This window comes from Arcobacter suis CECT 7833, from assembly GCF_003544815.1.
Classification (GTDB): Bacteria; Campylobacterota; Campylobacteria; order Campylobacterales; family Arcobacteraceae; genus Aliarcobacter; species Aliarcobacter suis.
Map to the genome: position 1 here is coordinate 230,686 of NZ_CP032100.1, position 57,671 is coordinate 288,356.

Below are 57,671 nucleotides of genomic sequence, written 5' to 3' on the forward strand. Positions count from 1 at the left end.
GTAGAGTTTCTAATGTAATATTTTTGTTAATCACTGGAATATTTTCAATACTTTTGTTATGGGCAGCTATTGCAGAAATAGACGAATTAGCAAGAGGAAATGGAAAAGTAATTCCTACAGATAAAATTCAAACAGTTCAGTCTTTAGATGGTGGAATTATTTCAGAAATTTTTATAAAAGAAGGAGATATCGTAAAATTTGATGCTCCTTTAATGAAAATTGATACAACAAGATTTCAAGCAACATTGGAAGAAAGTAAACAAGAATATTTATCATTATTAGCATTAAAAACTAGATTAGAAGTAGAATCAACCATTGATATTAACAATGAATTGCCAGTACTTGAATTTGATGAAAAAATTATAAAAGATATGTCTAGATATGATATAAATGAAAAATTGTTATTAGAAAATAGATTTAGAGAAATAAAATCTTCTATAAAAGTTCTTGAAAATCAAGAAAGTCAAAAAATTCAAGAGTTAAAAGAGATTGAAAGTACAATTAAAAAATTAACAGATACTTTAGGTTTTATTGAAGAACAAAGAGTAACTATTAAAAAGCTTGTTGAACGAGGAATAAAATCAAAGTATGATTTATTAGATATTGAAAAAGAATACAATGTAACAAAAGGTGATTTACAAACAGCAAGATTGTCTATTGCTAGGTCAAATTTTGCAATTTCTGAAGCACAAAATAGAATAAAAGAAAAAATAGATACTTTTAAAGCTGAAGCTTCAAGAGATCTTCAAAAAACTGTAAGTCAAATAAATAAATTTGAAGCCAAATTAGTTGGTGATAGAGATAAAGTTGCAAAAACAACTATTACTTCTCCTGTGGATGGGATTATTAAACAACTTAATTTTAATACTATTGGAGGAGTTGTTCAATCAGGAATGGATTTAATAGAAATTGTACCTTTAAGTGATGCTTTAGTTGTTGAAGCAAAAATTGATCCAAAAGATATAGCATTTATTAATCCTAGCCAAAAAGCAATTATAAAAATAACTGCATATGATTTTGCTATTTATGGTGGTTTAGAAGGCAAGATAGTAGAAATTTCGGCTGATACAATAGTCGATAAAGATTCAAAAGATGGCAAAAGTTACTATAGAGTTTTAGTAAAAACAGATAAAAATTATTTGGAAAGAAGAGGCAAAAAATTACCAATTATTCCAGGTATGATTGCAACTGTTGACATCGTAACAGGTAAAAAAACAATATTAGATTTCCTTTTAAAACCAATACTTAAAGTAAAACAAGATTCTCTTCACGAAAGATAACCTTTGGGTTATCTTTTTTTCCTAAAAATAAATAATAAAAAAACTTTTCAGAGACTTTATTAATATAATATTTTGATATTAAATAATACTTATGTATATTAAAAAAGATAATATCAGGAGAAATAAGATGAAATTAACAATAAAAACACAGAGTGGACAAAAAGTTGTAGATTTAAATAGCGATTTGCAATTTAATACAATAAAAGGTGAACAATATGTGTTCTCAAATGGTTTTTCAAATTATGTACTAAATTTTAAAGATAATCAAGAATCAGTAACTCTAACATTTAATGTAAATGGTAAAAGTATAAAAGTAGAATTGAATGGTATCGTGCCACTTCTACAAGCAAATACAACAAATATGCCTAATCCCACAGCAATAATAATAAATAAAGATTTAAATGAAAAAGATGTAGATAGTATTGTAGAGAATAATAGCTTTGATGGTGGAGAAATAATAGATAGATTAGAAGCATTGCTTTCAAAACCAGTAGAACTGGGAGATAATGTAAGCTCAAACTTAACATTAATAACAAATTATCAAACATTGTTAGAATCATTAGGTGCAGCAGCAGCAGGAGCTGAAGCAGGTGGAAATGCTACTGGTAATGGATCAACATTTAATTCTATTTTTTCTATAAATGATAGAGGATTAAATGATATTGCAGATACTGCAAGATGGGAGAATTTAAGTGAATCTATAGCTAATATTCCTGTTGATACAGCTGATAATACAGGAGATAGAATCACAATATTTACATCAATGACTTCGTCAGATGTAAATGAAAATGCTGACTCAGTAACATTCAATATTTTTCTAAGCTATGTTCCTCAAGGTACAGCTAATACAGTAACCGTAAATGTGACAGATCAAAATGGAAATGTTACAACTTATATCGTAGATATAAATGCAGACGGAAGAGGTGTTCTTACTATAAAAACACAAGATATGGATGTATATAATGATTCTCAATCGTTGACAGCTGAAATAGTAGCTATAAATGGTGGAGATTATGAAGAAGTAGTTTTCGGAACACCAGTTACTGTAAATATAACTGATATTGGTGCAATAGATGATGTAACATTAATATTAGATGATGTAAATGTAAATGAAGGAACAGGAACAGCAACAGTAGGTGGAAGCTTAGATTATGCACCACAAACAACATTAGTAGTAACACTTTCAAATGGATCAACAATCACATTTGGACCAGATTATGTAGTAGGAACAATAGTTCAATCAACACCATTTGTAATACAAGGAGATGATGTATATAAAGATGGTGAAACTTACACTGTAACAGTTGTAAGTACAACAGGTGGGAACTTTGAAAACCTAGTAACAACGGATACTGCAAAAGCTACAGTAACAGATACAGAGACACCAGTAACAGTAAACTTAAGCGCGTCAACAGTAAATGAAGATGCAGCAAATACATCGTATGTGTTTACCGCAACATTAAGTGCAGCATCACAAGGTGATACAATAATTGTTACAGATAAAGGAACAATTACAATTGCAGATGGACAAACAACAGGGACATTAACAATAGCAAGTAATAATACAAGTGATGTTTATGTTGATAGAAGTGAACTTACAGCAACAATAACGTCAGCAAGTGGTGGGAATTTTGAGAAAATAAATGTAGGAACAGCAACTGCAAAAGCTACAGTAACAGATACAGAGACACCAGTAACAGTAAACTTAAGCGCGTCAACAGTAAATGAAGATGCAGCAAATACATCGTATGTGTTTACCGCAACATTAAGTGCAGCATCACAAGGTGATACAATAATTGTTACAGATAAAGGAACAATTACAATTGCAGATGGACAAACAACAGGGACATTAACAATAGCAAGTAATAATACAAGTGATGTTTATGTTGATAGAAGTGAACTTACAGCAACAATAACGTCAGCAAGTGGTGGGAATTTTGAGAAAATAAATGTAGGAACAGCAACTGCAAAAGCTACAGTAACAGATACAGAGACACCAGTAACAGTAAACTTAAGCGCGTCAACAGTAAATGAAGATGCAGCAAATACATCGTATGTGTTTACCGCAACATTAAGTGCAGCATCACAAGGTGATACAATAATTGTTACAGATAAAGGAACAATTACAATTGCAGATGGACAAACAACAGGGACATTAACAATAGCAAGTAATAATACAAGTGATGTTTATGTTGATAGAAGTGAACTTACAGCAACAATAACGTCAGCAAGTGGTGGGAATTTTGAGAAAATAAATGTAGGAACAGCAACTGCAAAAGCTACAGTAACAGATACAGAGACACCAGTAACAGTAAACTTAAGCGCGTCAACAGTAAATGAAGATGCAGCAAATACATCGTATGTGTTTACCGCAACATTAAGTGCAGCATCACAAGGTGATACAATAATTGTTACAGATAAAGGAACAATTACAATTGCAGATGGACAAACAACAGGGACATTAACAATAGCAAGTAATAATACAAGTGATGTTTATGTTGATAGAAGTGAACTTACAGCAACAATAACGTCAGCAAGTGGTGGGAATTTTGAGAAAATAAATGTAGGAACAGCAACTGCAAAAGCTACAGTAACAGATACAGAGACACCAGTAACAGTAAACTTAAGCGCGTCAACAGTAAATGAAGATGCAGCAAATACATCGTATGTGTTTACCGCAACATTAAGTGCAGCATCACAAGGTGATACAATAATTGTTACAGATAAAGGAACAATTACAATTGCAGATGGACAAACAACAGGGACATTAACAATAGCAAGTAATAATACAAGTGATGTTTATGTTGATAGAAGTGAACTTACAGCAACAATAACGTCAGCAAGTGGTGGGAATTTTGAGAAAATAAATGTAGGAACAGCAACTGCAAAAGCTACAGTAACAGATACAACAGATACGGTTATTATTAAAATCTTTGTATCTGATGAAAATGGAATGCCTTTAAAAGATATAAATGGAAACTATTTAACAACAAATAGTGTAACTGAAGGTGCTAAAGCACATTATGTTGCTTTAGCTTTTGAACCAAATACAACAGAGTTTAATGATAATACTGTTGTATCAGATCAAGTTGGGACAGTAGATTTCAAATTTACACCAGATACAGCTACTGTGAATACTGCTACAAATGCATCTGCTGGCTCAAATGATTATTTACCTCAATCAACATTAACTAATATTGCTCTTGGTAAAGCTATTTCTATGGATGCTTTAGATGATTATATATCTGATAATGGTGAAGTTTTAAATATTTCAATTGAAAACTATAAAGCTCCAAATAGTGGAAAAATATATGAAGATGTTATTTTAAATAGTGATAAAGTTGTAACAACAATTTTAGATGATACTATTTTTGGACAAGAAGATACTGTATATGTAAAAATAGAAAATAATGCTTCTGTAATAGAAGGGAATGCTTTAACACATACGATTACTTTGGTTGATAAGTTTGGAAATCCAGTAGTTGTTCCTGCTGGACAAAGTATTAAAATAACTTTAACATATAGTTCAGATACTACAGAAAATGAAGATTTTAATAGTACTACAACTTATAAAACAACTGAAGTTGTAATAACTGGTGGAAATAGTAGTGTAATAGTTAAGAATTCAACAGTTGATGATTTTACAAATGAAGGTAAAGAAGGTTATGTTTTAAAAATTACAGATGTAGAACAATCAAGTCACTATTATGAAAATGTAGAAGTACATGCAGGAAAAAATAGTGTAACAGGTGAAATTATTGATGGAGTAAGTATAGAAACACCTATAAATGGAACAGTTGATGAAGATAATTTTATTGTAACAAATTCTAATACATCAATTTCAACTACAGGAAATTTAGGAATAACTGCTCCAAGTGGAGATAATGGATATACATTGTCTTTTACAACAACACCAACTAATAGTTTAGGTGAACCTTTAACTTCTGATGGTAAAAAAATAACATATATTTTAAATGGAAATACAATCACAGCAATTAGAGAAGGTGATAACAAAACTGTATTTGAAATTAAACTAAATAAAAATAGTGCAGGTGGTAGTGATGATAGTTATACTTATACTCAGTATGAAAATATTGATCATCCAATAAAAGGAATTGTAGGTATAAATTCATCAATTGACCAAATTATAGATGATAATATAGTTCTTAATTTTGGATTTAAGATTACAGATCAAGGTAAAACTAGTCCTCTTGTAGAATTTAAAGTAACTGTAAATGACTCTTTACCAAATGCTATAAATAAAACATTTGAATTAAATGAAGATACTTCAATAAATATTACTTTAACAGAAGAAAGTTTTTCTAGTTTATTAATTTGGAACAAAGGTTTATTACCAGAAACTTTAGATTCAAGTAATCCAACAGTAGATATTTTTGATCCAAATAATTCAAATATTGTAATAGGAAAATTAACATATAATGGTTCAGGTTATGTAACATTTACTCCAAACCCTGATTATTCAAACTATAATGCTACTCCATCATTTAAATATGGTATTCAAGATAGTGATGGAGATATTGCTTTTGGAGAAATTAAATTTAAAGTTAATCCTGTTGCAGATGGTTTAACATGGAATTATACAAATGTAACAACTAATGAAGATGTAAATGTTGATATGAATTTAACTCTTCCAACTATTATAGATAATTCAGATGATAATGGTAATAAAACAGGTGACCATGGTGAAAGAATAGGTGTTATTGAACTTTCTAGTATTGATAAAGGTGCAATAATTTACAATGGTAATATTGCATTAAATAGTGGAACAACTACAGCAACTTTAAAATTTGTAATTGTTAATGCTGATGGTAGTTTAGATACTTCTTTACATTATTCAAATATTGATATGAATGATACAAGTATTATACATTTAACAAAAGCACAATATGAAAATTTAACAATTACTCCTATTTCCCAATCACATAATGATATAACTATGACATTAAAAGCAACAAGTTATGAAGTTGATGATAGTGGAAATCCACTTTCAGGAGTTGCAGGTAAAACAACATCAAAAGATATTACAGTGGTTGTTAAATCAGTAACAGATGATATTTCACTAAGTTTTGATAATAAAAATAACCCTGATGATAATATTTCAAGTGATAGTAAAACTTACACAATAGCAAGTAAATTAGAAGAAGGAAATAATGTAATTGATTTACAAGCAATTTTAACACCTACATCAGGTAATTCACTTGATTTAGATGGCTCAGAACAAAGAAGTTATACGGTAAGTGGTGTTCCAGAAGGTACAATAATTACTTTAGGTGGAGTAAGTGCCGTTGCAAATTCAAGCGGAATTGCAATAGTTAATTTTGATGCTACAGCTGAAAAAATTGTTGATCCTACATTTACTATGACTTTACCTGGAGAATTTAGTGGAAAAATAGATGCAACAATTACATTAAAAGTAACAGATATTGATGATCATGCAGGTTCAGCAGTTCCTGAAACTAAAACACAAACGGTTTATTTAAAAATGAATGTTGATCCTGTTGCTGATCAAGTTACTCTTAGTGTATCTCAAGCAAAAGGGTATGAAGATGCAGGAAGAAGTAAAGGAAATACTTCAAATGATGAAAATGCAGATGATATTAATGCAAAAGTAGGAAATAAAATACCTGGAGCTATCGATTTAGATATAAATGTAAAATCTGATGATATAGACGGTTCTGAAACATTTACAGTTGTAATTTCTGATATTCCTACTGGTGCAAGTATTTATTATAATGGAATAGAAGTAGTACAAAATCCTGCAGGAAAAATCACTATCGAGAATTTTAATAATACAATACCATTACAAATAGTTCCTACTCATAATAGTGATGAAGATTTTAATTTAAAAGTAAAAGCTTATAGTGTAGATACTGCTACGAATTCTACAGGAACTGTAACAACAGTAACAAGTGAAGCAATCGCTCAAGAACTTACTTTAAATGTACAAATAAAAGGTGTAGCAGATGTTCCTGTAAATGAAATATTTAAAGAATTAGATTCTACTGGTTCAGCAGTAGAAAATGGAATATATCAGGCAGTTGTAAGTGAAGATATGGGAAATACTGAAAATGGTGCAACTATTAATTTTGCAGATATTTATAAAAATTCTGGTCTTTCTTCTTATGATGATTCAGAAGATTTAAGTGTAGTTATCACAGGAGTTAAAGGAAACTTCGATATTGAAGGAGCTGTTTTCTTAGGTGGAGAAGGAGAATCAAGAACTTGGTTATTTGACGCAAAAAATGTAGCGAATATAAAAATCCTTACTGAAAAAAATTATAGTGGTGAAATAGATTTTAAAATTAGATATGTTACAACAGAAAAAGAAGGAGATAGCAAGACTCTATCTTATGAAAATGTAAAAATCTTAGTAACACCAGATGTAGATGCTACAATAAATACTTCAACTAGTGTAAAAGAAGATACTTTAACAAAAGTTAATTTTAGTATTTCTACAAGTGATAGTAATGAATCATTAGTACAAGTTAGAATATTAGCTCTTGATGTTGATGGAAAAGATTTTACACTTTATTTAGGAAATAATACAACACCTATTTCAAGTTTAAGTAAAGATGCAGATGGTTATTATGTTTTAAATGCTCAAGAAGCTAAAAATTTATATGTACAATATAAATCAGATTTAGGTTCATCACAAGATACAAAATTTGACTTTAAATATACTATTAAAGATAGTATTACATTAAGTGATTCAAATGTTATATCAGATATTGAAGAAAAAGATTCAACTTATAATTTAACACTAACAGCTGTAACAGATGAAATTTCTATAAATGCAAATGTAGGTTTATCTCCAATTATTGATATATCAAATCAAAATGGTGAAGGTGTAAAAACGGTAACTATAAAAGAAACAGGAAGTTTTGATGTTGATATTGCTTTAAATGCAGTTGCTTCTGATAACGCAGATAGAGATACAGATGGTTCAGAAGCAGTTACAAGACTTGTAGTTGAGGGTGTTCCTCTTGGTATGAGCATAGAAAATGGTACTTTCACTGTAACAAGTAATGGTACAAATTTATGGTTTATTGATATTCCTGACACTAAACTTGATGGAAGTTATACTTTGAAATTTAATGTACATAATACTTTATCAAATGAAACGGGTGAAAAATATAATATTAAAATTACTGCTTATAATCAAGATGGAGAAAATAGTCAAGTTACTACAGCAACTACAGAATTAAAATTTGTGGATGCTATTGCTAATACTTCAGGAGGATCAGGATTAGGAGTAAATTCAGAATTCTTTATTGAAGATTTTAATGTTACAGAAGATAAAGCATTTTCTTTAGCAGATATAGTTACGATTATAGCTGATACTAATAGAACGGATGAAGCTTATTCTATATCATTCAAAGGTTTAGAAAATCTAAGTATTAGTGCTGATAGTTTATCAAAACTAGTTACTTATGAAGAAAATGGTGAAACGGTATATGTATTAAATATTGGTAGTTCAGACAATATTGAAACAGCATTACAAAGTATTGTATTCTTACCAGAAGCAAATTTCAATGAAAATAATGACAAAGGTGAAAAAGTTTCAATACAACCTACATTAACTACATATGTAATAGGAACAAGTTTAGTTTCAGTTATAACTCCAGCGGGAGGATTTAATGATGAAAATGTTACTCCAGTAACAGATGCAATAGCTTCAAGTGATTTAATTAGTACAATTAATGAAGATCAAACATATACTTTTGATATAAAACCTAAAACAGTTGATGATTTAGATTCAAATGGAAATTTCTCAAATGATGGTGCGAATGCTGATGGTTCAGATTATGAAATACTAGGAGATATAACTTTAACTCATTCAGGTGTAAATGGAATATTAGAATTATCTGATGGAACTAAAATCATTTTTGATGGAACTACGACTAGTGCAATAATTTCACCAAGTCAATTGATTGGACTTAAATTTACTCCAGATACTTATGCCTCAGGAACAGCTAAATTTACTTACTCTTTAGAAACGCAAGAAAATGGGGCGACTAATACAAAAGTTGGTGGAGGAATTATTGCCATAAATATTACACCTATTGTAAATGGCTTAGAATTAGAAGGACTAAAAGCAATAGGAAGTGAATACACAGATGGAATTAATGAATTTATTGCTTTAACTACAGATAATGGAGGAATTGGTTTATCAAATATGATAGATAGTGATGGTTCTGAAACAATTCAAACTATACTTTTAGATGGAATACCAGCGGGATTCTTAGTATATTATGGGGAAGAAGGTAGTCAAAAATTAGCACAAAATGCTGGAAATAATAATAGTAGCCCAGATATTGTATATAACACTTGGAATATTCCTGTAGAATCTAATGGAACAGCTCCTCAAATATGGGTAAAAGCACCAGAAAATTGGAGTGGAGATGTTTCAGGAATAACACTAAAAACTATAGTAAAAGATGGTGAAACTATTAGCACTATAACTAAAGATTTTACTTTAAATGTAAGCCCTGTTGCAAGTAGTGTGACGATAAGTCCAACAACAACATTTGCAAATGCATACAATTGGACAGAAATTAATCTTAATGCGAATATGACAGATTTAGATGGTTCTGAAACATTAACAATTGAATTAACAGGTGAAACAAAAGTATTAGATGGAACAGCATTATTTAGATTATCAGATGGGACATTATTTAATGGTTTAAATGGGAATCCAAGTGCTACTTTTGATATATTAACTTCGACTTGGAAGTTAGAAGGAATACCAAGTTCACAAATAAATAATATTGAAATTTTATATCATAACTACGAAGGAAAAGTAGATGTTTCTATAATAACTGTTGATGGAGAAGATATTCTTGATACGCCAGCTAGTGGAAGCTTTGATATGAATATAGCAAATTCAAATGTTATTAATTTAAGTAATGAAACAGCAGATTTAACGGTTATGGGAACTTCAACTACAACAAGTATTAAAACAGGAAGTGGAGATGATATTATTAGTGTAGCTAATTTAAATGCAACAGTAGATGCAGGAGATGGTAAAGATACATTAGTTTTAGATAACAATGATACTATTGATTTAGCTAATATTACTTCAAAAGTTAAAAATATTGAAGTTATTGATTTAGAAAATAGTAGTAATCAAACTTTAAAATTAGATTTGAATGAAGTTATTGATATCACAGATAATAATAATGAATTGATTATTAAAGGAAATCTAGGAGATAGTATTCACCTAGATACTCCAAGTGATTGGACAAATAATGGAATAGAATCATATGAAGGAATAAATTATAATGTATACAAAGGTACAGGTACAAATTCAACAGTTAAATTATTGATTGATGAAGATATTACGGTATCAGATATATAAAATAAGGGGTTTATCCTCTTATTTTATAAATGGATAAAATTTTTCATAACAATTTAATTTTTCTCACTACAAATTATCAACAAAATAAAAATAACTTTTTTTCTAAACTTAATAATAAAAAAACTTTTTAGAGACTTTATTAATATAGTATAATAATACAAAATTATACTTTTACAAATAAGAGATAATAATTGTCTGACACTTTCAGGAGATATAAGATGAAATTAACAATAAAAACACAGAGTGGACAAAAAGTTGTAGATTTAAATAGCGATTTGCAATTTAATACAATAAAAGGTGAACAATATGTGTTCTCAAATGGTTTTTCAAATTATGTACTAAATTTTAAAGATAATCAAGAATCAGTAACTCTAACATTTAATGTAAATGGTAAAAGTATAAAAGTAGAATTGAATGGTATCGTGCCACTTCTACAAGCAAATACAACAAATATGCCTAACCCAACAGCAATAATAATAAATAAAGATTTAAATGAAAAAGATGTAGATAGTATAGTCGAGAATAATAGCTTTGATGGTGGAGAAATAATAGATAGATTAGAAGCATTGCTTTCAAAACCAGTAGAACTGGGAGATAATGTAAGCTCAAACTTAACATTAATAACAAATTATCAAACATTGTTAGAATCATTAGGTGCAGCAGCAGCAGGAGCTGAAGCAGGTGGAAATGCTACTGGTAATGGATCAACATTTAATTCTATTTTTTCTATAAATGATAGAGGATTAAATGATATTGCAGATACTGCAAGATGGGAGAATTTAAATGAATCTATAGCTAATATTCCTGTTGATACAGCTGATACAGTTGCTGGAACATTAACTGTTCAAGATTCAACAGATACAACAACAGTAACAGTAGGTACTGCAACTGTTAATGAAGATGCAACTACAGCAATAGTAAAAGTTACATTAGCAGGACATATCTTTAAAACAGGAGAGACTGTAACAGTAACATTAGCAGATGGAACAGAAGTTGAGTTTACTCAAAATGGTTCAAAAGATGCAACATTCACATTTACAGCAGATTCAGATTCAATAATAGAAGCAGATGCCACAAAAGATATTACAGCAACTGTAGTAAGTGATAAAGGAATAATTGAAAACCCAGTTGTAAATGCTGGAACATTAACTGTTCAAGATTCAACAGATACAACAACAGTAACAGTAGGTACTGCAACTGTTAATGAAGATGCAACTACAGCAATAGTAAAAGTTACATTAGCAGGACATATCTTTAAAACAGGAGAGACTGTAACAGTAACATTAGCAGATGGAACAGAAGTTGAGTTTACTCAAAATGGTTCAAAAGATGCAACATTCACATTTACAGCAGATTCAGATTCAATAATAGAAGCAGATGCCACAAAAGATATTACAGCAACTGTAGTAAGTGATAAAGGAATAATTGAAAACCCAGTTGTAAATGCTGGAACATTAACTGTTCAAGATTCAACAGATACAACAACAGTAACAGTAGGTACTGCAACTGTTAATGAAGATGCAACTACAGCAATAGTAAAAGTTACATTAGCAGGACATATCTTTAAAACAGGAGAGACTGTAACAGTAACATTAGCAGATGGAACAGAAGTTGAGTTTACTCAAAATGGTTCAAAAGATGCAACATTCACATTTACAGCAGATTCAGATTCAATAATAGAAGCAGATGCCACAAAAGATATTACAGCAACTGTAGTAAGTGATAAAGGAATAATTGAAAACCCAGTTGTAAATGCTGGAACATTAACTGTTCAAGATTCAACAGATACAACAACAGTAACAGTAGGTACTGCAACTGTTAATGAAGATGCAACTACAGCAATAGTAAAAGTTACATTAGCAGGACATATCTTTAAAACAGGAGAGACTGTAACAGTAACATTAGCAGATGGAACAGAAGTTGAGTTTACTCAAAATGGTTCAAAAGATGCAACATTCACATTTACAGCAGATTCAGATTCAATAATAGAAGCAGATGCCACAAAAGATATTACAGCAACTGTAGTAAGTGATAAAGGAATAATTGAAAACCCAGTTGTAAATGCTGGAACATTAACTGTTCAAGATTCAACAGATACAACAACAGTAACAGTAGGTACTGCAACTGTTAATGAAGATGCAACTACAGCAATAGTAAAAGTTACATTAGCAGGACATATCTTTAAAACAGGAGAGACTGTAACAGTAACATTAGCAGATGGAACAGAAGTTGAGTTTACTCAAAATGGTTCAAAAGATGCAACATTCACATTTACAGCAGATTCAGATTCAATAATAGAAGCAGATGCCACAAAAGATATTACAGCAACTGTAGTAAGTGATAAAGGAATAATTGAAAACCCAGTTGTAAATGCTGGAACATTAACTGTTCAAGATTCAACAGATACAACAACAGTAACAGTAGGTACTGCAACTGTTAATGAAGATGCAACTACAGCAATAGTAAAAGTTACATTAGCAGGACATATCTTTAAAACAGGAGAGACTGTAACAGTAACATTAGCAGATGGAACAGAAGTTGAGTTTACTCAAAATGGTTCAAAAGATGCAACATTCACATTTACAGCAGATTCAGATTCAATAATAGAAGCAGATGCCACAAAAGATATTACAGCAACTGTAGTAAGTGATAAAGGAATAATTGAAAACCCAGTTGTAAATGCTGGAACATTAACTGTTCAAGATTCAACAGATACAACAACAGTAACAGTAGGTACTGCAACTGTTAATGAAGATGCAACTACAGCAATAGTAAAAGTTACATTAGCAGGACATATCTTTAAAACAGGAGAGACTGTAACAGTAACATTAGCAGATGGAACAGAAGTTGAGTTTACTCAAAATGGTTCAAAAGATGCAACATTCACATTTACAGCAGATTCAGATTCAATAATAGAAGCAGATGCCACAAAAGATATTACAGCAACTGTAGTAAGTGATAAAGGAATAATTGAAAACCCAGTTGTAAATGCTGGAACATTAACTGTTCAAGATTCAACAGATACAACAACAGTAACAGTAGGTACTGCAACTGTTAATGAAGATGCAACTACAGCAATAGTAAAAGTTACATTAGCAGGACATATCTTTAAAACAGGAGAGACTGTAACAGTAACATTAGCAGATGGAACAGAAGTTGAGTTTACTCAAAATGGTTCAAAAGATGCAACATTCACATTTACAGCAGATTCAGATTCAATAATAGAAGCAGATGCCACAAAAGATATTACAGCAACTGTAGTAAGTGATAAAGGAATAATTGAAAACCCAGTTGTAAATGCTGGAACATTAACTGTTCAAGATTCAACAGATACAACAACAGTAACAGTAGGTACTGCAACTGTTAATGAAGATGCAACTACAGCAATAGTAAAAGTTACATTAGCAGGACATATCTTTAAAACAGGAGAGACTGTAACAGTAACATTAGCAGATGGAACAGAAGTTGAGTTTACTCAAAATGGTTCAAAAGATGCAACATTCACATTTACAGCAGATTCAGATTCAATAATAGAAGCAGATGCCACAAAAGATATTACAGCAACTGTAGTAAGTGATAAAGGAATAATTGAAAACCCAGTTGTAAATGCTGGAACATTAACTGTTCAAGATTCAACAGATACAACAACAGTAACAGTAGGTACTGCAACTGTTAATGAAGATGCAACTACAGCAATAGTAAAAGTTACATTAGCAGGACATATCTTTAAAACAGGAGAGACTGTAACAGTAACATTAGCAGATGGAACAGAAGTTGAGTTTACTCAAAATGGTTCAAAAGATGCAACATTCACATTTACAGCAGATTCAGATTCAATAATAGAAGCAGATGCCACAAAAGATATTACAGCAACTGTAGTAAGTGATAAAGGAATAATTGAAAACCCAGTTGTAAATGCTGGAACATTAACTGTTCAAGATTCAACAGATACAACAACAGTAACAGTAGGTACTGCAACTGTTAATGAAGATGCAACTACAGCAATAGTAAAAGTTACATTAGCAGGACATATCTTTAAAACAGGAGAGACTGTAACAGTAACATTAGCAGATGGAACAGAAGTTGAGTTTACTCAAAATGGTTCAAAAGATGCAACATTCACATTTACAGCAGATTCAGATTCAATAATAGAAGCAGATGCCACAAAAGATATTACAGCAACTGTAGTAAGTGATAAAGGAATAATTGAAAACCCAGTTGTAAATGCTGGAACATTAACTGTTCAAGATTCAACAGATACAACAACAGTAACAGTAGGTACTGCAACTGTTAATGAAGATGCAACTACAGCAATAGTAAAAGTTACATTAGCAGGACATATCTTTAAAACAGGAGAGACTGTAACAGTAACATTAGCAGATGGAACAGAAGTTGAGTTTACTCAAAATGGTTCAAAAGATGCAACATTCACATTTACAGCAGATTCAGATTCAATAATAGAAGCAGATGCCACAAAAGATATTACAGCAACTGTAGTAAGTGATAAAGGAATAATTGAAAACCCAGTTGTAAATGCTGGAACATTAACTGTTCAAGATTCAACAGATACAACAACAGTAACAGTAGGTACTGCAACTGTTAATGAAGATGCAACTACAGCAATAGTAAAAGTTACATTAGCAGGACATATCTTTAAAACAGGAGAGACTGTAACAGTAACATTAGCAGATGGAACAGAAGTTGAGTTTACTCAAAATGGTTCAAAAGATGCAACATTCACATTTACAGCAGATTCAGATTCAATAATAGAAGCAGATGCCACAAAAGATATTACAGCAACTGTAGTAAGTGATAAAGGAATAATTGAAAACCCAGTTGTAAATGCTGGAACATTAACTGTTCAAGATTCAACAGATACAACAACAGTAACAGTAGGTACTGCAACTGTTAATGAAGATGCAACTACAGCAATAGTAAAAGTTACATTAGCAGGACATATCTTTAAAACAGGAGAGACTGTAACAGTAACATTAGCAGATGGAACAGAAGTTGAGTTTACTCAAAATGGTTCAAAAGATGCAACATTCACATTTACAGCAGATTCAGATTCAATAATAGAAGCAGATGCCACAAAAGATATTACAGCAACTGTAGTAAGTGATAAAGGAATAATTGAAAACCCAGTTGTAAATGCTGGAACATTAACTGTTCAAGATTCAACAGATACAACAACAGTAACAGTAGGTACTGCAACTGTTAATGAAGATGCAACTACAGCAATAGTAAAAGTTACATTAGCAGGACATATCTTTAAAACAGGAGAGACTGTAACAGTAACATTAGCAGATGGAACAGAAGTTGAGTTTACTCAAAATGGTTCAAAAGATGCAACATTCACATTTACAGCAGATTCAGATTCAATAATAGAAGCAGATGCCACAAAAGATATTACAGCAACTGTAGTAAGTGATAAAGGAATAATTGAAAACCCAGTTGTAAATGCTGGAACATTAACTGTTCAAGATTCAACAGATACAACAACAGTAACAGTAGGTACTGCAACTGTTAATGAAGATGCAACTACAGCAATAGTAAAAGTTACATTAGCAGGACATATCTTTAAAACAGGAGAGACTGTAACAGTAACATTAGCAGATGGAACAGAAGTTGAGTTTACTCAAAATGGTTCAAAAGATGCAACATTCACATTTACAGCAGATTCAGATTCAATAATAGAAGCAGATGCCACAAAAGATATTACAGCAACTGTAGTAAGTGATAAAGGAATAATTGAAAACCCAGTTGTAAATGCTGGAACATTAACTGTTCAAGATTCAACAGATACAACAACAGTAACAGTAGGTACTGCAACTGTTAATGAAGATGCAACTACAGCAATAGTAAAAGTTACATTAGCAGGACATATCTTTAAAACAGGAGAGACTGTAACAGTAACATTAGCAGATGGAACAGAAGTTGAGTTTACTCAAAATGGTTCAAAAGATGCAACATTCACATTTACAGCAGATTCAGATTCAATAATAGAAGCAGATGCCACAAAAGATATTACAGCAACTGTAGTAAGTGATAAAGGAATAATTGAAAACCCAGTTGTAAATGCTGGAACATTAACTGTTCAAGATTCAACAGATACAACAACAGTAACAGTAGGTACTGCAACTGTTAATGAAGATGCAACTACAGCAATAGTAAAAGTTACATTAGCAGGACATATCTTTAAAACAGGAGAGACTGTAACAGTAACATTAGCAGATGGAACAGAAGTTGAGTTTACTCAAAATGGTTCAAAAGATGCAACATTCACATTTACAGCAGATTCAGATTCAATAATAGAAGCAGATGCCACAAAAGATATTACAGCAACTGTAGTAAGTGATAAAGGAATAATTGAAAACCCAGTTGTAAATGCTGGAACATTAACTGTTCAAGATTCAACAGATACAACAACAGTAACAGTAGGTACTGCAACTGTTAATGAAGATGCAACTACAGCAATAGTAAAAGTTACATTAGCAGGACATATCTTTAAAACAGGAGAGACTGTAACAGTAACATTAGCAGATGGAACAGAAGTTGAGTTTACTCAAAATGGTTCAAAAGATGCAACATTCACATTTACAGCAGATTCAGATTCAATAATAGAAGCAGATGCCACAAAAGATATTACAGCAACTGTAGTAAGTGATAAAGGAATAATTGAAAACCCAGTTGTAAATGCTGGAACATTAACTGTTCAAGATTCAACAGATACAACAACAGTAACAGTAGGTACTGCAACTGTTAATGAAGATGCAACTACAGCAATAGTAAAAGTTACATTAGCAGGACATATCTTTAAAACAGGAGAGACTGTAACAGTAACATTAGCAGATGGAACAGAAGTTGAGTTTACTCAAAATGGTTCAAAAGATGCAACATTCACATTTACAGCAGATTCAGATTCAATAATAGAAGCAGATGCCACAAAAGATATTACAGCAACTGTAGTAAGTGATAAAGGAATAATTGAAAACCCAGTTGTAAATGCTGGAACATTAACTGTTCAAGATTCAACAGATACAACAACAGTAACAGTAGGTACTGCAACTGTTAATGAAGATGCAACTACAGCAATAGTAAAAGTTACATTAGCAGGACATATCTTTAAAACAGGAGAGACTGTAACAGTAACATTAGCAGATGGAACAGAAGTTGAGTTTACTCAAAATGGTTCAAAAGATGCAACATTCACATTTACAGCAGATTCAGATTCAATAATAGAAGCAGATGCCACAAAAGATATTACAGCAACTGTAGTAAGTGATAAAGGAATAATTGAAAACCCAGTTGTAAATGCTGGAACATTAACTGTTCAAGATTCAACAGATACAACAACAGTAACAGTAGGTACTGCAACTGTTAATGAAGATGCAACTACAGCAATAGTAAAAGTTACATTAGCAGGACATATCTTTAAAACAGGAGAGACTGTAACAGTAACATTAGCAGATGGAACAGAAGTTGAGTTTACTCAAAATGGTTCAAAAGATGCAACATTCACATTTACAGCAGATTCAGATTCAATAATAGAAGCAGATGCCACAAAAGATATTACAGCAACTGTAGTAAGTGATAAAGGAATAATTGAAAACCCAGTTGTAAATGCTGGAACATTAACTGTTCAAGATTCAACAGATACAACAACAGTAACAGTAGGTACTGCAACTGTTAATGAAGATGCAACTACAGCAATAGTAAAAGTTACATTAGCAGGACATATCTTTAAAACAGGAGAGACTGTAACAGTAACATTAGCAGATGGAACAGAAGTTGAGTTTACTCAAAATGGTTCAAAAGATGCAACATTCACATTTACAGCAGATTCAGATTCAATAATAGAAGCAGATGCCACAAAAGATATTACAGCAACTGTAGTAAGTGATAAAGGAATAATTGAAAACCCAGTTGTAAATGCTGGAACATTAACTGTTCAAGATTCAACAGATACAACAACAGTAACAGTAGGTACTGCAACTGTTAATGAAGATGCAACTACAGCAATAGTAAAAGTTACATTAGCAGGACATATCTTTAAAACAGGAGAGACTGTAACAGTAACATTAGCAGATGGAACAGAAGTTGAGTTTACTCAAAATGGTTCAAAAGATGCAACATTCACATTTACAGCAGATTCAGATTCAATAATAGAAGCAGATGCCACAAAAGATATTACAGCAACTGTAGTAAGTGATAAAGGAATAATTGAAAACCCAGTTGTAAATGCTGGAACATTAACTGTTCAAGATTCAACAGATACAACAACAGTAACAGTAGGTACTGCAACTGTTAATGAAGATGCAACTACAGCAATAGTAAAAGTTACATTAGCAGGACATATCTTTAAAACAGGAGAGACTGTAACAGTAACATTAGCAGATGGAACAGAAGTTGAGTTTACTCAAAATGGTTCAAAAGATGCAACATTCACATTTACAGCAGATTCAGATTCAATAATAGAAGCAGATGCCACAAAAGATATTACAGCAACTGTAGTAAGTGATAAAGGAATAATTGAAAACCCAGTTGTAAATGCTGGAACATTAACTGTTCAAGATTCAACAGATACAACAACAGTAACAGTAGGTACTGCAACTGTTAATGAAGATGCAACTACAGCAATAGTAAAAGTTACATTAGCAGGACATATCTTTAAAACAGGAGAGACTGTAACAGTAACATTAGCAGATGGAACAGAAGTTGAGTTTACTCAAAATGGTTCAAAAGATGCAACATTCACATTTACAGCAGATTCAGATTCAATAATAGAAGCAGATGCCACAAAAGATATTACAGCAACTGTAGTAAGTGATAAAGGAATAATTGAAAACCCAGTTGTAAATGCTGGAACATTAACTGTTCAAGATTCAACAGATACAACAACAGTAACAGTAGGTACTGCAACTGTTAATGAAGATGCAACTACAGCAATAGTAAAAGTTACATTAGCAGGACATATCTTTAAAACAGGAGAGACTGTAACAGTAACATTAGCAGATGGAACAGAAGTTGAGTTTACTCAAAATGGTTCAAAAGATGCAACATTCACATTTACAGCAGATTCAGATTCAATAATAGAAGCAGATGCCACAAAAGATATTACAGCAACTGTAGTAAGTGATAAAGGAATAATTGAAAACCCAGTTGTAAATGCTGGAACATTAACTGTTCAAGATTCAACAGATACAACAACAGTAACAGTAGGTACTGCAACTGTTAATGAAGATGCAACTACAGCAATAGTAAAAGTTACATTAGCAGGACATATCTTTAAAACAGGAGAGACTGTAACAGTAACATTAGCAGATGGAACAGAAGTTGAGTTTACTCAAAATGGTTCAAAAGATGCAACATTCACATTTACAGCAGATTCAGATTCAATAATAGAAGCAGATGCCACAAAAGATATTACAGCAACTGTAGTAAGTGATAAAGGAATAATTGAAAACCCAGTTGTAAATGCTGGAACATTAACTGTTCAAGATTCAACAGATACAACAACAGTAACAGTAGGTACTGCAACTGTTAATGAAGATGCAACTACAGCAATAGTAAAAGTTACATTAGCAGGACATATCTTTAAAACAGGAGAGACTGTAACAGTAACATTAGCAGATGGAACAGAAGTTGAGTTTACTCAAAATGGTTCAAAAGATGCAACATTCACATTTACAGCAGATTCAGATTCAATAATAGAAGCAGATGCCACAAAAGATATTACAGCAACTGTAGTAAGTGATAAAGGAATAATTGAAAACCCAGTTGTAAATGCTGGAACATTAACTGTTCAAGATTCAACAGATACAACAACAGTAACAGTAGGTACTGCAACTGTTAATGAAGATGCAACTACAGCAATAGTAAAAGTTACATTAGCAGGACATATCTTTAAAACAGGAGAGACTGTAACAGTAACATTAGCAGATGGAACAGAAGTTGAGTTTACTCAAAATGGTTCAAAAGATGCAACATTCACATTTACAGCAGATTCAGATTCAATAATAGAAGCAGATGCCACAAAAGATATTACAGCAACTGTAGTAAGTGATAAAGGAATAATTGAAAACCCAGTTGTAAATGCTGGAACATTAACTGTTCAAGATTCAACAGATACAACAACAGTAACAGTAGGTACTGCAACTGTTAATGAAGATGCAACTACAGCAATAGTAAAAGTTACATTAGCAGGACATATCTTTAAAACAGGAGAGACTGTAACAGTAACATTAGCAGATGGAACAGAAGTTGAGTTTACTCAAAATGGTTCAAAAGATGCAACATTCACATTTACAGCAGATTCAGATTCAATAATAGAAGCAGATGCCACAAAAGATATTACAGCAACTGTAGTAAGTGATAAAGGAATAATTGAAAACCCAGTTGTAAATGCTGGAACATTAACTGTTCAAGATTCAACAGATACAACAACAGTAACAGTAGGTACTGCAACTGTTAATGAAGATGCAACTACAGCAATAGTAAAAGTTACATTAGCAGGACATATCTTTAAAACAGGAGAGACTGTAACAGTAACATTAGCAGATGGAACAGAAGTTGAGTTTACTCAAAATGGTTCAAAAGATGCAACATTCACATTTACAGCAGATTCAGATTCAATAATAGAAGCAGATGCCACAAAAGATATTACAGCAACTGTAGTAAGTGATAAAGGAATAATTGAAAACCCAGTTGTAAATGCTGGAACATTAACTGTTCAAGATTCAACAGATACAACAACAGTAACAGTAGGTACTGCAACTGTTAATGAAGATGCAACTACAGCAATAGTAAAAGTTACATTAGCAGGACATATCTTTAAAACAGGAGAGACTGTAACAGTAACATTAGCAGATGGAACAGAAGTTGAGTTTACTCAAAATGGTTCAAAAGATGCAACATTCACATTTACAGCAGATTCAGATTCAATAATAGAAGCAGATGCCACAAAAGATATTACAGCAACTGTAGTAAGTGATAAAGGAATAATTGAAAACCCAGTTGTAAATGCTGGAACATTAACTGTTCAAGATTCAACAGATACAACAACAGTAACAGTAGGTACTGCAACTGTTAATGAAGATGCAACTACAGCAATAGTAAAAGTTACATTAGCAGGACATATCTTTAAAACAGGAGAGACTGTAACAGTAACATTAGCAGATGGAACAGAAGTTGAGTTTACTCAAAATGGTTCAAAAGATGCAACATTCACATTTACAGCAGATTCAGATTCAATAATAGAAGCAGATGCCACAAAAGATATTACAGCAACTGTAGTAAGTGATAAAGGAATAATTGAAAACCCAGTTGTAAATGCTGGAACATTAACTGTTCAAGATTCAACAGATACAACAACAGTAACAGTAGGTACTGCAACTGTTAATGAAGATGCAACTACAGCAATAGTAAAAGTTACATTAGCAGGACATATCTTTAAAACAGGAGAGACTGTAACAGTAACATTAGCAGATGGAACAGAAGTTGAGTTTACTCAAAATGGTTCAAAAGATGCAACATTCACATTTACAGCAGATTCAGATTCAATAATAGAAGCAGATGCCACAAAAGATATTACAGCAACTGTAGTAAGTGATAAAGGAATAATTGAAAACCCAGTTGTAAATGCTGGAACATTAACTGTTCAAGATTCAACAGATACAACAACAGTAACAGTAGGTACTGCAACTGTTAATGAAGATGCAACTACAGCAATAGTAAAAGTTACATTAGCAGGACATATCTTTAAAACAGGAGAGACTGTAACAGTAACATTAGCAGATGGAACAGAAGTTGAGTTTACTCAAAATGGTTCAAAAGATGCAACATTCACATTTACAGCAGATTCAGATTCAATAATAGAAGCAGATGCCACAAAAGATATTACAGCAACTGTAGTAAGTGATAAAGGAATAATTGAAAACCCAGTTGTAAATGCTGGAACATTAACTGTTCAAGATTCAACAGATACAACAACAGTAACAGTAGGTACTGCAACTGTTAATGAAGATGCAACTACAGCAATAGTAAAAGTTACATTAGCAGGACATATCTTTAAAACAGGAGAGACTGTAACAGTAACATTAGCAGATGGAACAGAAGTTGAGTTTACTCAAAATGGTTCAAAAGATGCAACATTCACATTTACAGCAGATTCAGATTCAATAATAGAAGCAGATGCCACAAAAGATATTACAGCAACTGTAGTAAGTGATAAAGGAATAATTGAAAACCCAGTTGTAAATGCTGGAACATTAACTGTTCAAGATTCAACAGATACAACAACAGTAACAGTAGGTACTGCAACTGTTAATGAAGATGCAACTACAGCAATAGTAAAAGTTACATTAGCAGGACATATCTTTAAAACAGGAGAGACTGTAACAGTAACATTAGCAGATGGAACAGAAGTTGAGTTTACTCAAAATGGTTCAAAAGATGCAACATTCACATTTACAGCAGATTCAGATTCAATAATAGAAGCAGATGCCACAAAAGATATTACAGCAACTGTAGTAAGTGATAAAGGAATAATTGAAAACCCAGTTGTAAATGCTGGAACATTAACTGTTCAAGATTCAACAGATACAACAACAGTAACAGTAGGTACTGCAACTGTTAATGAAGATGCAACTACAGCAATAGTAAAAGTTACATTAGCAGGACATATCTTTAAAACAGGAGAGACTGTAACAGTAACATTAGCAGATGGAACAGAAGTTGAGTTTACTCAAAATGGTTCAAAAGATGCAACATTCACATTTACAGCAGATTCAGATTCAATAATAGAAGCAGATGCCACAAAAGATATTACAGCAACTGTAGTAAGTGATAAAGGAATAATTGAAAACCCAGTTGTAAATGCTGGAACATTAACTGTTCAAGATTCAACAGATACAACAACAGTAACAGTAGGTACTGCAACTGTTAATGAAGATGCAACTACAGCAATAGTAAAAGTTACATTAGCAGGACATATCTTTAAAACAGGAGAGACTGTAACAGTAACATTAGCAGATGGAACAGAAGTTGAGTTTACTCAAAATGGTTCAAAAGATGCAACATTCACATTTACAGCAGATTCAGATTCAATAATAGAAGCAGATGCCACAAAAGATATTACAGCAACTGTAGTAAGTGATAAAGGAATAATTGAAAACCCAGTTGTAAATGCTGGAACATTAACTGTTCAAGATTCAATACCACCAATAATTACTTTAACAGGAAGTACAGTAATAGAGGTTACTGATGGAACAGCAACTGGAAATAAAGTAAAAGCAACAGTTACTGCAAGTATCGATAAAGCACAAGTAGAAGATTTAATAATAACATTAGACAATAATGAACAAATTATAATTAGAGCAGGTGAAATCTCAGGAAGTATTGAGGTTGAAACTACAAGAATAGATGATGCTTATCAACAAGGTACAACAACAGAAACCGTATCTATAAAAAGTACATCAAATTCTAAAATAGATGTATCAGAAAAAATAGCAACTATTACAATAAAAGATGATATTGATCCAATTGATGTAACAATCACAGCAATAGCGACAACACCTAAAATTATTGATGTAAATACAAAAACAGATGGAACTAATGGTATAAAAATTACAGCTATTGGTAATGATGGTAAAGTAACAAATTTATCAGTTATTAAAGGAACAGATCATGATGGATTTGGAGTGGAAACTCTAGTAACAACAACTAGTGGTAAAGGAAAAAATCAAGTAACGACAACTACTTCTGTAGAGAATTCAAATGGTGATACACAAGAACTTGGAATGGGTGAGAAAATTGTTGTTGAGTTTACAGATGCAGATGTTAATTCTCTTGACGTATCATTTGCATGGAGAAATAACCATGAAACAGCGAGAATTACATTTATAAATGATGGTAAAGTTGTAGGTTATGCAGAAGTTAAAGGAGATGGACAAAGCACAACGAAAGCTATTGTTACTTACTATAATGAAAATGGTGAAGTAATCAAAGTAGTAAATGCAAAAGGAAGTTCAGATAAAGTTGATGAACTATTTACTTTTGAATTACCAGATTCAAATGGTAATTTAATATCATTCGATAGAGTTGAGTTCTCTTCACCAACAAATATTGATGATTATTTAATCAATTCTATAGTTTATAAAGAAGTAGTAAATACAAAAATTGTTGATGTAATAACTGAAGGTGGAAAAGTAACATTTAATATTCAAACAGATGAAAATTATCCTCCACAAGGAAAAATAATAGCTGTAGTTGAAATAAATGGTAAAACATATGAAGTTGAACTAAATGCTACAGGTAGAGGAACTTTAACTATAGATCCTAAAGATTTAGGTGATTTATCAAATGTAGTTGCAAGAATAGTAGAAATTAAAGGCGGAAACTATGAAGGTGTAAATACTTCAGGAACTGTATTTGATTTTGTTTCAGGAACTGTAACTCCAGGAACAGCAATTTCTTCTGATGATAGTATTGTAACAAATGAAGATACAGCTTATATTTTAAAAGTAACTGATTTTGGTGATGTTTCTCAAAATACTATAGAGTTTAAAATTACTAAATTACCAGAAAATGGAAAACTTTATTTAATAGTTACAAAAGGTGAAACTATAATAGATAAAGATGGAAATACAATTATTGCAATTGAAGATACAAAAGTTGAGATTACAAAAGACCAAATTATTTCTTTAGCTGATATTGGTGCCAAAAAAGTAGTATTTGAACCAACTACAAATAGCGATAAAGATGGAAGTTTTAAATTCTCTGTAGGTGATGGAAGTGGAAACTTTAGTAATGAATATACAACAACTATTAATGTTATTGCTGTTGCTGATGCACCAGAATTAACTGTAAATATTACGAAAACAGGAACGAGCGAAGTTACAGTTGGAAGTGGGAGTAATGGAAATAGCGGAAGTGGCTCTGATATTAAAGAGCTAAAAGTATTAACTTCTGAAAAAGCAGTAGCTGATTGGGGAAATAATTCTCAAGATATTAATTGTAATTTGAAATTTAGTGGAACAGTTGATAAAACATTCCAAAACTTTAATAGTGGAAGTGTAACAACAGGTTCTGGCAATGATATATTAAGATTTGCAAGTGTAAATAATAATAAAGTTATAAATACGGGTTCAGGAGATGATAAAGTTATTTTCAATCAAACTGCAAGTGTAGCTTTAAATCTAGGAAATGGAAATAATGAAGCCGATTTTGTTGGTGGATTTAAAGGAAGTCTTGCTTCTGCTGAAGGTAATGATAAAGTTATAGTAAACCAAAGTGCAGAAGGTTCAATTAATTTAGGAGAAGGAAATAATTCTATTAGTATCGCTGGCGTATTATCAGGGAGTGTTGCAACGGGAAGTGGTAATGACACCCTTATTGTGGGACAAAACATACAAAATAAATCAAGTATTGATTTAGGAGATGGAGATAATACAATTAGTGTTGGTGGAACTTTTGAAGGAAATATTACCACAGGAGTAGGAGTTGATAAGATAATTATTAATGGAAATATCAATGGTAATGGCAATAGTATCTCAACAGGTGCAGGAAATGATTTTGTTCAAATTAATGGACAAGTTAATAATGTAAATGTAAATCTTGGTTTAGGTAATGATGGAATTAGATTTAATCCAGGTAATTTCAATGATTTTAGAAATAGTACATTTGATGGTGGAAAAGGATTTGATACTTTATACCTTGAAGGTTCAATAAGTAATTATGGTGTTATAGATAAAGCAACAGGTAAAATAATTACATGGACAGAATATGTATCGTTAAACAAAAATGATGAGGGATATGCAAATAAAGAATTCTATATTTATAAACAAAATACAAATCAAGCGATTACTGTAAAAAATATCGAACAAATTGTATTTAGCGATGAAACAGTAGGTGAAAAAGAAGATACAGTAACTGTTTACAACTATGATATTTCAGTAAATGCAAAACTTACTGATATAGATGGCAGTGAAAAATTATCAAATGCAACTTTACAAAATGTGCCAGAAGGTTCAAAAGTATATGGAAGTGATGGGATAGAAATTATTGCTGATGAAAATGGAGTTTATTCTATAAAACTTGATGAGAATGGTGAATCAAAACTTACTTTAACAAATGAAAAAGAGCTTTCAGATACAGAATTAAATAGCATTAAAACAAGTGTTACTTCAACAGATACCCCAACTGATGGAAAAGAAGAAAGTTCACAAGCTACTACTTTTGATGGAGAAGGTGATATTGACCTGACGAGTATAATTGGACAATATAAAGTTAATTATGTGGATCTTGAAAATGGTAAGGCTAATGATATAAAATTAAATTTTGATGAAATATTAGCTGATGATAAAGAGATTTATATAAAAGGTGATGATAAAGATAGTATCAGTTTAAATTCCGATTTATGGAAAGAAGCTGAAGCAACTAATGTTGATGGTGTAAAATATAATGTTTATACTGGAACAAATGGTGCTAATTCAACAATTAAATTATTAATTGATGATGATATACAAGTAAATCACGATATTTAGATAAATAAGAGAAGAAATTCTCTTATTTTATTTTTTAGGGTATTTAGATATGAGACAAACAAAAATAGATGAGTTCTTAGAATTAGAACATAATAACAAAGAACTTGAAAAAAGAGTTAAAGAAGAAGTTGCAAAAAATAGAGAAAAAGATAAGTTAATGTTTCAACAAGCAAAGTTAGCGTCTTTGGGTGAAATGTTAGGAAATATAGCTCACCAATGGAGACAACCACTTATGGAAATAAACTCTTTATTTTTACCGATTGAGGGTAAAATCTTTCTTGATATGCCATTAGATAAAGAAGAGATACTTGAAACTATAAATAAGTTAAATCATATTACAAAATATATGTCAAATACTATTGATGATTTTAGAGATTTTTTTGCTACAGATAAAGAAAAAATAAGATTTCAACTTTTAGAGCAGATTAATTCAACTATAAATATTATTAGTGGAGGATTAAAAACTCACAATATAAAACTTGATATTATTATTCAGAAAAATCCTGAAATGATAGGATATAAAAATGATTATTCTCAAGTATTAATAAATATAATAAGTAATGCTAAAGATGTTTTAATTCAAAGAAAAATAAAAAATCCATATATAAAAATATCAATATTTGAAGAAAATGAAAATATTGTTACTACTGTTGAAGATAATGCTGGGGGAATAAAAGTAAACCCAATAGAAAAAATATTTGATCCTTTTTTTACTTATGAAAAAGTAGGGGGTTCAGGAATTGGACTTTTTATGTCAAAACTAATAATTGAAAAAAATATGAGTGGAAAGTTATCAGTTAAAAACTCTTCAGAAGGTGCTTTTTTTAAAATTATTATTCCAAAAATTTAACTCTATTTACTTCATATTGTATTTAATTTAATTTAGATATAATCGCACAAAATTAGAAAAACTTCACTCAATAAATAGGATAATCATGTCGAAACAATTATTACAAAAACAAGCAGATACAATCAGATTTTTAGCAGCTGATATGGTACAACAAGCAAATTCAGGACATCCTGGAGCTCCAATGGGATTAGCTGATATTGCAACAGTATTAAGTAAACATTTAAATGTAAATCCAGCTGATGAAAAATGGCTAAATAGAGATAGATTAGTATTTTCAGGTGGTCATGCAACTGGATTAGTTTACTCTTTATTACATCTTTGGGGATTTGATGTATCTGTAAATGATATGAAAAACTTTAGACAAACTCACTCGAAAACTCCAGGACATCCAGAATATGGTCATACTCATGGTATTGAAATTACAACTGGACCTTTAGGGCAAGGTATTGCAAATGCTGTTGGTTTTGCCTCGGCTGCAAAATATGCTCAAAATATTTTAGGGAAAGAAGTTATTAATCATAAAGTTTATTGTTTATGTGGAGATGGAGATTTACAAGAGGGAATTTCTTATGAAGCAACTTCAACAGCAGGTCACCTAAAACTTGATAATCTTGTAATTATTTATGATTCAAATAATATTACTATTGAAGGTGAAGCTACAATTGCATGGAGTGAAAATGTTAAAAAAAGATTCCAAGCTATTGATTTTGAAGTTATTGAAATAGATGGACATAATTTTGAGCAAATTGATAAAGCTCTAGTTGCTGCAAAAACATCAACTATGCCTGTTTTAATTATTGCAAAAACAGCAATCGCTAAAGGTGCAGTAACAATGGAAGGAAGTCATCATTCTCATGGAGCTCCATTAGGTGAAGATGAAATTGCAAAATCAAAAGAAAAAGCTGGATTTAATCCTGAAGAAAAATTCTTTGTACCAGCTGATGTAAAAGGTGCTTTTGATAAATTAATAGTGGGTTCTATTGCTCAAAACAACTGGAATGATTCTTTGAGTAGTGAAGCAAAAGCAAAAATTGCTGAACTACAAAATCCAAATTTTGATGCAGTTGAATATCCAACTTTTGAAGCTGATTCAAGTGTTGCGACAAGAGATTCAAACCACAAAATTTTAAATGCAATTGCAAAAGCAATACCAGGATTTTTAGGTGGAAGTGCTGACTTAGCTCCATCAAATAAAACAGAATTAATGGGAATGGGTGATTTCCCAAATGGAAGAAATATTCACTTTGGAATTAAAGAACACGCAATGGCAGCAATGGCAAATGCTATGAACTTATATGGTTTATTTAGAGTTTATTCTGCTACATTTTTTGTTTTCTCTGATTATTTAAAACCAAGTGCAAGAATAGCTGCACTGGCTTCTATTCCTCAACACTTTGTTTGGACACACGATTCTATTGGAGTTGGAGAAGATGGACCAACTCACCAACCAATTGAGCATTTAACACAATTTAGAGCATTACCAAATTTCTATACATTCAGACCAGCAGATGCAAGTGAAAATGTAGAGTCTTGGAAAGTTGCTTTAAAAATGAAAGCACCAACTGCATTTGTTTGCTCAAGACAAGGTTTAAAAGTATTAAAAGATGAAAGAGCATTTGGAACAGTTGCAAATGGAGCTTATTTACTTAAAAAAAGAGATAATGCAAACATTACTATTATGGCATCTGGTTCTGAGTTAATGTTAGCTTTACAAACGTCTTGTGAGTTAGAAAAAGAAGGAATTATTGCAAATGTAGTTTCAGTTCCTTGTTATGATTTATTTGTTGAACAAGAACAATCTTACATTGACCAAGTAATTGATAAAAACACAAGAGTTTATGCAGTTGAAGCAGCAAGAGGTTTAGAATATTATAAATTTGCTGATGTTGTATTTGGAATGGATACATTTGGAGCTTCAGGACCTGCAAATGATTTATTCGAAGAGTTTGGATTTACAATTCCAAAACTAAAAGCTAAAATCGTAGCTGACTTCAAAAAATAACACTTTTTTTAATAGATGAGATTTTCTCATCTATTAACTTCTTAATTATCATAAAACTAATTTCAAAATATCATCTTTTTTTTATTTTAACTCTCTATAATATAAATAATAAATATCTAAGGAGCAAATTTATGGCAATTGGATTTATAGGATTAGGAAATTTAGGAACTGCAATAACAATAAGACTTTCACAACTTGGTGAAACATTAGTAGTTTATAATAGAAATATAGAAAAAATAAAAGATTTAGGTTATGAAATAGTTTCATCTCCAAAAGAGATTCTTCAAAAATGTGATGTAATTTTTTTATGTTTATTTGATAGCGAAGCTGTAAAACAAATTTTAACAGCTAATAATGGACTTTTATGTGAAGAGTTAAAAGGAAAAACAATTATTGATTTAACTACAAATCATTATGAAGAGGTTTTAGAATTTCACAAATTAGTTAATGATATAGGTGGAAATTATCTTGAAAATCCAGTTTTTGGTTCAGTTGCACCAGCACTTAAAGGTGAATTAACGGTTGTAAGTTCTGGAAAAACAGAAGTTTTTGAAGCTATGAAACCAATTTTAGAAAAAATTGCAAAAGAGATTTTTCATCTTCCCGTTCCTTCAAGTGCTACAAAAATGAAACTTATTAATAATCTTTGTTTAGGTTCATTTATGGCAACACTTGCAGAGTGTACGGCATTGGCTGAGAGTTGTGAAATTCCTAAAGCAAAAGCTTTGGAAATTTTAGGAGTTGGTGGTGGTCAATCACTTGTTTTAAAAGCAAAAACTCAAAAACTAATAGATGAAGATTTTTCTGCACATTTTTCAAATAATGCAATAAATAAAGATTTGCATCTTTTACAAGATTTAGCATATAATCTAAAATTACCACTTTATAGTGCGTGTCTCCCAAAAGAGCTGTTTTCTAAAATGAAGATGATGGGAAAAGGTGAAGAGGATTTCTCTTCGATTTATCAATTATTCAAAAATAATTAAAGGATAAAAAATGCCACATTTACAGTTTGAAATAAATAAAAAAGTATCAAATGAATCTAAAGAAATTTTTGTAAATGAGATAAGAGAAACTTTTAGTGAAGTTATGGATACAGGAACTGACCATATTGCTGTTAGTTTAAGAGAGTATGATAAATATAACCTTACTATTGGAAGAGCTGATATTAATGATGATATTTGTTTGATGAATCTTGATATTAGAGAAGGGAGAACAATTGAAAAAAGAAGAGAGTTGGCTTTAAAATATATGGAGATTGTAAAACACAATTTTGGAATAGAGACTAAAAATCAATATATAACTTTTACAGAACATAAGGGTGAAGATTTTCATTTGGTTGAAAAATATTTAGCTACTTGGACAAGTGGAGAAGATCCACTTGCATAAAATAGAAGAATTCGATTTTAGAGTTGCAAAAACTGAAGATATACCAGTTTTATGTGAACTTCTTTGGGAACTTTTTTCCCAAGAAGTTGAGTTTACTCCAAACAAAAAAAGCCAAGAAAAAGCTTTAAAAAAAATCATAGAAGATGAAAATATCGGCGATATTTTTGTAGCAGTTAAAAAAAATAAAGTTATTGCAATGGTAAATATTTTATATACTATTTCAACAGCTTTAGGTGAAAAAGTTGCAATTTTAGAAGATATGGTTGTTTTTAAAGAGTTTAAAAACCAAAAAATTGGTTCAAATTTGATAGAATTCACTTTAGATTATTTGAAAAAAAACTCGTTTAAAAGAGTTACATTATTAACCGATAGTGATAATTTTAATGCTCACAATTTTTACAAAAAACATAAATTTACAAAATCAAATATGATTGTTTTTCGAAAATCTTTATAATTTTTATTCAATCATTTTAAAAGGAAAAAGCCCATGTTAAAAGGGATTATTATTTTATTGTTATTTCAATTTATAGGAGAATGTATAGCCAAATTTTTTGTGCTTTTAGTTCCAGGACCTGTAATTGGAATGCTTTTACTCTTAGCTTTTTTATTAATAAGAAAAGGAAGTTTTATAAGTCTTGATAATGCAGTTTCTTTGCATTTAAGATATTTACCACTTTTATTTATTCCAGCGGCAATGGGAATAATTACTCAAATTGATATTATTACAAAAGAATTTTGGGCAATAGCAATTGCATTATTTGTTGGAACTTTAGTTGCTTTAATATTTGCTGCTAAATTTATGGATTTTCTTACAACAAAGGCAGAAAAAAATGAATTATGAGGCATTAATATCTTATATACATTCAACTCCACTTACTTGGCTGATTGCTACATTGGCAGCTTTTAAATTAGGAATAATTATTTATGAAAGATGTAATAAACACACTTTATTACAACCAATAATCATAGCTTATGTGATTCTTTTAAGTTTAATAATTTTCACAAATACCTCTTTTGAAGAGTATTTTAAAAGTGTAGAAATTATTCATTTCTTTTTAGGTCCTGCAACTGTTGCCTTGGCATTGCCTTTATATAAAAATCTAAAATATATAAAATCACTTTTTCTGCCAATAGTTCTTACTTTGTTTATTGCAGGTGTTTTCTCAATAGCAATTGCTGTTACATTACTTTGGATTTTTGGAGCTGATTTACCAACGATTTTATCAATGACAACAAAATCAATTACAGCACCAATTGCAATTATAACTTCACAACAAATCGGTGGAATTCCATCTTTAGCTGTTGGTTTTGTATTAATAACAGGAATAATCGGAGCTTTATTTGGAACCATTGTTTTTAAACTTGTAAATATAAAACACGACACTTCAAAAGGTTTTGCACTTGGACTTGTTTCTCATGGAATTGGAACTGCCAGAGCTATTGAAATAAGTGAAAAAGCAGCAGCTTTTGGTGCACTTGCTATGGGACTTAGTGGAATATTCACAGCTATTTTTCTTCCTATGATAATCACTTTTTTTAAGTGATTATCAAAAAATCTCTTATTTTTAATTTAATATATCAACATATCTTGATATATTAAATTTATTCTGTTATACTTCAAAAAAATTTAGGAAAGCAAATGGATATCTTTTTAAAAACAGTTAGTGCTTTAAATGATGAAACAAGAATAAAAATACTTAAATTTATAAATATTTATGGAAAATGTTGTGTTTGCGATTTGGAAAATTCATTTGAAATGATTCAATCAAGACTTTCACGACACCTAAAAATTTTAAAAGAAGCTGGTTTTTTAAAACTTGAAAGAGAAGGAAGATGGGCTTATTATAGCATTCGTTCACCCTTAGATGAGTTTAGACTTTCTTGTATAAAAGAGATAGAAACTCTTCAAATAGAATTACCAAATCTAAAAAAAGCTTGTGAAACAAAGGAAAATGATTGAAAGAGACACTTTTTGTATATGGAACTTTGATGCCAAATTGTCCAAATGGACATGTTTTAGAAAACATTGTAGGAAAATTTGTACCAGCAACAGTAAAAGGAAATCTAATAGATGCAGGTTGGAGTGCTAGTATGGGTTATCCTGGAATTAAACTAAATGAAAATGGAGATACTGTTCATGGATTTTTATTTTATTCAGACAATCTTATAAATCATTGGGAGTTTTTAGATGAGTTTGAAGGAGCAGAATTTGAAAGATTTCCTGTTACGGTTGAAAGATTTGATGAGTTTGAAGTGGATACTTTTGTTTATGTTTTAAAAGCAAGTGTTGAAGAGTTAAAAGAGGACATTTTATGATAGTTGCAAGTTTAATTTTTATTGTTACTTTAATCTTTGTAATATGGCAACCTCGTGGTTTACAAATAGGAACAACAGCTGTTATTGGAGCTATTGTTGCTTTACTTGTTGGGGTTGTAAGTTTTTCTGATGTGATGATAGTGACAAATATAGTTTGGGATGCAACTTTAGCATTTATTGGAATTATTATTTTATCTATGGTTTTAGATGAAATTGGATTTTTTGAATGGGCTGCTTTAAAAATGGCAAAGTTTTCAAATGGAAATGGAATGTTAATGTTTATTTATTCTATTTTGCTAGGTGCTTTTGTTTCGGCACTTTTTGCAAATGATGGAGCAGCACTTATTTTAACTCCAATTTTACTTGCAAAAATGAGAATCTTACAATTAAATATGAAAACAATAGTTGCTTTTTTACTTGCAGGTGGATTTATAAGTGATAGTGCATCGCTTCCTTTTGTATTTTCAAACCTTACAAATATCGTAACAGCAAATTATTTTAGTATTGGATTTATGGAATATTTTTTAAATATGATTGTTCCATTTATTGTAAGTGTTCTTGTTTCAGTAGGATTTTTATGGTTACTTTTACGAAAAGATATTCCTAAAGTTGTTGATATAACTTTGTTAAAAGAGCCAAAAAGTGTTATTAAAAATATGAATTTATTTTATTTCTCTTGGTTCTTTTTAGGCTTCTTATTATGTGCATATTTTTTAGGTGATGCTTATGATTTACCTATTTCAATTTTTGCTTTAGGTGGAGCAATTGTTTTTTTAATAATTGCCTCACTTTCAAAAACAGTAAAAGCAAGACACATTATAAAAGATGCTCCTTGGCAAGTTGTTTGGTTTAGTATTGGACTTTATATTGTGGTTTATGGACTTAAAAATGCTGGTTTGACGGATTATTTAACGATTGTTTTAAAAGATTTAGCTTTAAGAGGTGACACAATTGCAATTATTGGAACAGGATTTATTGCAGCATTTTTAAGTGCTATTATGAACAATATGCCAACGGTTATGATTATGGATATTGCCCTTCATGATATACCAAATCAAGCTTTAGCTTATGCAAATATTATAGGGTGTAACCTTGGACCAAAAATGACACCATTTGGTAGTTTAGCTACTTTATTATGGCTTCATGTTTTAGCAAAAAAAGGTGTGAAAATAGGCTTTTGGGAATACAGCAAATTTGGGCTTATTATTACGCCACCGGTTTTACTATTAGTGCTTTTAGCGGTTTAGAAATGACAAAAATAAATTTGTCAAAAATATTGACAAAATATTTTTTGTCAGAATTAAAGTGTTACAATAGAGTATTAAATTATTTTCAGATTTGAGGTTATCATGAAGCATTTTGTTTTATTTTTTATGTTTAGTTTTTTTATAGTTTTTAATATGGATGTCAATGCAAAAGTTGAGCTATCAGTAAATGAATACAAAATAGAGCAACAGCAAAAAAGTATTGATGAACTCAAAGCTGAGATAAAAGAGCTAAAAAAAGAAATTGACGATACAAAAGAAAAGAAAATTGAAAATAAAAAAGATAATGAGAGTTTAGATAAAAGGATTGGGGATATTAGTGGTAATGTTGATAGGTTTGGGATTATTGCAGGGATATTAGGTTTACTTATTACTATTGTATCAGCAATCTCTGGTTGGTTAGGTTATACAAAGGCAAAAACTGAGTCGAAAGAAGTTGCAAAAGAAGAAGCTTATAAAGTAACAGAAAATTGGATAAAAAATGAAGCGAATAAACAACTTCAAGACAAAATTAAAGAACTTGAAATAGATGCACAAGAAAAAATAGCGGAAGCTGTAAAAACTGCCAAAGATGAAATAAAACAGCAATCAGAAGCAGAAGATTTATTTTTACAAGGTAGAAGTTATCATTTAAATAAAGAATATGAAATTGCGAAAGAGTATTACAATAAAGCATTAGAAGCTGGACATATTAGTGCTTTAAATAATTTAGGTGCTTTATATTGTAAGCAAGGCAATTATGAAAAAGCAGAAAAATATTACAATAAAGCATTAGAAAGTGGTGATAATAGGGCTTTAATTAATTTTGGAAACTTATATAAAGATCAAAAAGAGTATGAAAAAGCAGAAGAGTTTTATAAAAAAGCAATAGATGCTGGATATACAGGTGCTTTAAATAATCTTGGAGTTTTATATAATGAGCAAAAAGAATATGAAAAAGCGGAAGAGTATTTTAAAAAAGCAATAGATGCTGGAATTAATGATGCTTTAAATAATCTTGGAAATTTATATTATGGGCAAAAAGAATATGAAAAAGCAGAAGATTATTATAAAAAAGCAATAGATGCTGGAAATAATAGTGCTTTAAATAATCTTAGAATTTTATATACCGAGCAAAATGAGCATACAAAACTAGAAGAACTAAATCAAAAATATAAAATTTAATTAGGAGAAAAAAAGAATTGAAAACAAAAGTTTTATTTATATGTAGTCACAATACAACAAGAAGCCAAATGGCACAAGCTTTATTATCAAAATATGGTGGAGATGATTTTGAGGTTTTAAGTGCAGGAATAAATGCAGGCGAGTTAAATCCTATGGCAGTTGAAGTTATAAGTGAAGATGAAAATATGGATATTTCATCTTACACAACAAACAATATTTTAGACTATTTCAAAGAGGGTAAACATTTTCATTATGTAATAACTGTTTGTGATGAAGCTAAAAAAGAGCCTTGTCCAATTTTCCCAAGTCTTGATGGGGTTTTACACTGGAATATTTCAAGTCCTGCTTGTAATGGAACTTATGAAGAGAAAAAAGCTAAGGTTATACAATCAAAAGATAAGTTAAAAGTAAATATTTTAAAGTTTATAGAGTTAGTGAAAAATCAACACATAAAAGCAGGATTCCCTGAATCTTGGCATGTAAATCATAATCAAAGGATAAAAAATGAGTAATTCAACAAAAAAAGTTTTAATTTTATGTACAGGAAATTCTTGTAGAAGTATTATTGCAGAAGCTTTAATTAATGCTAAATTAGAAGGAATTAGTGCAGATTCAAGTGGTGTAAAAGCAAGTGGAAGAGTAAATCCAAATGCTAAAAAGTTACTTGAAGAAAAAGGAATTTGGAAAGAAGAATACCACTCAAAAACACTTGATACTGTAATAAATAATGATTATGATTTAATTGTAACTGTTTGTGATCATGCAAATGAGACTTGTCCTATGTTTCCAAAACCAGTAGCAAAAATTCATGTTGGATTTGAAGATCCAGATGGAAAAGGTTTTGAAGCATTTGAAGCTACATATAAAGAGATAGAAGAAGTTTTACTTCCAAAAGTTGTTGAGGCTTTAAAATAGATGTTTGAGTGGTGGAATAATCTAAGTGCTATCTTAGTATTTGATATATTAGGACTTGTAAAAGGTACTAAACTTGGTGATGCAGTTCATTTTTTTGTTTTTGATACAATTAAAATATTTATTCTTTTAATAGTTATTGTATATTTAATTACATTTTTAAGAAGTTATTTTCCTCTTGAAAAAGTAAGAGTGTATTTAAGTGGGAAAAATAAAATTGTGGGACATATCTTAGCTTCAATTTTTGGAATTATAACTCCTTTTTGTTCTTGTAGTGCAATACCACTTTTTTTAGGATTTTTACAAGCAAGAATTCCTTTGGGAGTTGCATTTAGTTATTTAGTTTCAGCACCACTTAGTGACCCTGTGGTATTTGCTCTTTTAATCTCAATGTTTAGTTGGAAAATAGCTGTGCTTTATGTTGCTTTTGGAGTAATAATCTCTATTGTTGTAGGACTTGTAATTGGGGCTATGAATATGGAAAAAGAAGTTTTAATTGAAGTAAAACCCCTTGATAATATAAGTTACACAGAAGATGGAACTCTGTTTAAACATAGAATAAAAGAATCGTGGGATTATTCAGTAGATATTTTTAAAAAAATATATCTTTATATAATCATTGGAGTGGGAGTTGGTGCATTTATTCATGGATTTATTCCAGAAGATTTTATTAGTAAATATGCAGGTGGCGATGTTTGGTATGCGCCAATAGTTGCAGTAATAGCAGGAATTCCTATGTATTCAAATGAATTAGGAATTTTACCAATTATAGAAGTTTTAACACAAAAAGGTGTTTTAATAGGAACTGCACTTTCATTTATGATGGCGATAGTTGCTCTTAGTTTACCAGAAGCTATGATTTTAAAAAGAGTAATATCAATAAAATTAATTGGAATATTTTTTGGTGTAGTGGGTATTGCTATACTTTTAACTGGATATACTTTAAATTATTTAGTAGGATAAAAAATGATAGGAAATATTGGAATCTTTTTTATTGCAGCTTTTTTTGAAATATTTGGATGTTTTGCTTTTTGGTTATATTTTAGACTTGAAAAAACTCCTTGGTGGATAGCTTTAGGAGTTATTTCTTTGATTCTTTTTGCTTATGTTTTAACAAAAATTGATGTGGAACACGCAGGAAGAGTTTATGCAATTTATGGTGGAATTTATATAGTAGCTTCGTTATTGTGGTTAGTTTTAGTTGAAAAAGAGAGCTTTAATAAATGGGATTTAATAGGTGCTGGCATTTGTATTTTAGGTGCAAGTATTATATTAATTGGAAATCAAAAATAAGGTAAAAAGATGAAAATAGAGATTTTAGGAACAGGTTGTTCAAAGTGTAAAACACTTGAGGAAGTTACAAAACAAGCTGTAGCGAGAATTGGTGGTTTTCACGAAATAAAAAAAGTTGAAGATATAGTTGAAATCATGAATTATGGTGTTATGAGTACACCAGCACTTGTTGTTGATGGAACAGTAAAAAGTAGTGGAAAAGTTCTTAGTGTTGATGAGGTTATAAAATTAATACAAGGGTAATTTATTGTTCATAAAGAATTAATGAGTTATTAATAACTCATTGACCCTGCATTTAAAAGACCTATACAAATAGATAAAAATGCCATTAAAATTCCAACTGGAACAACACCTTGAGAGATTTTTGATTCAAGGGAATATTTACCACTAATTCTTGTAACAACAAGAGCAAAAATTAGTTGAATAAGTATTGCAATAACTCCCCAAATAACAAAATCAGTATAAGAAACAGAGTTTACTAATGCACTATATAGTGGAATTGAAACTCCAATAATTGCTCCACCAAATCCTAAAGCAGCAGCTATATTATTATCTTCAAAAATAAGTTTATAATCATCATAAGGTGTAACAAGAGCATATAAGTAAAGAAAAACAACTACTAAAGCTAAAGCTGTTAAAAAGAAGCTTATGAATCCTATATATAATTCTATTTCCATTTTTGTCCTTTTTTCTTTTTATAATAGCCAAAAGTAGCTATATGACTTATTATGCTAAAATATTTTATAAAAAAATAGGAGTTTTGATGCCAAAGTGTCCCCTTTGTCAAAATAGTTCAACACCATTTTATAAAGATGAATTTTATGAATGTATTTGTTGTAAAGGTATATTTAGACCAAAAGAAAAACTACTTGATAATGAAAAAGAAAAACAAAGATATGAAAGCCATACAAATAATTCAGATGATTTAGGTTATCGAAATTTTGTAGCTCCGATTACCAATTCTATTTTAAATGAATATAAAAAGAGTGATTTAGGTTTGGATTTTGGTTGTGGGAAAGACTCTCCCATAATCAAAGTTTTAAGACAAAATGAATATAAAATATTTGAATATGACCCATATTTTTTTGATGATAAAAAACTATTAGAACAGAAATATGATTATATCGCTTGTTGTGAAGTAATCGAGCATTTTTATAATCCTAAAAAAGAGTTTGAACTTCTGAAATCTTTATTAAAAGATGACTCAACTTTGTATTTGATGACGGGAATTTATAAAGATAATATTGATTTCTCAAAGTGGTGGTATAAAAATGATTTAACCCATGTTTTTATTTTTAGAGAAAAAACTTTTGAATGGATAAAAAAAGAGTTTGGATTTAAAAATATGTTTATTGAAAAGAATTTTATAAAGTTTAGTTAGAAGTTAGAAAAAATTAAAGAGGAAATGCCTCTTTAATTTTAAAAGAAATTACCCTAAAATCTCATCTTTAACAGTTTCTGGGTGATCAAGTGAATATTTGAATTTTTCCATATCAATTTGTTTATCCCAAGCACCAACAACAACAGCTGCAACTGCATTTCCACACAGATTTCCAACAGCTCTCATTTCACTCATAAATTTATCAACACCTAATAAAACAGCAACTGTAACAACAGGAATAATTCCACCCATTGCTGAAAGTGTTCCAGCTAGAACTATAAATCCAGAACCTGTAACTCCAACTGCACCTTTTGATGTAATCATTAAAATAATAATGATACTTAATTGTTCACCAAGAGTTAATGGAAGATTAAACGCTTGTGATAAAAAGATAATTGAAAGAGATAAATATATATTTGTACAATCTAGATTAAATGAATATCCTGTTGGAATAACTAATCCAGTTGTTCCTCTACTTACACCCGCTGATTCAAGTCTTTTCATTAATGGAGCAAGAGCAGATTCACTTGAAGATGTAGCAAATACAATTAATACTTCTTTATAAATAAATCTCATAAATTTGAATACATTAATTTTAAAGATAGCTAAAATAATACCAAGTACAATAAAAATAAATGCAACAACAGAAATAAACATAACACCAAGTAAACTAGCCATATTAACTAAAGATGCAATACCAAATTTACCAATTAAAAATGACATAGCACTAAAACTTGCAATTGGACTTAACCACATTAAAACAGTTAAAATCTTGAAGAAAAAGTTTTGAGCAGTTTCAATAGGATTTAAGATTTTTTCTTTGTAAGGCCCACCAAATGCAGAAATTAAAACAGCTAAAGTTAAAGCCATTACTAAAACTTGAAGAGTTTGACCATTTAAAAATGGAGTGATTGGATCACTTGGAATTGCACCTTTTAAAATAGACCAAACAGAACCAACATCTTGATTAGCATTTGTATATTTTGCAACACTTGCTGGATCTAATGAATCAACTGAAAGGTTCATTCCACTTCCTGGTGCAAACCAATTACCAAATAAAACACCGATTGCTAAAGCAAATGTACTTACGATTTCAAAGTAAATAAATGCTTTAAATCCAATTGTTCCAACTTCTTTAAGACTTTTTAATCCAACAATACCTGAAATAATTGTTAAAAATATAATAGGTCCAACAAGCCATTTAAGTCCTTGAATAAACCAATCAATACCAGGTTTTGCTTGAACTGCTAATTTGGGATCAACCATACCAAAAATAATACCCGCGATAATTGCAATAATAACCCAAAAAGCTAAACTTTTAACAGTATAATTTTTCCAATTTTTTTTATTTTCTATTTCTTCCAAGAAATATCCTTTTATTTTATATAAATGGACTATATCTAGAATTTATGTCGAATTTATGTAAGTTTATTTTTAACTAATTGCCTAAACTTATTTACTCTAAAGATGTTACAAAAAGAAATACAAACTTCTAGTATTGACCATAATTTGGGGTTTTAGTGGATTCCAAATCTATCAATTATAATTTTAGAAGCTTTATCATATTCGAATACTTAAATATTCTTGTCTTTTATTTTCTTAAGACCTTTTTTAAATTATAAAAGTAAAGAGTTGTACTCTTGACTTTTATAATTTTTTATTTTATACTTCTAAAAATAAAGAGTATAACTCTTTACTTATTGGAGTAAAAATGAAACTTATAAAAGATGAAAAGTATTATAAAATGTCTGAATTAGTAGAACTTACAAATTTAAGTAATTTCACAATTTCATTTTATGATAAAAAAGCTCTATTGCCAAATACCATAAGTACATCAAAAAATATGAAATATTATCCAGAAATTACAATCACAGTTTTAAATTTGATTAAATATTTTAAAGAAAATCTAAATTTTTCAATTGATTATATAAAAGAACTTTTTGATTTTTATAATATAAATTTTCAAGACAGAGCTGATTTAATATTACAATCAATTGAAATGATAAGTAGTGAAATAAAAAATCCAATTTCAAAAAAAGATTTAGAAATATATTGTGTAAATGAAGCAATAGAACTTGATTTATTAGATGATAAAGAGATTTATTTTAAAACAGAAATAGAAGTTTTAAAAACCTTTAATGAGTTAAAAAAATATGATATTTCAACTCAACTTATAAGTGAATATGTAAAAACAAGTAAAAAATTAGCTTCAATGGAAAAGGAGTTGTCAGATAAAGTTATGGAAAAGATTGGGATTTTACCTGAGATATTAGTTCTTGATATTTTAAACTCTTTTAAACCATATATTTTTAATCGTCATACAATTCTTGAATTTAAAAAGGAAAATTAAAATGAACAAAATAAATAACTTATTAAATATAAAAATCGCATTTTTATTTGTGGTTTTTTGTAATGTAATAGTAGATGTTGCACACAAAGTGTTTTTACAAAATATAGCTTTTAAAGTCTTTGATGGAAGTACTCAGGTTATTTGGATTTCAATAATTAATGCTTTGATTATTATTCCTTTTTTACTTTTATTTACAGTTAGTGGGTATTTATCAGATAAATACAATAAAAAGAATATCTTAATTTATGGAGCTGTTTCATCTTTTTTATTATCAATTTTAATGGTGATTTCATATCTTAGTGGGAACTTTTATTTTGCGATGTTCTCTTTAGTTTTATTAGCTGTTCAAAGTGCCATTTATTCTCCTGCAAAATTTGGACTTATAATAGATATTTATGGTAAAAAAAATCTTTCAAGTGGAAATGCTGTATTACAAGCTACCTCAATTATTGCTATTTTATTTTCAATTGCCTCTGCATCTTTTGTATTTGAAAATTTTTATAATACAAATAATTTAGCAACACTTGCAACAAAAGAAGAACTTTTAGATGCAATTTTGCCTTTGACATATTATATTTTGCCAGTTGCCTTTTTAGAAATGATGGTTTCATTTTTATTTTTAAGAAGAATAAATACAACATATACTAAAAATGAAACATTAACTTTAGATAGAAATGAGCTATTTAAAGGAAAGTTATTATCTAAGAATATTCAAACAATATTTGAAAATAACATCATATCTTTATCTGTAATTGGATTATCAGTATTTTGGGGTGTTTCGCAAGCATTGATGGCAGTATTTCCTTCTTATGTAAAAGAGTATTTAGGAATAACTGATGTCTTTATGATAAATGGAGTTATTGGAGCTTCTGGAGTTGGAATTGCCATTGGTTCAATTTTATATTCAAAAATCTCAAAACACTATATAGAAATAGGAACAATTCCCCTTGCAGCTTTGGGAATGGCTTTGATGATTTATGTTTCAACGATTGTTCAAACGCCTTTTTTATTGGGAATGAGTTTTTTAGTATTTGGAATATTTGGAGGATTATTTGTTGTTCCTTTAAATGCATTGATTCAATTTAATGCTAAAAAAAAGGTTTTAGGAACTATCCTTGCTGGAAATAATTGGTTTAATTCTTTAGCTATGTTTTTAATGTTGGCTCTTACTACAACAGTTTCATATTATGAGTTAGATCCATTAAATACACTTTATTTGATTTTATTAATTACTGTTATTGGAACATTTTATACAATTTATAAACTACCACAATCTTTGATTTTATTATTCTTAAAAAGAATTGTTGGATTAAAATACAAACTTGAAGTAAATGGTGTAAAAAATATTCCATCAAATGGAGGAGTTTTACTTTTAGGGAATCATATTTCATGGATAGATTGGGCTGTTGTTTTAATGGCAACTCCTAGAGAAGTACGATTTGTAATGCATAAACCAATTTATGAAAAATGGTATTTAAATTGGCTTTTAAAAATTTTCAAATGTATTCCTATTTCAAATGGTTCAAGCAAAAATACAATTCAAACAATAGCAAAAGAGTTAGATGCTGGAAATGTTGTTGTGGTTTTTCCAGAAGGTGCAATCACTAGAAATGGACATTTAGGAGAGTTCAAAAGAGGTTTTGAAAAAATCTTGGAACTTACAACCACAGATGTAAAAGTTGTTCCTTTTTATATTAGAGGACTTTGGGAATCTATGTTTTCACGAGCTAGTAAAAAGTTTAAAAAATCAAATAAAACAAATAGTGTAACTGTATCTTTTTCAAGAATGATGAGAAAAGAAAAAGCAAATATAATAAGTGTAAAACAAGAGCTTATAAAACTTTCTACTAAATCATGGCAAGAGCATATACGTGATTTAAAACCTTTAAATGAAACTATCTTTGATAGGTTGAAAGAAGTAGGTTCTAATATGATTTTTGCTGATTCAACAGGTCTTGAATTAAGTGGAGAGAGATTTTTGACAGTTTCTATTTTGTTTAAAAATCTACTAGAAAAAGAAGTAAAAAATCAAAATATTGGTTTATTACTTCCTTCAACTGTTGCAGGAGCTTTTATAAATTATTCAGTTTTAATGATGGGAAAAACACTGGTAAATTTAAATTATACAAGTGAAATTAACTCTTTAAAAACAGCAGTACAATCAGCTCAGATAAAAACCATAATAGCTTCAAAAAAGTTTATTGAAAAACTAGAAAACAAAGGCATAAACATAAAAGAAATCCTTGAAATGGCTGAGGTTATTTATGTGGAAGATTTAAAAGAAAAGATTTCAAGACCAAAAGGAATTTTTACATATTTTAGTGTGAAATTAATGCCTAGTTTTTTATTGAAATTTATTCATTTAACAAAGACTTCAAAAGAAAGTACTGTTTTAATCCTATTTTCATCAGGAAGTGAAGGAACTCCAAAAGGTGTTGAATTAAGTAGTGATAATATTTTGGGAAATTCGCAACAAATAGCAAATATTATAAATGCAACTGATGATGATATTATGGTTGGTTCTTTGCCATTATTCCATGCTTTTGGAATAGTTGTTACTACATTTTTACCTTTGATTGAAGGAATAAAATGTGTTTGTCATCCAGACCCAACTGATGGTTTAGGATTAGGGAAATTAATTTCTCAATATAAAGCCACAATTATGACTGGAACTTCAACATTCTTTAGACTTTATACAAAAAACTCAAAAGTTCATCCTTTGATGTTTGAAAGTCTGCGACTTTGTGTAGCAGGAGCTGAGAAACTGCGAGAAGATGTAAGATATGATTTTAAAAAGAAATTTGGAAAAGATATTTTAGAAGGTTATGGAACAAGTGAAACTTCACCAGTTGCTGCTTGTAATTTACCAGATGTTTTAGCTCCTGATTTTAGCGTTCAAGTTGGAAATAAAATAGGAACAGTTGGTATGGCAATTCCTGGAACTACAATAAAAATTGTGAACCCTCAAACTTTTGAAGAGTTAGCTACAAATGAAGAGGGAATGATTTTGATTTCAGGTATTCAAGTAATGCGTGGTTATTTAAATGATGAAGTAAAAACAGCTCAAGTACTAAAAAAAATAAAAGGAAAAACTTATTATATTACAGGGGATAAAGGACGATTGGATGAAGATGGCTTTTTAACTATTGTTGATAGATATTCAAGATTTGCAAAACTTGCAGGTGAGATGATAAGCCTTGGAGCAGTTGAGGAAAAAATCTCAAAAATCATAGCTTTAGATGAAGATTCTTTGGTTGATTTTATAGTAACTTCTGTTGAAGATGAAAAAAAAGGCGAAAAAATTGTTCTTTTAATTTCAAAGGTAGATGAAGAATTTATAACAAGTCTAAAAGAAAAAATGATAATAAATTTTGATAATAAACTAATGATTCCATCAACTATAAAAATAGTAGATGAAATTCCAAAACTAGGAACAGGTAAAAAAGATTTTAAAGCGGCTAAAGAATTAGCTTTGAGCTGATTCTATGTAATTAAAAATTATTGTAAAACATGCGCCAGTGTAAGTTTTATGATTGTATTCATAAGTATCATTTGAAGCAAAAATATGTGCATCGTGATGTTTTGTAATAATTTGATAAGCAATAGATAATCCAATTCCTGTACCAATACTTTTATGTTTAGTTGTAAAATATGGTTCAAATATTTTATTTATTATATTTTCAGGAATTCCTCCTGCATTATCTTTGATTTTTAAAATCAAACTATTGTTTATATTTTTTGTTTCAATAAAAATAAGTTTTTCTTCATTATTTTGAAGATTTTCTTTTAAAGCATCTTTTGAATTATTAAGAATATTTATTAAAGCTTGAATAAGTTGATTCTCATAACCATCTATTCTAATATCATCATTTGTATTTAGTATCATTGTAATATTATGATTAACTATTGATGGATTTAAAATAGATAAAGTTTTTTTGATAATATCTGAAACTTGAATTTCTCCTTTTTCATTTGAGTTTTTTATAAAGTTTCTAAAGTCATCAATTGTATTTGATAAATAAGTTGTTTGTTTTATAATATTATCCATATCCGGAATAAGTTCTTTTTCATCGAATTGTTTAAATTCCATTTGTACTTTTATCCCACTTGCAATTGTTGAAATAAGACTTAATGGCTGTCTCCATTGGTGAGCGATATTTCCTATCATTTCTCCCATAGAAGCTAGTTTTGATTGGGATTCCATAAGTTTATGTTGAGTTACGTCTTTTATACTTAATAAAATTCTTTTTTTATCAGGAAGCAAAACCATAGACATATCTACTGTAATACTTCTATTATCTTTTACTATACAAGTTTTTTCAAAATCTGTAACAAAACCTTTTTCAACTATTGCCTCTAGTGCAATTTGAGCTTTTTCTAAATCTTCAGGAGCTGTAAGTTTAATACAAGAAGTTTTTAACAACTCTTTTCTCGAAAAACCAGTCATTTTTATATAAGCATCATTAAACTCTAAAAAATTACTTTCTAAATCTACTATTGCTAAACCATCAATAGAATAGTTAAAAATAGTTTCAAATTCATTTTTTTGTTCTTCTATTTGTTTTTGAATTTTGATTTTATCCGTAACATCATAGAACCAACCAATAACAGCATTCTCATCATCATAAATTATATTCATATATGAAGCAATTACCCAAACTTCAGAGTCGTTTATATTTAAAGAAATCAGTTTATTCTCAATTCTTTCATTTTTATCTAAAGAATTTAATATATCTTTATATATTGACTCTTTTATATAATAAACTTTTGGATTTTGCTTTAATAACTCTTTTTCATCAATTTGTAGTAATTTTAGATAAGAGTTATTAGCAAAAACTATTCTTTCTCCATTGTTTGTTGCAATCCTAACAGCAATAGGACTCATTTGTAAAAGTGATTTTAATCTATTTTCATTGTCTCTTAAAGTTTTTCTTGAGCTTTTTATCGTTTCAATCATATTATTCATGGTATTTGAAAGCAAAAATATTTCTTTTGAACCCTTCAAAGAAAAATTCTTATGAGGTATTCCATCTTTATCAGTATCATTTATTATTTTAATAATATTAGAAAGAGGTTTTAATATAAAGTGTCTAATTGTTAAAAATAGGGATAAAATGAGCATTAAAGAAATAGTTATAGCTTCGATTACATTATTAAAAATAATTTTATCTAATTCTTTATTTAATGTTTTATCAGAAATATATATGTGAATAGTTGCAATTTTTTTTGACTCATTATTTGTTATATCAAAAACTTTTTCATAATATGCTTGCGATACTAATTTTTGATGTAATCCATCGTCATAGTCAATAATATTCCAATTTTCATCTCTAATTTTTCCATTAATTTCATATTCTTTACCTAAAAGTTTTCCCAAATTATAATCTTTTAGGACAATTGCAAATAAAATATCTTTTGATTCCATTTCGTTGAGTAAAATTTTTTCATATTCATTTATAGAATATGAAGCAATCAAATTTTGGATATTGTTTTTTAGTTCAATAACCATATTATTTGATTCATTTTTCATACTATTAATAATATTATTTTTAATACTTAAATAGCTATATGTTAAGTTTACAGAAATTATTATAGTTACTGTTAAAATAATAATTGTAAAAAGAATTAGGTATAAAGATTTTTTTGGATTATACATTTTTAATATTCATTTGTTTTGATTTTTTTATTAGTTTTATAATCTAGTCCAAATACATTTCTTTTGATTATTATTAGATTATCTTCAATATTTTCTTTAGAAATTGCAAGAACTGGAAGTTTATAATCTTTTTCAATTTCTTCATTATTAAAATACTTATGTAAAGAAATAATTGCTTTTTCTCCCATTAAAAAAGGTTGTTGCATTGCTGAAGCAACTAAAGTATTATTTGTAATAAGATTTAGAAATTCAGGTTCAGCATCAAAAGTAAGAAGTAAAATTTTGTCTTTTTTCCCACTTTCATAAATTGCATCTAAAGCCCCTTGATATTTATCAGAACCTTGAAGCCAAATGGCATTTAATTCTGGATTCTTATTTATTAATTCTTTTGTAAAATTATAAGTTTCTTCTTTTGAAAAAGTTACTTGTTGTTTTAAATCTATATTTTTTATAGAGTATTCATTTATTGCTTTTATAAAACCAGCAGTTCTTTCTTGTCCATTTAATCTTTTTTGTGGGATGGCAATAATTGCAACTTTAGGATTTGGAATTCCTAAAATAGACATTTGTTCAGCTAAAATTTTTCCAATATCATAAGCACCTTTTTCATTATTTGAAGAGATATATGAAATATATTCACCAGAATCTGTTCCAATATCTGAAATTACTACAGGAATATTTGCTTTTTTGGCAAGTTTTAAAACAGTTACACAAGAAGATGAGTTATTTGGTGAGATAATTATTCCAGAGACATTATCATTTATTGCTTTTATAGTATTTTCTAATTCAATTTTTATACTATTTTGTGAATTATAAATTTCAACTTCATAACCTAAAACATCAGCACTATTTTTTACTCCTCGAGACATAATATTCCAAAAAGGAATAGATGTATCTGAAACAATGTAAGCTATTTTTTTAATATTTGAATTTGCATTTAAAATAGAAAAGCTCAATAAAAAGAGTAGAGTTAAAAGATAATTTTTTGAAATTCTCATTATGGACCTTAAAAAAGATATTAAGTCCCCTATTCTAGCATAATAAAAGCAGTTCTAAAGAAAAATCAATTTTCTTTATCATTAATACAAATAAGATTTATAATTTCTTCTTGTTTTGAACAAAAGTTTCCATTTTTTTCTATTAGTATTAAATCTCTTGCATAACCATTTAAAGTATGCAGTTTTGCACTCTCTATTTCTACTTTAAAATCATCAAATATTTTTGCAATATATGCAAAAAGACCTTTTTGATCTTTTGCAATAATGTGCATTGAAGCTAAATAAGCTGTGTGATTACAGTCAATTCTAATATCATCTTTTTTAATTGTAGGAGTTTTTGTAATAACAGTTTTACTCATGTCAAAAGAGTCTTTTATAATCTCTTCTATAAAAAATAGATCTTCATTATCAACTTTTTCAGAAAATGAAATATCAAAGGCTTTTTTATTGTCATAAAGTTTGAAAATATTCATTGATGCAATATTTAAGAATTCCAATTTTCCTAATAAATATCCTAAATTTAAAGGAGATTTTCTAATAATTCTAATTGTAAGTTGAGAATCATTTGATATTTTATAAATGTAACTTTCAACATCTTTTGCTTTTATTGCAATATCCAAAATATCTTCAGCTTTTAGTCTTAAAAAAATTTGATTTGAAGCAATATACATAATTTTTTTCTGTAAAGTTACTGGAATTTCTTTGTATTTATCAAGATTTTTGATTGCATTTTGTTTTGCAATTCTTCTTTTACTTTCATTTAAAAAGTCTTCATTTTCAAAAGCAGGAAGAGATTGTAAATAAAGTTGTTTTAATAAAGAAGCTGTTGAGCTATTAAAAATATTTTTTCCAACAGCTGAAATATCACAATATGTAACTACATATAATAGTTTTAAAGCCTCTTTTGTTTTTATAAGACCTGTAAAATTTAAAATTGTTTTTTCCGAATATATATCTTCGTGAGTTGCCATATAAGACATCATATTGTGGTATCTTACAAGTCTTGCACCTAACTTTATAAACTCTTCATTAAAATCAAAAGATTTCATCATACTTTTAAATAGTTTTTCGCCAACAATATGATGATCTTCTGTTCTTCCTTTTCCAATATCATGGAAAAAAGAAACTAATCTAACTATTATTTTTTGTTCATTTGTTAAATCATTAAATATTGATTTTATATAAGGATCTTCTATATTTTGAGAAAATTTCAAAGTTTTTATAGAATGAATATCAACAGGATGAGTGTGGTAACCATCAAATTGAGGTTGATCAATCATCTTTTTTGTACTTGGAAGTACAGCTTGAAATAGTCCTGCATTATAAATTAGTTTCATTAAAGGATATAAATTTGGTTTTGATAAAATAGTTTTTATACTTTTTTTTAGCTCTTTTGTTTGAACTTTTGGTAATTTTGCACGACTCGCATAATAAATATATGATCTATCAAATCTTTCCACATCAACAGGAAGTTCAATTAACTCTTTTAATAAAGTATTTAAAGTTTGTTCTTTTCTATGAAAAGAACAAACTAAAGTATTATCGATAATATAAAGATTCTTTTTAAATCTTAATTTTCTTAATTTTGGGATATTTGATGCTTCAAATAAAGTTTGTCTTGTAAATTTTTTCACCATAGTTGCTGTGAAACTATGAATAATATGTAAACAAGATAAGATTTTTGTCATACAAAGTCTATCTTTTGTATATCTTGGTTTATTTTTAAATCCTAATTTAGAACTTAATTCTGGCAAAATATCAAAAGTAACTTGGTCTTGTTTTTTTCTTGCTATATTATGTAAAGCATTTCTAACTTGAAAGATAAACTCTAAAGCTTGTCTATACTTTTTGTATTCATCTTCTGTAAATTGTGTTCCAATTAAATCTTTTGTATTGGTTGCTCCATATAAAATATTTGCCATCCAATACATCATATTTGATTCTCTTATTCCACCATAACCATCTTTTATATTTGGTTCCATTTTTAATGGATATTTTAATAATCTTTGTTTATGTTCTTCAAGTTTGTCTAAAACAAACTCTTTTTGATTTGTTTTTCTAATTTTTGATAAAACATTTTCATATCCAAACCAAAGATTTTTTGAACCATAAATTAATCTTGATTCCAAAATAGAACTTTTTATTGTTATATCTTCTTTTACAGCATCTGAAATTTCTCTTAATTCATGAACTCTCGAGCCTAATTTTAAACCACAATCCCAAGCTAAAGTTATAAACTCTTCCATGATATTTTTTAGATTATAACCTTTAACATTTTCGTATAAAAGCATAATATCAATGTCAGAATAGATACAAAGCTGTTCTCTTCCATATGAACCTAAAGCAACTAAACTAATGGGAATAGAAGAACTCATAGGTTGATGTGAACCAAAATTTTTTCGTAAAATATACTTATAAAGTAAAATTAAAAACTTGTCAGTGTGTTTTGTATGTTTTATGAAAAAATCTTTTCCACCAGTTGTTTCAACTGTGGTATCAATAGAGTCTAAATAGTTTTTATAATAAGTTTTAAAAACTTTTGAGATTTGAAAATCGGTAGCGTTATTTGATATAAGCTCTTCGATTTGTATACTTAATTCAATCATAATAAGTCTTTATAAATCTCTAATTTCTTTCTTAATGTAATTCTATTTAATCCTAAATGTTTTGCAACTTGAACCTGTGATTTATATTTTTTTGTTGAGGCTTTAAGTAATGGAACTTCAAAAATATATGATAAATCTTTATATGAATTTTCTCCATATAAATTTTCACTAATATATTTTTCTAAAAACATTAAAATTTCATGTTCTCCAATTGTTTCAAAAAGGTATGAAAAGTAGATAGATTTTCTTAAACTGTGAGTATTATTTGAGATGTTTACTATTAATTTTGAAGAGGGAATTTTTGGTAAATCTAGAATTGAACTAGCTTCTTGTGAGAATTTATTCACCAAGGCCTTTGTATCTTCTTCTCTTTTTGATAAATTAGGAATTTCAAGATTAATTGAAAAAATATCCCTTAATTTTTGATTTAAGTTTTCAGTATTAGAAATTGCAATAACTCGGATATTGTTATCTTCTAACCATTTTAAAAATAAATCAATATTTGTTATCTCATGTATTTTATCTATGATGATAGCTTCATTTTGTAAAAGAATTACATCATCACTAATATCTTTTTGTAAGTTTTTAGCTTCGTAAATATCTGAATTTGGTAGTATATATTTTGCTAGAGATTTTTTACCAGTACCAGCATTACCTAAAATAAGTGCATTCACCTGAACAGCTTGTAAAAGCTTAGCTGAATTTAATATCTCTTTTGAAATCCCATCTTCTGCAATAAAGTCTTGCATAATCTACCACCTCTTTTTTAATCTTTACTTTGCGAGATTAAAAAATATTATACTGTATAAAAATAAAAATCTTTTATTTTTTTGTATATAAATTATACAATAATTAAAATTAATAAAAAAACTTTTTTGTTATATAATGTTTAGTTAAAAAATTAATTATTTTAAGGTATCAAAATATGGAAAAAAATAGGTATATTCTTTCATTAGTAATATCACTAACTTTAATTGTTATTATTTCCATTTTTTTAGGAATGTATTTTATTTTAGGTAAAGAAAAAGAATTACTTGAAAAGAAATATAGTGATTTGACAAATAATTTAGAAAATAAAGTAAATTCATTAATTCAAACAAAGCAAAATGCCACTTTAGCCATAGCTTTGACATTAAGTGAAAATGACAAAATAAAAACTTCTTTTTTAAATCAAGAAATTTATGATTTAAATAATTTAGCAAATAAATTAAATGAACATACAGACTTTAAAAATGTTTGGTTTCAGTTGATAGATAAAAATGGAATTTCGATATATAGAAGTTGGACAGCTGATAGATTTGATAAGATCAAAAATTTAAGATTAGATTTACAAGAATTATACAAAAATCCACAAATAAAAAGCACAATAAGTGTTGGAAAATATGATATTACTTTCAAATCAATAATCCCAATTTATCACAATAATCAGTTTTTAGGTGTCTTAGATATTGTTACACATTTTAATTCAATAACAAAAGAATTAAAAGATTCTGATAATTTAGAACCTTTTATCATTGTTGAAAAAGAGTTCACAAATCAGTTAAAAGAACATAGTTTTTCTAAGATATTTTTGAAGGATTATTATGTTGCAAATGTTTCTGCAAATAAAGAATTATTAGGGTATTTAGAAAAACAAGATTTGGGAACTATTTTAGATTTACAAGGTTATTTAATAAAAGATAATTATTTAATAATAAATGTTCCAATAATACAATCAGGAAAAAAATTAGCAAATTTTTTGATAATGAAAAATATAGAAACAATAGATGTTTTAGAAATAAAACAGTTTAAAATGCAATCCTTTTGGTATTTGGCATTTTTTGTAGCACTATTATGTACTACTATTTTTTTTATTGTTTATTATATTTATTCAAAAAAATTAAAAGAATTAAATGTATCTTTAAAACAAACAGTTAATGATGAAATTTTTAGAAATAATGAACAAAATAAAATCTTATTCCAACATAATAAAATGGCAGCGATGGGTGAAATGATAGAAAATATAGCTCATCAATGGCGACAACCTTTATCTGTTATTACAACTGTGGCTTCATCTTTAAAATTAAAAAAAGAGTATGGAGTTTTAAGTGATTTAGAATATGAAGAGGAACTTTCACACATAATTGAAACAGCAAATTATCTATCAAATACTATTGATGATTTTAGATACTATTTTTCTCCTGATAAAGATAAAAATCTATTTAATACAAAAAGCTTAATAAATAGATGTATAAAAATTGTTAGTATTGATTTTTCTAATAAACATATAAAAATTATTCAAAATGTTGAAGAGTTAACTGTATATAGTTATGAAAATGAGTTATTGCAAGTAATAATAAATATTTTAAATAATGCAAAAGATGAATTACTCAAAATCGAAAATCAGGAAAATAGAGTTATTTTTATGGATTTATATAAAAGTCAAAACTCTTTAATTATAAAAATAAAAGATAATGCAGGTGGAATAAAAAAAGATATTATTGATAGAATTTTTGAACCTTATTTTACTACAAAACACAAAAGTAACGGTACAGGTATTGGTCTTTATATGTGTGAAGAGATTATTGTAAAACATCTTTTAGGAGAAATAAAAGTTTCAAATGAAGAAACTATTTATGAAAATCAAAAATTTATTGGCGCTTTATTTGAAATAAGTATTCCAATAGAATAAGAAATATAGAGTTATATACTCTATATTTCTTAAAATTATTCAGCGGTATTTTTTGATCTTTTATTTGAATAGTGAATAAATATAGTTAAAGAAACTAATATTAATGCAATTCCAGCAATTAAATAAAAGGCATTTATCATTTGAACATAATCGTTAATTGCAATCTTAAACACAACAATTAAAGCCTCAATAGAAAGAGCAATAATAATAGTTGTTAAGAACTTTGTTAGAATTTTTGTTTCTACTTTTGAATTTTTTGCATAAGATTTAAAAAATACTTCTTGTTCTAAAATAGTTTTTGCCAAGTCAAATATTGCAATACTTAAAGTAAGTGCAATTATTGGTTTAAAAATCATCTCAAGAGATAAAGCATGATTCGAAAAAAGATAAGTCATAAAATCATAAATAGAAAATAAAATAGTAAATACTGATAAAACCATCATCGAAAGCCCAGCTAAAATATAAAAACCTTTTGTAATACTATGAAAAGGTTTATTTAATTCAATAAGATTTAATTTTTGTAATAAAATATCTATTTGAAAATCTAAGAAAAAGATATCATCACCTTCTTTTATTGTAACTGTTACACAATTACTTCGAGTTGCACTACTAATATAAGGCTTTGAAAAAGCGATATTTGACTCTTTAAAATGTAGTTTAGAAATTAAATGAGAACGATCTTTGTTTCTTGCATTTTCATCTATTTTATATCTATAAAAATTTTCTGAAGTTTGAATTTTAGTATCTTTGTTTACAATGTAAACAAGTTCTAAAGAAGGAAAAATTTCATATAGTTGTTTAAAATCGTTTTTTTTATGATTTGATAAAATTCCTGAATTTTTCAAGCTCTCTTGTAAAAAATATTCTATATCTTCTTGATGTTGTATATATGTTTCAAAAAACTCTTTCATGTGAATCCTGTATATTTTTTATCATATTATATGAAAATTATGAGAAAGAAATATAAAGTATCTGTTTATTTATCATACAAATGCGATATTATTCAACTTAAACTATATTAAATTCTTTAATCATATTTTCAGCTAATGCGTTCAGTTTTTTTACATTACTTGAATCTTCAATACCTTTTGAAATAGTTTTAATATTTGAGTGAAATTTTTGAAGAAATTGTAATATTTTAGGATCTTTTTTTTCTAAATTATTTACTAATGCCCCAACATCTAACATTTCTATAACTAAATCTTTTTTTCCCATAAATGCTGCATAATTTATAGGTCTTATTCCATAATTATCTGGTAAATTTATTATTTCTTTATTGTAGTGATGTAATAGTCTAAAATATTTTGTAGTATTTTTCCAAATACAAGTATGAATAATACTTCTTCCTTGTTTATCTGTAACAAAACAATCAGCTCTCATTTCAAGAAGAAGTCTTATTGTATATTCACATTTTTCACCAACTGCAATGTGAAGTGCCGTTAATCCTTCGTTGTTTTTCGCATTAATATCTACACCTGCATTTATAAGACTTTTAATTGTATTTAAGTACAGCTTTTTGTCTTTTATTAGATTTTTATCGTTGTAATCCATAAGTTTAAAAATAATATTATTTCCATCTTTATCTTTTTGATTTAAATTAATATTTTTAATTCTTAGTAACTTAAATAGTTTAAAATTAAAATGAACAATAGAATCAAAAAATAGAGGTTCATGTTTTGAATTTAGCATATTTATATCAACATTATGGCTTTTTAAAATTGTTTCTAATACATTTGCATATTCGGCATCTTCATTTAATAATATTTCATATTCAAAATCTAAAGGTTTTCTATTTTCTGAATATAAAATTATATCAATAAGTATTTCCACAAGAGATTTACCACTGTTGTTTAGTAAATCTGGATTCGCACCTTTTTTTAAATATAATTTTAATAAGTCAATATTTCTAATACCGTTTAGAGCTAGAATTAGTAATACAGTGTCTCCTTGATTATTTTGTTGATTTAAATCTATTTTATAATCATCTTCAAAAAATGTATTTATTAATTCTCTATCTTCACTTTTTGTAGCTAAAAAGAGTGCATTTTCATTGTTGTTATCAACAGCATTTATACTTATTCCTAAACGAATTAATTCTTTTATCATTTCTAAATGGTCAGTTCTTGTTTCTATCTCTTCTTTGGGAGTTTTTAAAAAATAGTTTATCGATTCCATTAGAAGAGTTTTATTTTTATTACTTCTACTATTTATATTACAACCCAATTCTAAAGCTTTTTCTATTAAGTCAATATTTTTTATACCTTTTGATATAGCATAAAATAGAAAATTCTTACCATCTTTATCAGTGATAGTTGGATTTGCACCTAGTTCCATAAGTAATAAAGCTAATTCATTATTTCCAGTAACTAAATCTTTATGTAAAATAGTATTTCCATCTCTATTAACTTGGTTTATATTTAATTCTTTGAGTGAACCAACTTTTTTGATGATTTCAATATTTCCATTTGCAACTGCATCAAAGATAAGATTATTCCCATGAATATCACAATTATCTAAAGCTCTTGTAACTTGAATTAAATAATTTACAATTCTATTATTTGCACTAATTACAGCATCTTGTAAAGCTGTTCGTTTATGTATATTCAAATGATTAATATCTATTTTATTATTAATTAAAATTTGTAATATGGCACTATTTTTGGCATGTATTGCATAAAAAATTGCAGTTTCTTCTTGATCGTTTTCAATCTCTACATTTATTCCATTTGTGATAAGCCAAACAACAGCTTGAAATAAATCTTTCTTACAACAATAATGTAAAATATGTTCATTATGAATGTATAAATCATTTAAATCTAAACCGAGTTCACTATGCATTTTATCTAGCTTTTCGTTGTTTATATTTTGATTTAATAATTCTTTAAAAAATTCTTCTTCTGTGCTTTTACTCTTATTTATGAGCTTTTTGAACATCTTACCAACCAATATTTATATAATATAATTTATTTGTGATTATATAATAAAAAATCAGCTTCTATGCTTTAACAATGAAAATAAATAAAAAATATTATCTATGAGTATAAAATATACAATAATATATTTACAAGGTTATATAAAATTTATATAATTGAAATAGATTATATAGACAAAGGAGTCTTATGGAAAATTTTGCTGATGTAAAATATATTTTAGATGGTTTTCTATTTATATTCGCAGGAATACTTGTAATGTGGATGGCTGCTGGTTTTTCTATGCTTGAATCTGGATTAACAAGAAGTAAAAATTCTGCAACAGTTTTGACAAAAAACATCGCATTATTTGCTATATCTTGTATTATGTTTTATTTCGTAGGATACAATTTTATGTATGGTGATGGAAATGCCTTCATTGGAAGTGGAGCAATGTTATCTGGTAAAACAAATGCAGAGATGGGATATCCTGTAATGGCAGATTTCTTTTTTCAAGTTGTATTTGTTGCAACTTCTGCTTCTGTAATTTCTGGAGTTATTGCAGAAAGAATGAAAATATGGCCATTTTTAATTTTTACAATAATTTTAACAAGTATTATTTATCCAATTCAAGGACATTGGTCATGGGGTGGTTCAGAACTTGGGGGTTTAATGGCAGGATTTTCTGATTTTGCTGGTTCAACTA

The 57,671-nt window shown here is 28.8% G+C and carries 32 protein-coding genes (2 of these 32 only partly in view); 24 read left to right on the forward strand and 8 right to left on the reverse strand.

The annotated features are described in order from the left end of the window. From ASUIS_RS01200 to ASUIS_RS01290, 19 genes are all read left to right on the forward strand, one after another. Positions 1 to 1,280, forward strand: partial view of an HlyD family type I secretion periplasmic adaptor subunit gene (locus ASUIS_RS01200; RefSeq protein ID WP_118885326.1) — the 3' portion only. The gene continues 136 nt to the left of window position 1, outside the view; 1,280 of the gene's 1,416 nt are visible here — the last part of the coding sequence; its start codon lies off the left edge, out of view; it ends in the stop codon at positions 1,278 to 1,280. Between the two features lie 127 nt (positions 1,281 to 1,407). Further along, the gene (locus tag ASUIS_RS01205; protein ID WP_118885327.1) at positions 1,408 to 10,659 is read left to right on the forward strand and encodes an immunoglobulin-like domain-containing protein; all 9,252 of its coding nucleotides are present in this window, start codon (positions 1,408 to 1,410) and stop codon (positions 10,657 to 10,659) included. A 218-nt stretch (positions 10,660 to 10,877) separates the two neighbouring features. Next, the gene (locus ASUIS_RS01210; RefSeq protein ID WP_118885328.1) at positions 10,878 to 27,203 is read left to right on the forward strand and encodes an immunoglobulin-like domain-containing protein; all 16,326 of its coding nucleotides are present in this window, start codon (positions 10,878 to 10,880) and stop codon (positions 27,201 to 27,203) included. 49 nt (positions 27,204 to 27,252) lie between these two features. After that, positions 27,253 to 28,053, forward strand: coding sequence for a sensor histidine kinase (locus ASUIS_RS01215; protein WP_118885329.1), 801 nt, complete (start codon positions 27,253 to 27,255; stop codon positions 28,051 to 28,053). 85 nt (positions 28,054 to 28,138) lie between these two features. Further along, positions 28,139 to 30,055, forward strand: a complete 1,917-nt coding sequence (gene tkt / locus ASUIS_RS01220; RefSeq protein ID WP_118885330.1) for a transketolase — start codon at positions 28,139 to 28,141, stop codon at positions 30,053 to 30,055. Positions 30,056 to 30,186: 131 nt separating this feature from the next. After that, positions 30,187 to 31,041 carry an NAD(P)-dependent oxidoreductase gene (locus ASUIS_RS01225; RefSeq protein ID WP_118885331.1) on the forward strand — a complete coding sequence of 285 codons (855 nt, stop codon included), beginning with the start codon at positions 30,187 to 30,189 and terminating at the stop codon, positions 31,039 to 31,041. A 10-nt stretch (positions 31,042 to 31,051) separates the two neighbouring features. Continuing rightward, the gene (locus ASUIS_RS01230) at positions 31,052 to 31,444 is read left to right on the forward strand and encodes a tautomerase family protein (protein ID WP_118885332.1); all 393 of its coding nucleotides are present in this window, start codon (positions 31,052 to 31,054) and stop codon (positions 31,442 to 31,444) included. Continuing rightward, positions 31,437 to 31,898: a GNAT family N-acetyltransferase gene (locus tag ASUIS_RS01235; protein WP_204513365.1), complete on the forward strand. Its 462-nt coding sequence runs from the start codon at positions 31,437 to 31,439 to the stop codon at positions 31,896 to 31,898. Before ASUIS_RS01230 ends, ASUIS_RS01235 begins: the two co-directional genes overlap by 8 nt. Positions 31,899 to 31,931: 33 nt before the next feature. Continuing rightward, positions 31,932 to 32,285 (forward strand): CidA/LrgA family protein, encoded by a 354-nt coding sequence (locus ASUIS_RS01240; RefSeq protein WP_118885333.1) that lies wholly within the window; start codon positions 31,932 to 31,934, stop codon positions 32,283 to 32,285. Next, a complete protein-coding gene (locus ASUIS_RS01245; RefSeq protein ID WP_118885334.1) occupies positions 32,275 to 32,988 on the forward strand; it encodes an LrgB family protein in 714 nt (237 codons plus the stop codon). Before ASUIS_RS01240 ends, ASUIS_RS01245 begins: the two co-directional genes overlap by 11 nt. A gap of 95 nt (positions 32,989 to 33,083) precedes the next feature. Then, positions 33,084 to 33,404 (forward strand): ArsR/SmtB family transcription factor, encoded by a 321-nt coding sequence (locus ASUIS_RS01250; protein ID WP_118885335.1) that lies wholly within the window; start codon positions 33,084 to 33,086, stop codon positions 33,402 to 33,404. Next, positions 33,401 to 33,760, forward strand: coding sequence for a gamma-glutamylcyclotransferase family protein (locus ASUIS_RS01255; RefSeq protein WP_118885336.1), 360 nt, complete (start codon positions 33,401 to 33,403; stop codon positions 33,758 to 33,760). The genes ASUIS_RS01250 and ASUIS_RS01255 overlap by 4 nt, the downstream gene beginning before the upstream one ends. Beyond that, a complete protein-coding gene (locus tag ASUIS_RS01260) occupies positions 33,757 to 35,007 on the forward strand; it encodes an arsenic transporter (protein ID WP_118885337.1) in 1,251 nt (416 codons plus the stop codon). Before ASUIS_RS01255 ends, ASUIS_RS01260 begins: the two co-directional genes overlap by 4 nt. A 102-nt stretch (positions 35,008 to 35,109) precedes the next feature. Then, entirely contained in the window at positions 35,110 to 36,189 is a 1,080-nt protein-coding gene (locus tag ASUIS_RS01265) for a tetratricopeptide repeat protein (RefSeq protein WP_118885338.1), read from the forward strand. Between the two features lie 17 nt (positions 36,190 to 36,206). Further along, entirely contained in the window at positions 36,207 to 36,701 is a 495-nt protein-coding gene (locus tag ASUIS_RS01270) for an arsenate reductase ArsC (protein ID WP_118885339.1), read from the forward strand. Next, on the forward strand, positions 36,694 to 37,104 hold the full coding sequence (locus tag ASUIS_RS01275) for an arsenate reductase ArsC (protein WP_118885340.1): 411 nt from the start codon (positions 36,694 to 36,696) through the stop codon (positions 37,102 to 37,104). Before ASUIS_RS01270 ends, ASUIS_RS01275 begins: the two co-directional genes overlap by 8 nt. Further along, positions 37,105 to 38,064, forward strand: a complete 960-nt coding sequence (locus tag ASUIS_RS01280; protein WP_118885341.1) for a permease — start codon at positions 37,105 to 37,107, stop codon at positions 38,062 to 38,064. Between the two features lie 3 nt (positions 38,065 to 38,067). Continuing rightward, the gene (locus ASUIS_RS01285; RefSeq protein ID WP_118885342.1) at positions 38,068 to 38,394 is read left to right on the forward strand and encodes a YnfA family protein; all 327 of its coding nucleotides are present in this window, start codon (positions 38,068 to 38,070) and stop codon (positions 38,392 to 38,394) included. Positions 38,395 to 38,403: 9 nt separating this feature from the next. Then, entirely contained in the window at positions 38,404 to 38,637 is a 234-nt protein-coding gene (locus tag ASUIS_RS01290) for a thioredoxin family protein (RefSeq protein WP_118885343.1), read from the forward strand. A gap of 29 nt (positions 38,638 to 38,666) precedes the next feature. Here ASUIS_RS01290 and ASUIS_RS01295 read toward each other — a convergent pair whose 3' ends face one another. Next, on the reverse strand, positions 38,667 to 39,071 hold the full coding sequence (locus ASUIS_RS01295; protein WP_118885344.1) for a DUF350 domain-containing protein: 405 nt from the start codon (positions 39,069 to 39,071) through the stop codon (positions 38,667 to 38,669). An 86-nt stretch (positions 39,072 to 39,157) separates the two neighbouring features. Here ASUIS_RS01295 and ASUIS_RS01300 point away from each other — a divergent pair, with 86 nt between their 5' ends. Beyond that, positions 39,158 to 39,775, forward strand: a complete 618-nt coding sequence (locus ASUIS_RS01300; RefSeq protein WP_226799950.1) for a class I SAM-dependent methyltransferase — start codon at positions 39,158 to 39,160, stop codon at positions 39,773 to 39,775. A 48-nt stretch (positions 39,776 to 39,823) separates the two neighbouring features. Here the strand turns inward: ASUIS_RS01300 and ASUIS_RS01305 are convergent, their stop codons facing one another. Further along, positions 39,824 to 41,140 carry a cation:dicarboxylate symporter family transporter gene (locus ASUIS_RS01305; RefSeq protein ID WP_118885345.1) on the reverse strand — a complete coding sequence of 439 codons (1,317 nt, stop codon included), beginning with the start codon at positions 41,138 to 41,140 and terminating at the stop codon, positions 39,824 to 39,826. A 346-nt stretch (positions 41,141 to 41,486) separates the two neighbouring features. Here ASUIS_RS01305 and ASUIS_RS01310 point away from each other — a divergent pair, with 346 nt between their 5' ends. Continuing rightward, entirely contained in the window at positions 41,487 to 42,125 is a 639-nt protein-coding gene (locus tag ASUIS_RS01310) for a MerR family transcriptional regulator (RefSeq protein ID WP_118885346.1), read from the forward strand. Between the two features lies 1 nt (position 42,126). Further along, positions 42,127 to 45,606, forward strand: coding sequence for an acyl-[ACP]--phospholipid O-acyltransferase (locus tag ASUIS_RS01315; RefSeq protein WP_118885347.1), 3,480 nt, complete (start codon positions 42,127 to 42,129; stop codon positions 45,604 to 45,606). Here ASUIS_RS01315 and ASUIS_RS01320 read toward each other — a convergent pair. From ASUIS_RS01320 to ASUIS_RS01335, 4 genes are all read right to left on the reverse strand, one after another. Next, entirely contained in the window at positions 45,592 to 47,781 is a 2,190-nt protein-coding gene (locus ASUIS_RS01320) for a PAS domain S-box protein (protein ID WP_118885348.1), read from the reverse strand. The genes ASUIS_RS01315 and ASUIS_RS01320 overlap by 15 nt on opposite strands. A gap of 2 nt (positions 47,782 to 47,783) precedes the next feature. Next, positions 47,784 to 48,779, reverse strand: coding sequence for a substrate-binding domain-containing protein (locus tag ASUIS_RS01325; protein WP_118885349.1), 996 nt, complete (start codon positions 48,777 to 48,779; stop codon positions 47,784 to 47,786). Between the two features lie 65 nt (positions 48,780 to 48,844). Continuing rightward, positions 48,845 to 51,385 carry a [protein-PII] uridylyltransferase family protein gene (locus ASUIS_RS01330; RefSeq protein WP_118885350.1) on the reverse strand — a complete coding sequence of 847 codons (2,541 nt, stop codon included), beginning with the start codon at positions 51,383 to 51,385 and terminating at the stop codon, positions 48,845 to 48,847. Continuing rightward, positions 51,382 to 52,134, reverse strand: a complete 753-nt coding sequence (locus ASUIS_RS01335; RefSeq protein WP_118885351.1) for a transcriptional regulator — start codon at positions 52,132 to 52,134, stop codon at positions 51,382 to 51,384. The genes ASUIS_RS01330 and ASUIS_RS01335 overlap by 4 nt, the downstream gene beginning before the upstream one ends. A 176-nt stretch (positions 52,135 to 52,310) precedes the next feature. Here ASUIS_RS01335 and ASUIS_RS01340 point away from each other — a divergent pair, with 176 nt between their 5' ends. Beyond that, positions 52,311 to 54,056 carry a sensor histidine kinase gene (locus ASUIS_RS01340; protein ID WP_118885352.1) on the forward strand — a complete coding sequence of 582 codons (1,746 nt, stop codon included), beginning with the start codon at positions 52,311 to 52,313 and terminating at the stop codon, positions 54,054 to 54,056. A gap of 35 nt (positions 54,057 to 54,091) precedes the next feature. On the opposite strand, the gene ASUIS_RS01345 is transcribed toward ASUIS_RS01340, so the two are convergent. Together ASUIS_RS01345 and ASUIS_RS01350 are read right to left on the reverse strand one after the other, a co-directional pair. Next, complete coding sequence (locus tag ASUIS_RS01345) at positions 54,092 to 54,967, reverse strand: hypothetical protein (RefSeq protein ID WP_118885353.1); 876 nt, start codon at positions 54,965 to 54,967, stop codon at positions 54,092 to 54,094. Between the two features lie 97 nt (positions 54,968 to 55,064). Continuing rightward, complete coding sequence (locus ASUIS_RS01350; RefSeq protein ID WP_118885354.1) at positions 55,065 to 56,990, reverse strand: ankyrin repeat domain-containing protein; 1,926 nt, start codon at positions 56,988 to 56,990, stop codon at positions 55,065 to 55,067. 185 nt (positions 56,991 to 57,175) lie between these two features. On the opposite strand from ASUIS_RS01350, the gene ASUIS_RS01355 reads away from it, so the two are divergent. Continuing rightward, positions 57,176 to 57,671, forward strand: the 5' portion of a protein-coding gene (locus ASUIS_RS01355; protein ID WP_118885355.1) for an ammonium transporter family protein. It continues 719 nt past the right edge of the window; only the first 496 of its 1,215 coding nucleotides appear in the window; it begins with the start codon at positions 57,176 to 57,178; the stop codon falls past the right edge of the window.

Coding starts and splice junctions, on each gene's coding strand:
- ASUIS_RS01350 (WP_118885354.1), bottom strand. CDS start 56,990: ATGTTCAAAAAGCTCATAAATAAGAGTAAAAGCACAGAAGAAGAATTT.
- ASUIS_RS01205 (WP_118885327.1), top strand. CDS start 1,408: ATGAAATTAACAATAAAAACACAGAGTGGACAAAAAGTTGTAGATTTA.
- ASUIS_RS01315 (WP_118885347.1), top strand. CDS start 42,127: ATGAACAAAATAAATAACTTATTAAATATAAAAATCGCATTTTTATTT.
- ASUIS_RS01275 (WP_118885340.1), top strand. CDS start 36,694: ATGAGTAATTCAACAAAAAAAGTTTTAATTTTATGTACAGGAAATTCT.
- ASUIS_RS01295 (WP_118885344.1), bottom strand. CDS start 39,071: ATGGAAATAGAATTATATATAGGATTCATAAGCTTCTTTTTAACAGCT.
- ASUIS_RS01225 (WP_118885331.1), top strand. CDS start 30,187: ATGGCAATTGGATTTATAGGATTAGGAAATTTAGGAACTGCAATAACA.
- ASUIS_RS01280 (WP_118885341.1), top strand. CDS start 37,105: ATGTTTGAGTGGTGGAATAATCTAAGTGCTATCTTAGTATTTGATATA.
- ASUIS_RS01340 (WP_118885352.1), top strand. CDS start 52,311: ATGGAAAAAAATAGGTATATTCTTTCATTAGTAATATCACTAACTTTA.
- ASUIS_RS01240 (WP_118885333.1), top strand. CDS start 31,932: ATGTTAAAAGGGATTATTATTTTATTGTTATTTCAATTTATAGGAGAA.
- ASUIS_RS01345 (WP_118885353.1), bottom strand. CDS start 54,967: ATGAAAGAGTTTTTTGAAACATATATACAACATCAAGAAGATATAGAA.
- ASUIS_RS01245 (WP_118885334.1), top strand. CDS start 32,275: ATGAATTATGAGGCATTAATATCTTATATACATTCAACTCCACTTACT.
- ASUIS_RS01250 (WP_118885335.1), top strand. CDS start 33,084: ATGGATATCTTTTTAAAAACAGTTAGTGCTTTAAATGATGAAACAAGA.
- ASUIS_RS01260 (WP_118885337.1), top strand. CDS start 33,757: ATGATAGTTGCAAGTTTAATTTTTATTGTTACTTTAATCTTTGTAATA.
- ASUIS_RS01265 (WP_118885338.1), top strand. CDS start 35,110: ATGAAGCATTTTGTTTTATTTTTTATGTTTAGTTTTTTTATAGTTTTT.
- tkt (WP_118885330.1), top strand. CDS start 28,139: ATGTCGAAACAATTATTACAAAAACAAGCAGATACAATCAGATTTTTA.
- ASUIS_RS01300 (WP_226799950.1), top strand. CDS start 39,158: ATGCCAAAGTGTCCCCTTTGTCAAAATAGTTCAACACCATTTTATAAA.
- ASUIS_RS01290 (WP_118885343.1), top strand. CDS start 38,404: ATGAAAATAGAGATTTTAGGAACAGGTTGTTCAAAGTGTAAAACACTT.
- ASUIS_RS01210 (WP_118885328.1), top strand. CDS start 10,878: ATGAAATTAACAATAAAAACACAGAGTGGACAAAAAGTTGTAGATTTA.
- ASUIS_RS01285 (WP_118885342.1), top strand. CDS start 38,068: ATGATAGGAAATATTGGAATCTTTTTTATTGCAGCTTTTTTTGAAATA.
- ASUIS_RS01310 (WP_118885346.1), top strand. CDS start 41,487: ATGAAACTTATAAAAGATGAAAAGTATTATAAAATGTCTGAATTAGTA.
- ASUIS_RS01215 (WP_118885329.1), top strand. CDS start 27,253: ATGAGACAAACAAAAATAGATGAGTTCTTAGAATTAGAACATAATAAC.
- ASUIS_RS01335 (WP_118885351.1), bottom strand. CDS start 52,134: ATGCAAGACTTTATTGCAGAAGATGGGATTTCAAAAGAGATATTAAAT.
- ASUIS_RS01330 (WP_118885350.1), bottom strand. CDS start 51,385: ATGATTGAATTAAGTATACAAATCGAAGAGCTTATATCAAATAACGCT.
- ASUIS_RS01325 (WP_118885349.1), bottom strand. CDS start 48,779: ATGAGAATTTCAAAAAATTATCTTTTAACTCTACTCTTTTTATTGAGC.
- ASUIS_RS01320 (WP_118885348.1), bottom strand. CDS start 47,781: ATGTATAATCCAAAAAAATCTTTATACCTAATTCTTTTTACAATTATT.
- ASUIS_RS01230 (WP_118885332.1), top strand. CDS start 31,052: ATGCCACATTTACAGTTTGAAATAAATAAAAAAGTATCAAATGAATCT.